47 protein-coding genes and 2 pseudogenes (1 of these 49 running past the window's edge) are annotated in these 57671 nt (G+C 61.2%); 19 read left to right on the forward strand and 30 right to left on the reverse strand.

Going from position 1 to position 57671, the window contains the following annotated elements:
* The first annotated feature begins 76 nt into the window (after positions 1 to 76).
* The 3 genes from HFO99_RS01875 to HFO99_RS01885 all read left to right on the forward strand — a co-directional run bounded on the left by HFO99_RS01875 (position 77) and on the right by HFO99_RS01885 (position 4138).
* Complete coding sequence (locus HFO99_RS01875; protein WP_222247439.1) at positions 77 to 964, forward strand: ABC transporter permease; 888 nt, start codon at positions 77 to 79, stop codon at positions 962 to 964.
* Positions 957 to 2036 carry a glycine betaine/L-proline ABC transporter ATP-binding protein gene (locus HFO99_RS01880; RefSeq protein WP_222358811.1) on the forward strand — a complete coding sequence of 360 codons (1080 nt, stop codon included), beginning with the start codon at positions 957 to 959 and terminating at the stop codon, positions 2034 to 2036. The genes HFO99_RS01875 and HFO99_RS01880 overlap by 8 nt, the downstream gene beginning before the upstream one ends.
* Before the next feature lie 1100 nt (positions 2037 to 3136).
* Complete coding sequence (locus tag HFO99_RS01885; RefSeq protein WP_222358813.1) at positions 3137 to 4138, forward strand: AraC family transcriptional regulator; 1002 nt, start codon at positions 3137 to 3139, stop codon at positions 4136 to 4138.
* 25 nt (positions 4139 to 4163) lie between these two features.
* On the opposite strand, the gene HFO99_RS01890 is transcribed toward HFO99_RS01885, so the two are convergent.
* The 7 genes from HFO99_RS01890 to HFO99_RS01920 form a co-directional block, all read right to left on the reverse strand.
* Positions 4164 to 4448: a hypothetical protein gene (locus HFO99_RS01890; protein ID WP_222358815.1), complete on the reverse strand. Its 285-nt coding sequence runs from the start codon at positions 4446 to 4448 to the stop codon at positions 4164 to 4166.
* Positions 4445 to 6739, reverse strand: a complete 2295-nt coding sequence (locus HFO99_RS01895) for an FdhF/YdeP family oxidoreductase (RefSeq protein WP_222358817.1) — start codon at positions 6737 to 6739, stop codon at positions 4445 to 4447. The genes HFO99_RS01890 and HFO99_RS01895 overlap by 4 nt, the downstream gene beginning before the upstream one ends.
* A gap of 76 nt (positions 6740 to 6815) precedes the next feature.
* Positions 6816 to 8702 (reverse strand): diguanylate cyclase, encoded by a 1887-nt coding sequence (locus HFO99_RS01900; protein ID WP_222358819.1) that lies wholly within the window; start codon positions 8700 to 8702, stop codon positions 6816 to 6818.
* Between the two features lie 236 nt (positions 8703 to 8938).
* Positions 8939 to 10378 carry a coniferyl aldehyde dehydrogenase gene (locus HFO99_RS01905; RefSeq protein ID WP_222358821.1) on the reverse strand — a complete coding sequence of 480 codons (1440 nt, stop codon included), beginning with the start codon at positions 10376 to 10378 and terminating at the stop codon, positions 8939 to 8941.
* 21 nt (positions 10379 to 10399) lie between these two features.
* Entirely contained in the window at positions 10400 to 11506 is a 1107-nt protein-coding gene (locus HFO99_RS01910) for an NAD(P)-dependent alcohol dehydrogenase (RefSeq protein ID WP_222358823.1), read from the reverse strand.
* Between the two features lie 57 nt (positions 11507 to 11563).
* Complete coding sequence (locus HFO99_RS01915) at positions 11564 to 12388, reverse strand: p-hydroxycinnamoyl CoA hydratase/lyase (RefSeq protein WP_222359239.1); 825 nt, start codon at positions 12386 to 12388, stop codon at positions 11564 to 11566.
* Positions 12389 to 12444: 56 nt separating this feature from the next.
* A complete protein-coding gene (locus HFO99_RS01920; RefSeq protein WP_222358826.1) occupies positions 12445 to 14031 on the reverse strand; it encodes an AMP-binding protein in 1587 nt (528 codons plus the stop codon).
* 199 nt (positions 14032 to 14230) lie between these two features.
* On the opposite strand from HFO99_RS01920, the gene HFO99_RS01925 reads away from it, so the two are divergent.
* Together HFO99_RS01925 and HFO99_RS01930 are read left to right on the forward strand one after the other, a co-directional pair.
* Entirely contained in the window at positions 14231 to 14716 is a 486-nt protein-coding gene (locus tag HFO99_RS01925) for a MarR family winged helix-turn-helix transcriptional regulator (protein WP_222358828.1), read from the forward strand.
* 124 nt (positions 14717 to 14840) lie between these two features.
* Positions 14841 to 16247: an adenylate/guanylate cyclase domain-containing protein gene (locus HFO99_RS01930; RefSeq protein ID WP_222358830.1), complete on the forward strand. Its 1407-nt coding sequence runs from the start codon at positions 14841 to 14843 to the stop codon at positions 16245 to 16247.
* Positions 16248 to 16637: 390 nt separating this feature from the next.
* On the opposite strand, the gene HFO99_RS01935 is transcribed toward HFO99_RS01930, so the two are convergent.
* The 4 genes and pseudogenes from HFO99_RS01935 to HFO99_RS01950 form a co-directional block, all read right to left on the reverse strand.
* A complete protein-coding gene (locus HFO99_RS01935; RefSeq protein ID WP_222332195.1) occupies positions 16638 to 17456 on the reverse strand; it encodes a GNAT family N-acetyltransferase in 819 nt (272 codons plus the stop codon).
* Between the two features lie 126 nt (positions 17457 to 17582).
* Positions 17583 to 17765: pseudogene (locus HFO99_RS01940) on the reverse strand (DUF1348 family protein); the annotation flags it as partial.
* Complete coding sequence (locus tag HFO99_RS01945) at positions 17765 to 18391, reverse strand: pyridoxamine 5'-phosphate oxidase family protein (protein WP_222358832.1); 627 nt, start codon at positions 18389 to 18391, stop codon at positions 17765 to 17767. The gene HFO99_RS01945 and the pseudogene HFO99_RS01940, both read right to left, overlap by 1 nt.
* 99 nt (positions 18392 to 18490) lie before the next feature.
* A complete protein-coding gene (locus tag HFO99_RS01950; RefSeq protein ID WP_222358834.1) occupies positions 18491 to 19465 on the reverse strand; it encodes an alpha/beta fold hydrolase in 975 nt (324 codons plus the stop codon).
* Positions 19466 to 19908: 443 nt separating this feature from the next.
* Here HFO99_RS01950 and HFO99_RS01955 point away from each other — a divergent pair, with 443 nt between their 5' ends.
* The 3 genes from HFO99_RS01955 to HFO99_RS01965 all read left to right on the forward strand — a co-directional run bounded on the left by HFO99_RS01955 (position 19909) and on the right by HFO99_RS01965 (position 22746).
* Positions 19909 to 21816, forward strand: a complete 1908-nt coding sequence (locus HFO99_RS01955) for a PAS domain-containing sensor histidine kinase (protein ID WP_222358835.1) — start codon at positions 19909 to 19911, stop codon at positions 21814 to 21816.
* Positions 21806 to 22429 (forward strand): response regulator transcription factor, encoded by a 624-nt coding sequence (locus HFO99_RS01960; RefSeq protein WP_222247413.1) that lies wholly within the window; start codon positions 21806 to 21808, stop codon positions 22427 to 22429. Before HFO99_RS01955 ends, HFO99_RS01960 begins: the two co-directional genes overlap by 11 nt.
* A gap of 68 nt (positions 22430 to 22497) precedes the next feature.
* Positions 22498 to 22746, forward strand: a complete 249-nt coding sequence (locus tag HFO99_RS01965) for a hypothetical protein (RefSeq protein WP_222247412.1) — start codon at positions 22498 to 22500, stop codon at positions 22744 to 22746.
* On the opposite strand, the gene HFO99_RS01970 is transcribed toward HFO99_RS01965, so the two are convergent.
* Positions 22743 to 23642 (reverse strand): helix-turn-helix transcriptional regulator, encoded by a 900-nt coding sequence (locus tag HFO99_RS01970; RefSeq protein WP_222358837.1) that lies wholly within the window; start codon positions 23640 to 23642, stop codon positions 22743 to 22745. The two genes, HFO99_RS01965 and HFO99_RS01970, sit on opposite strands and share 4 nt — an antisense overlap.
* A gap of 263 nt (positions 23643 to 23905) precedes the next feature.
* On the opposite strand from HFO99_RS01970, the gene HFO99_RS01975 reads away from it, so the two are divergent.
* The 10 genes and pseudogenes from HFO99_RS01975 to HFO99_RS02020 all read left to right on the forward strand — a co-directional run bounded on the left by HFO99_RS01975 (position 23906) and on the right by HFO99_RS02020 (position 34335).
* On the forward strand, positions 23906 to 25369 hold the full coding sequence (locus HFO99_RS01975; protein WP_222359241.1) for an aldehyde dehydrogenase: 1464 nt from the start codon (positions 23906 to 23908) through the stop codon (positions 25367 to 25369).
* 69 nt (positions 25370 to 25438) lie between these two features.
* On the forward strand, positions 25439 to 26758 hold the full coding sequence (locus tag HFO99_RS01980; RefSeq protein ID WP_222358839.1) for an ABC transporter substrate-binding protein: 1320 nt from the start codon (positions 25439 to 25441) through the stop codon (positions 26756 to 26758).
* 9 nt (positions 26759 to 26767) lie between these two features.
* Positions 26768 to 27520: an ABC transporter ATP-binding protein gene (locus HFO99_RS01985; RefSeq protein WP_222359243.1), complete on the forward strand. Its 753-nt coding sequence runs from the start codon at positions 26768 to 26770 to the stop codon at positions 27518 to 27520.
* Positions 27517 to 28245, forward strand: a complete 729-nt coding sequence (locus HFO99_RS01990) for an ABC transporter ATP-binding protein (RefSeq protein ID WP_128438737.1) — start codon at positions 27517 to 27519, stop codon at positions 28243 to 28245. Before HFO99_RS01985 ends, HFO99_RS01990 begins: the two co-directional genes overlap by 4 nt.
* Positions 28242 to 29156, forward strand: a complete 915-nt coding sequence (locus HFO99_RS01995; protein ID WP_003562250.1) for a branched-chain amino acid ABC transporter permease — start codon at positions 28242 to 28244, stop codon at positions 29154 to 29156. The genes HFO99_RS01990 and HFO99_RS01995 overlap by 4 nt, the downstream gene beginning before the upstream one ends.
* Entirely contained in the window at positions 29153 to 30190 is a 1038-nt protein-coding gene (locus HFO99_RS02000) for a branched-chain amino acid ABC transporter permease (protein WP_222358841.1), read from the forward strand. Before HFO99_RS01995 ends, HFO99_RS02000 begins: the two co-directional genes overlap by 4 nt.
* 40 nt (positions 30191 to 30230) lie before the next feature.
* Positions 30231 to 31016 (forward strand): coniferyl-alcohol dehydrogenase, encoded by a 786-nt coding sequence (locus tag HFO99_RS02005; RefSeq protein ID WP_222358843.1) that lies wholly within the window; start codon positions 30231 to 30233, stop codon positions 31014 to 31016.
* A gap of 23 nt (positions 31017 to 31039) precedes the next feature.
* The gene (locus tag HFO99_RS02010; RefSeq protein WP_222358845.1) at positions 31040 to 32485 is read left to right on the forward strand and encodes an aldehyde dehydrogenase; all 1446 of its coding nucleotides are present in this window, start codon (positions 31040 to 31042) and stop codon (positions 32483 to 32485) included.
* 249 nt (positions 32486 to 32734) lie between these two features.
* Positions 32735 to 33082, forward strand: coding sequence for a DUF488 domain-containing protein (locus HFO99_RS02015; RefSeq protein ID WP_222358847.1), 348 nt, complete (start codon positions 32735 to 32737; stop codon positions 33080 to 33082).
* Positions 33083 to 33382: 300 nt separating this feature from the next.
* Positions 33383 to 34335: pseudogene (locus HFO99_RS02020) on the forward strand (sulfonate ABC transporter substrate-binding protein).
* A gap of 151 nt (positions 34336 to 34486) precedes the next feature.
* Here the strand turns inward: HFO99_RS02020 and HFO99_RS02025 are convergent.
* From HFO99_RS02025 to araD, 14 genes are all read right to left on the reverse strand, one after another.
* Positions 34487 to 35386 carry a carbohydrate ABC transporter permease gene (locus tag HFO99_RS02025; protein ID WP_222358849.1) on the reverse strand — a complete coding sequence of 300 codons (900 nt, stop codon included), beginning with the start codon at positions 35384 to 35386 and terminating at the stop codon, positions 34487 to 34489.
* 40 nt (positions 35387 to 35426) lie between these two features.
* Positions 35427 to 36359 (reverse strand): carbohydrate ABC transporter permease, encoded by a 933-nt coding sequence (locus HFO99_RS02030; protein ID WP_003550789.1) that lies wholly within the window; start codon positions 36357 to 36359, stop codon positions 35427 to 35429.
* A gap of 84 nt (positions 36360 to 36443) precedes the next feature.
* Positions 36444 to 37748 (reverse strand): ABC transporter substrate-binding protein, encoded by a 1305-nt coding sequence (locus tag HFO99_RS02035; protein WP_222358851.1) that lies wholly within the window; start codon positions 37746 to 37748, stop codon positions 36444 to 36446.
* 145 nt (positions 37749 to 37893) lie between these two features.
* On the reverse strand, positions 37894 to 38961 hold the full coding sequence (locus HFO99_RS02040) for an ABC transporter ATP-binding protein (protein ID WP_222358853.1): 1068 nt from the start codon (positions 38959 to 38961) through the stop codon (positions 37894 to 37896).
* Between the two features lie 166 nt (positions 38962 to 39127).
* Positions 39128 to 40114 (reverse strand): D-erythronate dehydrogenase, encoded by a 987-nt coding sequence (gene denD, locus HFO99_RS02045; RefSeq protein ID WP_222358855.1) that lies wholly within the window; start codon positions 40112 to 40114, stop codon positions 39128 to 39130.
* A gap of 21 nt (positions 40115 to 40135) precedes the next feature.
* The gene (locus HFO99_RS02050) at positions 40136 to 40864 is read right to left on the reverse strand and encodes a FadR/GntR family transcriptional regulator (protein WP_222358858.1); all 729 of its coding nucleotides are present in this window, start codon (positions 40862 to 40864) and stop codon (positions 40136 to 40138) included.
* A gap of 122 nt (positions 40865 to 40986) precedes the next feature.
* The gene (gene ligD, locus HFO99_RS02055; RefSeq protein WP_222358860.1) at positions 40987 to 43632 is read right to left on the reverse strand and encodes a DNA ligase D; all 2646 of its coding nucleotides are present in this window, start codon (positions 43630 to 43632) and stop codon (positions 40987 to 40989) included.
* A gap of 117 nt (positions 43633 to 43749) precedes the next feature.
* On the reverse strand, positions 43750 to 44811 hold the full coding sequence (locus HFO99_RS02060) for an Ldh family oxidoreductase (RefSeq protein WP_222358862.1): 1062 nt from the start codon (positions 44809 to 44811) through the stop codon (positions 43750 to 43752).
* A gap of 70 nt (positions 44812 to 44881) precedes the next feature.
* The gene (locus HFO99_RS02065) at positions 44882 to 46402 is read right to left on the reverse strand and encodes an ABC transporter substrate-binding protein (protein WP_222358864.1); all 1521 of its coding nucleotides are present in this window, start codon (positions 46400 to 46402) and stop codon (positions 44882 to 44884) included.
* A 186-nt stretch (positions 46403 to 46588) separates the two neighbouring features.
* Positions 46589 to 47494 carry a 5-dehydro-4-deoxyglucarate dehydratase gene (locus tag HFO99_RS02070; protein WP_222358866.1) on the reverse strand — a complete coding sequence of 302 codons (906 nt, stop codon included), beginning with the start codon at positions 47492 to 47494 and terminating at the stop codon, positions 46589 to 46591.
* Between the two features lie 17 nt (positions 47495 to 47511).
* Positions 47512 to 49029, reverse strand: a complete 1518-nt coding sequence (locus HFO99_RS02075; protein WP_222358868.1) for an aldehyde dehydrogenase (NADP(+)) — start codon at positions 49027 to 49029, stop codon at positions 47512 to 47514.
* Positions 49030 to 49092: 63 nt separating this feature from the next.
* Positions 49093 to 49803 carry a ribonuclease activity regulator RraA gene (locus tag HFO99_RS02080; RefSeq protein ID WP_222358870.1) on the reverse strand — a complete coding sequence of 237 codons (711 nt, stop codon included), beginning with the start codon at positions 49801 to 49803 and terminating at the stop codon, positions 49093 to 49095.
* A gap of 20 nt (positions 49804 to 49823) precedes the next feature.
* The gene (locus tag HFO99_RS02085) at positions 49824 to 51014 is read right to left on the reverse strand and encodes an L-talarate/galactarate dehydratase (RefSeq protein ID WP_222358872.1); all 1191 of its coding nucleotides are present in this window, start codon (positions 51012 to 51014) and stop codon (positions 49824 to 49826) included.
* A 9-nt stretch (positions 51015 to 51023) separates the two neighbouring features.
* The gene (gene araD / locus HFO99_RS02090) at positions 51024 to 52760 is read right to left on the reverse strand and encodes an L-arabinonate dehydratase (protein WP_222358874.1); all 1737 of its coding nucleotides are present in this window, start codon (positions 52758 to 52760) and stop codon (positions 51024 to 51026) included.
* A 143-nt stretch (positions 52761 to 52903) separates the two neighbouring features.
* On the opposite strand from araD, the gene HFO99_RS02095 reads away from it, so the two are divergent.
* Entirely contained in the window at positions 52904 to 53623 is a 720-nt protein-coding gene (locus tag HFO99_RS02095) for a GntR family transcriptional regulator (protein WP_018480299.1), read from the forward strand.
* Between the two features lie 26 nt (positions 53624 to 53649).
* Here the strand turns inward: HFO99_RS02095 and HFO99_RS02100 are convergent, their stop codons facing one another.
* The 4 genes in view from HFO99_RS02100 to HFO99_RS02115 are tightly spaced (at most 3 nt apart) and all read right to left on the reverse strand, a layout consistent with a single transcriptional unit that may run on beyond the window.
* Positions 53650 to 54597, reverse strand: a complete 948-nt coding sequence (locus HFO99_RS02100; protein WP_222358877.1) for a 2-hydroxyacid dehydrogenase — start codon at positions 54595 to 54597, stop codon at positions 53650 to 53652.
* A complete protein-coding gene (locus HFO99_RS02105; protein WP_222358879.1) occupies positions 54594 to 56228 on the reverse strand; it encodes an ABC transporter ATP-binding protein in 1635 nt (544 codons plus the stop codon). Before HFO99_RS02105 ends, HFO99_RS02100 begins: the two co-directional genes overlap by 4 nt.
* Positions 56221 to 57147 (reverse strand): ABC transporter permease, encoded by a 927-nt coding sequence (locus HFO99_RS02110; RefSeq protein ID WP_222358882.1) that lies wholly within the window; start codon positions 57145 to 57147, stop codon positions 56221 to 56223. Before HFO99_RS02110 ends, HFO99_RS02105 begins: the two co-directional genes overlap by 8 nt.
* Before the next feature lie 3 nt (positions 57148 to 57150).
* A protein-coding gene (locus tag HFO99_RS02115; protein ID WP_222358884.1) for an ABC transporter permease crosses the window boundary here: on the reverse strand, positions 57151 to 57671 show its 3' portion. Its footprint extends 394 nt past the window's final position; 521 of the gene's 915 nt are visible here — the last part of the coding sequence; its start codon lies beyond the right edge, outside the window; its stop codon occupies positions 57151 to 57153.

The following is a 57671-nucleotide window of genomic DNA, read 5'->3' on the forward strand; positions in this document are numbered from 1 at the left end:
CTTAGTGCGCACCGCCTCTCGCTGCCGATAAAATCAAAAAGACTGCCACGGCTCTTTGAAGAAAAAGGGGAACCGAATGGAATGGTTTTATAAATTCCCGCATATGGATGATGATGCCCTTCGCAATCTGAAGAAGGCGATCGATGACGGTTTTCGCGCATTTACCCGCAGCTATGGCGACGCGATCGAAAACCTCTTCTCCCCGCTGCAGCATTTCCTGATCGCCGCCGACCGCTTCATGACGCAGACGCCGTGGCCGATCATTACGGCAATCATCCTTGTCATCGCCTGGTTTGCCAGCCGCAGCCTGAAGATCGTCCTCGGCTGTCTCGTGACACTGCTGCTGATCGGCTATTTCGACATGTGGGACGATACGATGCGGACGGTGTCGATGATCTTCGTCTGTACCGTGCTCTCCATCGCCATCGGCATTCCGATGGGGATCTTGATGGCGCGTTCCGACCGGCTGCAGCGCGTTATCAATCCGATCCTCGACGTCATGCAGACCATGCCGAGCTTCGTCTATCTCATCCCTGTCGTGATGCTGCTCGGCATCGGCAAGGTGCCGGGACTGATCGCCGTCGTCATCTACGCCATCCCGCCGATGATAAGGCTGACCGATCTCGGCATCCGCCTGGTCGACAAGGACGTGCTCGAGGCCGCCGACGCTTTCGGAACGTCCAGTTCGCAGAAGCTGTTCAAGGTCCAGCTGCCGCTGGCGCTTCCCACCATCATGGCCGGCATCAACCAGACCATCATGATGGCGCTCGCCATGGTGGTCGTTGCCTCGATGATCGGCGTCCAGGGCCTTGGCCAGCCGGTTCTGAAGGCCATCGCCAACCAGTACTTCACCCTGGGTATTTTCAACGGCCTTGCCATTGTCGGCATTGCCATCATCTTCGACCGGGTCAGCCAGGCGTATGGCAAGCGGCTCCAGAAGCATCGGGAGATCGTCCATGGCTGATCAACGTTTCGGCGGCATCAAGATCCGCCACCTCTACAAGATCTTCGGTCCGAATCCTGCCGCTCATGTCGATGCCGTCCAGAAGGGATTGTCGAAGACCGAGCTCAACGAAAAGCACGGCCACGTGCTCGGCCTGAAAGATATCAATGTCGAGATACCCTCGGGCCGCATCCAGGTCATCATGGGCCTTTCGGGTTCGGGCAAGTCGACGCTCATCCGCCACATCAATCGCCTGATCGATCCAACCGCCGGCGAAGTGCTTGTCGACGGCGTCGATGTGGTGAAAATGAATGAGACCGAATTGCGGGCGTTTCGCCGGCACCAGACGGCCATGGTGTTTCAGAAATTTGCGCTTCTGCCGCACCGAAATGTTCTTGACAATACCATTTTCGGCCTCGAAGTGCAGGGCATGGAGCGCTCGAAAGCCGCCGACGTCGCCATGGGCTGGCTGGAGCGGGTCGGCCTGAAGGGCTTCGAGAGCAAATATCCCAACCAGCTATCGGGCGGCATGCAGCAGCGCGTCGGGCTGGCGCGAGCCCTCTCGAATGATGCTCCCGTTCTGCTGATGGACGAAGCCTATTCGGCGCTCGATCCATTGATCCGCACGGATATGCAGACGGTCCTTCTCGACATTCAGAAGGAGATCAAGAAGACCATCGTCTTCATCACCCACGATCTCGACGAAGCCCTTCGCTTGGGCGACCAGATTGCGATCCTGCGCGATGGCGAAGTCATTCAGCAGGGCACCAGCCAGGACATTGTTCTGCGTCCGGCCGACGCTTACATCGCCAACTTCGTCAAGGAGGTCAATCGAGGCCGGGTCATCCAGGTCGATGCCGTCATGACACCCTTGCATTCCGGCGCGGCGCCAGGCGGATTGACGATTGCATCAGGAACGACCGTTGAAGAGGCCGTCCGGATGTTGGCATCGGCGCAGGACAACGATGCGAGGGTGATTTCGCCATCCGGGGAAGCATTGGGCCTTGTCACCTTCCGCCAACTCGCGGGCGCAATGGTGAACTCGCAGGAGGTGGCTCCCCGACGCGACAGCGCCCTCTCGGTCGCACTTTGAAGCTCCAAATGCGGCCGTCTTTCCGTTTCGTTGGCGACGCCGATATCTAGCAGGTCGCCATCTCTGGAACCGGGAGTCGGCCGCCTGATGATTGGGGCTGAACGAGGGCTGGCGCGGCTGCGCAACCGCCTGGAAGCTCGCTGAAGATGAGCAACTGATGACGATTCTCTCGCCCGATCCCTTCCGAACGCGCGGCGCCCGGCAAAGTCATGCCTAAACATGAAAGATGCGGCTTAAGGCGAGCGCTTGCGTATACATTTTGCGCAGGAGCAGTCCAGACTGCGTAGCGAAAAGCCGATCGGCCGACAATATCAGCTTCTGACAATTGCTCCGTGGCTGGAGAATAATAAGATCGATCCTGACCAAGGCCATGATGGTTACGGTCTCTAAGCCAAAAGGCCCGTCCATCCGTCGCCCCCAGAAGGATGGAAGGGATCATACATACGCACCCCATCCCGTGCGTATGCTTGCATGCCTGTCTGCCTGCCGAAGGCTCCTTAAACGGTCCACTATAAAACCTTCGGCAGGCGACTGCGCGGCTCTCGGATGGGAATTCCTACAAACTTCAGATGATGAGCGTCGCGGCAGTTGAACCTGTGGCGTGGCGGCTGCAGCTGCAAGATCGCGTCTTCAGCGTAATCGATTTCCCAGCGGACTGCCGTCATAACCGGCAGCGTAAATCTTGCCAATCGCCGCACGTTCTGTCGGTTCCTGCCGTCTCGCAAAAACATCCGAGCTCTGCCGGAACGATCGATAATGCATTTAACGGGTTGGTTTTTTTGACGCTTGCCACGCCCGAATTCGGGCTGGATCGGCTGCCGAAAGCCGCTGATCCGAGACCGACCACGCGGAAATCCACCTGCTCCGCGGCAAGCAGCTTCACTATAAGTTACAATCGTCTAATATACAGGCGAGCTCCGCCCATCCACACCGTCCGCTGGCCCTGATGAAGCCCCGCCGCGGCGGATGCATGACGACCGGCAAGACTGGCAGAGGTAGGCGCGCCGATCCGGTACCCGCGCGGATCGCGCATCACAGTGGCATCTCAGGGCGGTCAAGAAGGGCATGTCGAAACAGCCACATCGAACAATGGGAGCAGCATGTCAGAAAATAGCCCTCCGCCATTCTCATTTCGATTTAGCGGTTCGTCCTTCGACAACATGGTCGAAACGCTCGGCGGTGCTTTTGGCGCGTTTGATGCCGAGCCTGTCGGCCGCGCCCAGGACTTCCATTGGGGACTGGATTTCTCCGTCTGCGACAAGGCCGTCCTGCTCACGGGTTATCATGAGGCGGAGTTTCAGTTCAATATCGAGCCGACCGTCGATACGTCGGAGTATCTGTCGATTGTCGTGCCGCGCAGCGGCGGCATGGGGGTGACCTATGGATCGTCCCGCATCGCCGAGGCCGGGCAAGGAAAATTGCTTCTCTATAACAATTTCGAACCCGACAGCGTCATCATGCATGGGCAATCAAACGTCATCGACGAGTTGCTGATCAACTGGCCTGTCATCCTCCAGACGATCGGTCAGACATTCGAGATGCCGTTCAGCGGCTCCCTCGACCTACTGCCGGAACTGGATCTGTCGAAGCCCGCCGGGCGGTTGATCGGCAACCTCACGGAAACGATTATCTTAGGCATGCGCGACGATGGCCCCTTGCTGCAGTCGCCGATCGCCATGGCGCATATGACGCAGGCGCTGGCCGATCTGGTCGTGCGCTTGGTGCCGCACCGGCTGTCGCATTTCCTGGAGAATGGGCCGTCCCTGATCGCCCCCCGGCACGTCCGCAGGGCGATCGAATTCATGCACGCCAATATCGATCAGCCGATCACAATGCTGAAGGTGGCCGAAGCGGCCGGCGTCTCCAGCCGGGCGCTCGAAACCGGTTTTCGTGCATTCAGGGGAACCTCTCCCGCCGCCTATCTGCTGACGCTTCGGCTGCGTGCCGCGCGCCAGGATCTGCTCGATCCCGGGAGCAGGGAGACCATGAAGGCCATCTGCCTCAAATGGGGCTTCTTTCATTTCGGCCGGTTTTCCGCAGTCTATAAGACAACATACGGAGAATACCCCTCCGACACCAGGAAACGCGTGATCCGTCGATAGCGGCCGTGGCTTGCGGTGTAGGATGCTACACCTCGTCCCGCGGCGGCAACATGTAATGCACTCTCATCGTCCTCGGATCGCGCTTCACGATCCGCAGCAGGCCTTCGCGCTCCGCCAGGCCGTTGAGTTCCCTGAGCACGAGAGAATGCGCGATCCCCAGCTTGCGCGCAAAGGCGCGGCTGTCACCCGCAATCCCAAGTTCCGCGGCGACAAGCAGACCGACCTGGATGGATGTCAGCCCGATATCCCCGCCTTGCGCCGCAGCGACGAGGGCAAGAAAGCGATCGGCGTCGGACGCCTCTTCGTTCACGCGGCTTTTCGCCGGCGGAAGGACACCATGATGGATTTCGAGGTCGGCGTATCGCTTTCCACGCCCGCGCTGCCAAGCGGCACGAGCACGTTCAGTTCGGGATAATAACCCGCTATGCTTCCTCGCGGAATGTCGTAGGGCACAAGACGGAAATTCTCAGCGACACGCTCGATATCGTCATCATGCTCGCCGACCACGTCGACCCGGTCACCGGCCTTGGCATTCATCGCCGTCAGGTCGGCCGGATGAATGAAGATGACCTGCCGTTCCCCATAGACGCCGCGATATCGGTCATCGAGACCATAGACCGTCGTATTGTATTGATCGTGCGACCGGAACGTCTGCAGGGCGAAACGCCCCTCGCCCTTTCGCGCCCGCTGATGCACCGTCTCCTCCGGAAGCGCTTCGCAAGAAAATGATGCCTTGCCTGCCGGCGTATCCCACTCCCGATGGGCGGCGGTGTTGCGCAGGTGGAAACCGCGCGGCTTGCGCAGGCGCGTATTGTAATTTTCGAAGCCCGGAATGGTCGCCTCGATATGATCGCGGATGCCGTCGTGATCGTCGGCAAGCTCTGCCCAGTCGACCACGGCGGAGCCGACCGTCGCCTGTGCGATGCCGGCAATGATGGCGAGTTCCGAGAGCAGATGCGGCGAGGCCGGGCGATTGATACCGGCGGAACCATGCACCATGCTCATCGTATCCTCGACGCTCACGAGCTGGGAATTGCCCGCCGCGTTCAGATCGATCTCGGTGCGCCCGAGGCACGGCAGGATGAAGGCCGTCTCGCCGGGCATGAGATGCGAATGATTGGGTTTGGTGGCGATATGCACCGTCAGCTTCAGCCGCCGCAGTGCCTTTTCAACGAGTGCGCTGTCGGGCGTGGCGCGGGCAAAATTGCCGCCAAGCCCGATGAAGGCCTCAGCCGAGCCGTCGAGCATTGCTCCGATCGCGGCAAGGACATTGTGGCCATGTTCGCGGGGAACGGTGAAGTGGAAGTGCTTCTCCAGCGCATCAAGGAAATCATCCGATGGCTTTTCGTTGATGCCGACGGTGCGGTCGCCCTGCACGTTGGAATGGCCGCGAACCGGGCAAAGACCGGCGCCCGGCCGGCCGATATTGCCGCGCAGGAACATGAAGTTGGCGATCTCGCGGATCGTCGCGACGGAATGCAGATGCTGGGTGACGCCCATCGCCCAGGTGCAGATAACCCGCTCGGCGTTGATATAGACATCGGCCGCCCGTTCGATCTCCTGCCGGCTCAGTCCCGATTGGTCCTCGATCTCTGCCCAGTTCGTCGCCTCGACCGCTGCCTGGTATTCTGCAAAACCCGCGCAGTGTCCGGCGAGAAATGCATGGTCGAGAACGGAGGGCAGACCGGCGGCGACCGCTGCTTCTTCCGCGGCCAGCACCGCCTTCGCCATCCCGCGCACCGCGGCCATGTCGCCGCCGAGCTGCGGCTGCAGATAAAGGCTGGCGATATCGGTCGAACCGCCGCGCAGCATCTCGACCTTGTCCTGCGGGTCGGAGAAGCGCTCCAGGCCGCGTTCGCGGATGGGATTGAAGACGACAACGCGCGCGCCGCGGATCGCCGCCCGGCGCAAGTCGCCCAGCATCCTCGGATGGTTGGTGCCCGGGTTCTGTCCGATCACGAAGATCGCGTCGGCCTCTTCGAAATCCTCCAGCAGGACGGTCCCCTTGCCGACACCGACCGCCTGACGCATGGCGATGCCGCTCGCCTCGTGGCACATATTGGAGCAGTCGGGAAAATTATTGGTGCCGTAGACGCGCACGAACAGCTGGTACAGGAAGGCGGCCTCGTTGCTCGCCCGGCCCGAGGTGTAGAATTCCGCCCGGTTGGGACTATCGAGACCCCTCAGAATGCTGCCGATCTCGGCAAAAGCATCCTCCCATGCAACCGGCAGGTAACGGTCGCTCGCCGAATCGTAGCGCATCGGATGCGTGAGGCGGCCATTGAGTTCCAGTTCATAGTCCGTCAGCTGGCGAAGCTGCGATACCGTATTCTCCGCGAAGAAGGCCGGAGTTGCCCGTTTCTCCGTTGCCTCCCAGGCGACGGCCTTTACGCCGTTCTCGCAGAACTCGAACGACGATCCGTGCTCTGGATCGCCCCAGGCGCAGCCCGGGCAATCGAATCCATCCGGCTGGTTCGCCTTCAGCATCGTCCGCGCCCCTGAAATGGGCATGCCGCTTTGAAGCAAACGCTTGCCGCAGCTCTTCAAAGCGCCCCAGCCGCCGGCTGCCGCCGATTTCTTACCGATGAATTTTGTGTCCATGCGCCCTTATTGTCGAAGCCGGGAAAACATCAAGGGCGCACGAGCGATGGCTCGATAGGAAAAACCTATCAAGAATCTAGCCTACGTCCTTCATGGCATGCCGTTCGTCGGGCGAATGTGCCAGGATGCGATTGCGGCCTTGCGTCTTGGCGTCGTAGAGCGCGGCATCGGCCTCGGTCAGGAGGCGGTTCGGGTTGACCCTCAAGGTGGCTCCCGTCGCACAGGATATGCCGATGCTGGCGGTCACCCGTCCGAATTCGCTGCCGGAATGAACGATATTTTCCTGGCTGAGGAGACGTGCGAATTGCTCGGCAACGATCATCGCCCCTTTCGCACTGGTTGCGGGAAGCAATACCACGAATTCCTCTCCGCCATAGCGCGCGACGATATCTGCCGGCCGGCTGACGGACTGGCGCAGGCACTGGCTGACGATACGCAGGCATTGGTCTCCGGCGGGATGACCATAGGTGTCGTTATAGGCCTTGAAGCGGTCGATATCGACCATCAGAAGGCTGAACGGCGTGTTTTTCCTGGCGCTGCCTGCGGTTTCGCGCGCGAAAGCTTCGTCGAAGGCCCGGCGATTGACCATGCCGGTGAGCCCATCGGTCTCGGCGAGGTTTTTCAGCTGTTCCGCCGACAGCCTGAGGGCGATTTCCGCCTGCTTCGTCGCCGTAATGTCTGAGACAACGGCCATCGCCGTGCCGTCTTCCGCAAGCCTTGTCCGGATGCTGCGCCAGTTACCGTTGTGAAGCTGAACCTCTTCGTCCTTGTTGCTGTGCAACGTCGCGCTGACGGCCTTGATCCACTCCTCGCGGTCATTGTCCGGGATACCGGTACGCTCGCCGGTTTCGGCAACGCGGCGAAGGATGTCGCTGATATGCGCGCCAACCACGCGGGCGTCTCCGGATAGCGGAAAGGCGGCGCGATACTGGTCGTTGCAAAAAACGAGAAAACCCTTGCTGTCGTACATGGCGATGCCATCGGACATGCCGGCCATCGCATGTGACAGCAGGTTCTTGCTCTTGCGCAATTCCCGCTCCAGGGCAGTCCGCTCCGTCACGTCACGCGTGACGCCGGCAAGGCCGATCACCCGCCCCTGCCTATCCTTCAGCGGCACCTTGGAGGCGAGCAGGTATCTGTCTTCGACACGCTCGACGGAGTCGATCAGGGGCACCCCGGTGTCCATGACCTGCTGTTCGAGATAATAAAATTCTTCGGCGCGCGGCCGCGAGATAAGATTGAAATCCGACAATCCGGTCATCTCCGCCGTGGTTCTGAAACGAAAAAGGCGGATCATATTTTCATTGACGGTGATGAACCGGCTGTTTCGGTCCTTCACGTAGAGATAGTCGGGCGACTGCGAAAACGCGGTCACCAATATGCTTCGCTCCAGCTCCCATTGCTGGGTCTTCAACAGAACGAAACCACACAGCACCGTCGCCAGGCAGTTCAATACCGTCATCGGCAGACCGATGATGGCCAGCACGCGGGCGTGCACCAGGGTGGGAAGCACCGCCATCAAGACGATCAATGCGACGCCGAGCGCGAGGCTCAGCAGCGCAACGTCCATGAGCCCGGGAGATCTCTTCCGGATCCAGACATTGGCAGCCAGGCCGATACCGGTCGCGACAGCAATTGCTATCAGACCATCGATCATTGCCGTGCCGCCGACACAGAAGCGGAAGACCATTGCCAGCGACGCCGCAAAGGCCGCCGCGATCGGTCCGCCAAACATACCTGCCAAAGCAAGCGGCGAGAAGCGCATGTCGATATAGATGCCGGGATTGACTTCGACGGCCAGCAATATGGATCCGATGGAAGCGCAGCCGGCCACAATTCCGAAGGCGATTTTTTCCTGCGTGACCGAACGACGCTGAAATTGGATCGAGAAATGCGCCCAGAGCGAAATCACCAGGCACACGAATGACAGGTTGCCACCGAATTGCGTCCAGATGCCATTCACTGCGTTGGATCCACCTTCCCATGCATGTATCGAGCCATCATAGGGCAACAGTGGTTTGAGTTTCGTTAAGTCGCAGACCCATCAGGCGATATTCGTCCGCAGATGCATCTCCAGGCCTGTCGGCAGCATGCGTCGACAGGAAAGCCGCGACTACTGCGACGATGAGGTAAAGGCCGCAGGCCATCCCGTGCCGTCAGCAGCCAAGGCTGCCGACGGCATCGTCCGCCACTTCTCTTCTATTTGCAGATCGCCGCCGCCAAGAAGCCGCGCATCGCCTCGCCATAAGGCGGCCGCATCATGTATTCCGCTTCCACCATCCTGCTCTGGTGATAGACGGCGCGCGGATGCGAGAAGGCGAGGAAGCCGAATTTGCCGTGATAGGCTCCCATGCCCGAATGGCCGACGCCGCCGAAGGGCAGGCCTTCCGCCGTGACGTGGCTCATGCAGTCGTTGACCGTCACCCCGCCGGAGGTCGTATTGTCGAGGACGCGGGCCTCCTCCTGCTGATCCTGGCTGAAGTAATAGAGAGCAAGCGGGCGCGGCCTGGCATTGATGCGATCGATGACGTCGGCAATATCGCGATAGGGAAGAACCGGCAGCACGGGTCCGAAGATTTCCTCTTGCAGCACGCGCATGTCTTCCGTCGGATCGAGGATCAGGGTCGGAGGCATGCGGTGGGCCGACTGCTGGGAGAAATTCTCTGCCGCCGGGTTGATCTCGACAATCCTCGCGCCCTTGGTCCTGGCATCGTCGATCAGGCCCTGGATACGGGCGTGATGGCGGGCATTGACGATCGAAGTGTAATCAGGATTTTCCTTCAGCGCCGGATACATCGCGCCGACCGCCGCGACCGCGTGCCCGGCAAAGGCCTCGACGCTTTCCTCGGGCACATAGGCATGGTCCGGCGCAAGGCAGATTTGGCCGGCGTTCAGCGTCTTGACGGTCATGACGCGGCGCGCCGCGTCTGCGAGGTCGGCCGAGCGGCCGACGATGACGGGCGACTTGCCGCCCAGCTCGAGCGTCAGCGGCGTCAGGTTTTCCGCCGCCGCGCGCATGACATGATGGGCGATCGCGGTTCCGCCGGTGAAGATCAGATGGTCGAAGGCAAGTGATGTAAAGGCCGTGCCCGTCGCCGGTCCGCCCTGAACGACTGATATTTCCGTTTCGTCGAAAGCGCCGGCGATGAGTTCCGCCATCAGGGCGGCCGAGGCCGGCGTTACCTCCGACGGCTTGATCATGGCACGGTTGCCGGCGGCCAGAATGCCGGCAAGCGGCGCAAGGGCGAGCTGATAGGGGAAATTCCACGGGCTCAGGATTCCGACAACCCCCTTCGGCTGATAGACCACTTCGGCCACCGCGTCGGGGAATAATGCCTCGTGCTGCTCGGGCTTCAGCCATTCGGCAAGATGGGCCTTGGCATATTTGAGCGAACCGACGCAGGTAAAGACATCGAGAAGCAGGCTCGCCTCGACGCTGCGGCTGCCGAAATCCTCCGACAGGGCAGCGGCAATCGCTTCCTTACGGTCGACGAGAAGGGCGATGACGCGGTCGATGCGATCGAGGCGGGTGTCGATGCCCGGCGGCCCTTCCCTCAGGAAAGACGCCCTTTGCCGGTCAAGCAGCGCCTTCATGACATCAGGGCTGGTATCGGTGGCGATTGCGGTGACGGTGTTCATTGTTTCCTTCCTTGAACGGTGTCAGACGGCCGGCTGACGCACGACCGGTTTCAGCACGATGCCCTTTTCGGAATCCTCCACCGCCTGGTTGATGTCGGCGAAATCATAGAAGGTGATCAGCCTGTCGAAGGGGAAGCGGCCCTGCCGATGGAGATCGATCAGCAACGGGATCAGCACGTCGGGATTGGAATCGCCCTCGACGATGCCGCGGACCCGGCGCCCGCCGGACAGGATGTGGGTGAGGTCGAGCGTCAGCGTCGCGCCATGCGGCGAGGCCCCGACGATGCCGCAGGTGCCGCGCGGCGCCAGCACCCGCACGCACTGGTCGATGACGGCGGGCACGCCGGAGGCATCGATCGAATAATCGACGCCGGCGCCGGTCAGCGCCATGATCGCGGCAACCGCATCGCTCGCCTTGCCGTTGACGATGTCGGTCGCGCCGAGTTCCGCCGCAAGCGCCAGCCGCGTCTCGTTGACGTCGACGGCGATGATCCGTGACGCACCGACGATCCGCGCTGCCATCACGGCGGCAAGACCGACGGAGCCCATGCCGAAAACCGCGAGCACTTTTCCCGGCTCGACCTTCAGCGCGTTCATGACCGCGCCGGCGCCGGTCTGGATGCCGCAGGCAAGCGGCCCGAGCAGCGCCAGATCGGCATCCTCAGGCACCTTCACGATATTGCGTTCATGGCACAGCGCGTGGCTGGCGAAGGAGGATTGACCGAAAATATTGCCGTGAACCCGCTCTCCCTCGCATGAGATCCCGCTCGAACCATCGGCGCGCGAACCGAAGAAGTTGCGCGGGAAGAATTCGTGGCAATAGGTCTCCTCGTGATCGTTGCAGCTCGGGCAATGACCGCAGGAATTGAAGGTCATGACCACGTGATCGCCGGGCTTGACCTTGGCGACGCCCGGTCCGACACGCTCGACGATGCCGGCGCCTTCATGGCCGAGCACGACCGGCTGCGGCACCGGCAGATGCTGGTCACGCATGACGATATCGGTGTGGCAAACCCCTGTTGCCACGACGCGAACCAGGATTTCACCCTCGCGCGGCTCCTCCAGATCGAGCCTTTCCAGCGAAAACGGCGTATGGGGCGCACGCGCCACCGCGGCATGGATCTTCATTGCTTTCCTCCTCCCGATGATCGGCTCGTCAACCAGCCCGGCGAGCCGGGCTCGCCATCAGCGGCCGCGCTTGTAGGCGCCGAGGCCGGGCTGATAGGTCTTGTCGTCGAGGAACTGCTTCAGCCCCTCGTCACGCCCCTTGGTCTTGTCGAGAAACAGCATCTGTTCCAGCTTGGCGTAGATGTAATCGTCGGCAAGATCCCAGGGCAGGTCGCGCACGCGCTTGTAGGTGTCCTTGGCGGCCTTCAGCGTCACCGGGTTCTTTTCGAGCAGGCTGGCGCAGATCTTGCGGACCCGGCTTTCCAGTTCCGCCAGCGGCACGGCCTCGTTGACGAGACCCATTTCCGCAGCTTTGCGCCCACCGAACAGCTCGCCGGTCATGATGTAATAGAGAGCGTCGCGATGGCGCATCACTTCGGCAACCGCGCGGGTGACGTTGCCGCCCGGCAGAATGCCCCAGTTGATCTCGGAAAGGCCGAAATTCGCCTCCTCGGCGGCGATGGCGAGATCGCAGGAAACCAGCGGCGTGAAGGCGCCGCCGAAGCACCAGCCGTTGACCATGGCGATCGTCGGCTTTTCGAAATACATCAGCCGGCTCCACCAGCCGCCGGACTGCCGCCGCGCCTTCAGTGTCGCATTGCGCGGCTTGTCGTCATTGTCGCGGAAATATTCCTTCAGATCCATGCCGGCCGACCAGGATTCGCCGGCGCCGCGCAGGACGAGGACGCCGCAGCGCTCGTCGCCCTCGAGCTCGTCGAGCACCTCGAGCATCCGGGCATTCAGGGCCGGATTCATCGCATTGCGCTTTTCCGGGCGGTTGAGGGTCACGAAGGCGATGCCGTTATCGAATTCGACCAGAACTGGCGATTGCCTATCAGTCATGTTCTCTTCAGTCATGAGGTTACTCCATAGGTTTCGGCGTGAGTGCCCGGGCCGCTTCACAGGGCCTGTCGTTGAAGGGTTTCGTCGGAATGGAACTGGCCCAGGACATGTTTCTGCACCTTGCCGGAGGCGGTGCGGGGAATGGCCTCGACGAAGAGGATCCGCGCCGGACGCTTGAACGCGGCGAGCCTTGCCGCGCAATGACGGGCGATCTCATCGCCCGTTGCCACGGCACCCGGCCGCAGCACCACATAGGCGAGGCCGCATTCGCCCCACTTGATGTCGGGAATGCCGACGACCGCCGCGTCGAGGATATCGGGATGACTTGCGAGCGCTGCCTCGATCTCGGCGGGATAAACATTCTCGCCGCCGCTGATGTACATGTCCTTCAGCCGGTCGACGATGCGATAGAAGCCGTTCGCTTCGCGTCGGCCGAGATCGCCGGTGCGGTACCAGCCGTCCGTGAAGGCGGCAGCGGTTTCCTGAGGCTTCTTCCAGTAGCCAGGCGTCACCGCCGGCCCGCGCAGCCAGAGTTCGCCGATCTCGCCCTCTTCGACCTCGCGGCCATCCTCGCCGACAATGCGAATGTCGAGCAAGGGTGCCGGAAGACCGACACTGCCGGGATTGTCCTGCACGGCGCGCCGGTCGATCGGCACGTGCAGCACCGTTCCGGCCTCGCTCATGCCGTAACCGTTGACCAGCGCCACGCCGTCATCGAGATAGCTTTCGATCAACGCCTGGGTCAGCGGCGCGCCGCCGACGAAAAGCGCATGCAGGCCGGCGAGCGCCGCGGCGCTATAGGCGGCATCGCCACGCAAGGCGAGCGCGATCTGCGGCACGGCGAAATAATGGGTGATGGCACGCTGCCGGTCGGCAAGGGCTGCGAGTGTGCGCGCCGGCGTGAAGCGGTCGGAGACGACGAGCGTGCCGCCCAGCATCAATGTGGTTCGCGCCACCGCGATCAGCCCGATCGTATGGAAGAACGGCAGATCGCACAGGGCGACGGATCCCGGCCCGATCTCTCCGACGACGGAAAAATTGATGGCGGCAAAGAAGGCGTTGCGGCGGGTGATGACGACGCCCTTCGGCTGTCCCGTCGTGCCCGAGGTGTAGAGAAGGACGCAGGGTCCATCGGCATCGGCCGGCACCGGAGCGGCCGGAAGGCTCGCCTCGATCCGCGCGGCGAGCCCGGCCGCACCGCCAGCCGTCGATATCACCGCCATTTCAGGATCGGCGCCCGCAAGGCTGGCGACGGTTGCGGCGAACTCCTCGTCGTGAACGAGCAGAACCGGCGCGCAATCGGCAAGGATCGGCCGAAACTCGGCGGCGTTGAGGCGCCAGTTGAGCGGCACGTAGATGGCGCCGGCACGCTGGCAGGCAAAGGCAAGCACGATCGAATCCATCGAGTTGCGCGCCAGCATGGCGACACGCGCCCCGTCGCGGCGCGCTCCGAGCACATCGCTCAGCAAGCCGGCGCAGCGGGCGATCCGCGCATCGAGCTCGGCATAGGTGAGCTGCCGGCCGCTGGCGATCTCGAACAGAGCCGGACGGTCCGGTGCGACGTGGGCGCGGTAAAGGATCGGATCATCCGTCACCAGTCCGCAATCCGCCGACGAAGCCATCCCGGAAAAGGAATGCGCCATTTTCTCCTCCCATGCCCACCGCTCCCCGCGCTAGGCATCAAATTTGTATGCAACACATACTAATATCTTTTTCCCACGATGCAAGAGGCTGTTTAAGGCAAATCCGATCGCTCGAATCGCGCGCAGAAATCCGCACGACGGATATTGACTAACCTGCTGATTTTGATGGTTATGACCCTGGATGAAGCGAGAACGAACGATGAGCACAAAACCAACCCAGGACGATTTCGAGGGCGAAGATGCGCCCGCGACGCCGGGCCTCGACGTCGGCCGGCTTGGCGACCTGCTCGGATTTCATCTGCGCATGGCCCATGTCGCAGTCTATCGCGACTTCGCCGAAACCATGGCGGCGCTGGCGCTGACGCAGAAGCAACTGGCGGTGATGGAACTCGTCGCCGGCAATCCGGGCGCATCGCAGATCGACCTTGCCAATACACTCGGCACCGACCGGGCGACGATGATGGCCCTCGTCAATCGGCTGGCAGCCCGCGACCTGATCGAGCGCCGGCCCTCCGCGGCCGACCGCCGGCGCCAGGAACTTCGTCTGACGAAGGCGGGACGCGCAATGCTCGCCCGGGCGCGTGAACTGATCGATAGGCATGAGCAGCGTTTCATCGAGCTGTTTTCGCGCGAGGAAATGGATGCGCTGCTGACGGCGCTGAAGCGGATATACAAGGGGAACTGAAACCCGCCTTCGCTTGGGAAACAAGCAGCATTTAACCCTTTAGATTTCTATTGGATAACCCCCGTGTTATGATCCCCATCCTGGCGTCGTCCGCCGTGAGTTTATGCGCACGGAGTCTTGTCTGATGAGCGAAGTGGACGTCCTTTTTGCTTCCCTGCGACAGGCAGCTGACCCGCAGACGGTCGACTGCATCGAAAACGTCGTCATGAATGGCTCGGACCGCGAGCTCAACCGCATCAATGCGCTCGCTTTCGCCGATGAGCACCATCTCGATGAAGAGAAAACCATCGCCGCGCTTCTCCACGCAGCTCGCATAGGCGCGTTCGAGATGACCTGGAACGTCCTTTGCCCAGGATGCGGCGGCGTCCTCGACAGCGGCGCAACCCTCAAAACCGTCGTCCACGAGACGTACCATTGCGCGCTCTGCGCCGCCGGATACGAACCAACCCTCGACGAGATGGTCGAGGTCACGTTTACGGTCAGTCCGCGCGTGCGCAGGATTGCCGCTCACGATCCCGATCGGTTGTCGCCGCTCGAGTACTACCGCCAGATCTTCTTCAGCTCCGGCGTCGACCTGCCTGACGATCTCGAAGCAAGGCTGGCGCGCATCCAGCTGGAGATGATCGAGCTGGATCCGGGCGAGAAGGCCTTCGTCTCCCTGCAACTGCCGGCGCAATTCGTCATCATCTTCGATGCGGTCACACACTCCGCGCAGTTCATCGACGTGCAGGGAGAGCCCACCGACGAACGTCAGAACCTCTCGATGATCATCAGCCGGACGCATGCGCTGAACGAAACGCTGACCCTGCGTCCTGGCTCACTGCGGCTGACCCTCGAGAACCACACCGATCGCAGGGTGGTGCCGAACGTCTGTATCGCAGGCGATGACCTGCACGACCTCTTGGGCCGCAGGCGGCCTTTCCTGACGGCCAAGCGTCTGCTGACGAACCAGAGCTTCCGGGACATCTATCGGACCGACACACTCGATGTCGACCAGCGCCTCAAGATCACCAGCCTGACCTTCCTCTTCACCGACTTGAGGGGCTCGACCGCGCTTTACGAGCGTGTCGGAGATCTTGCCGCTTTCGATCTGGTGCGGGCGCATTTCCGGGTTCTTCACGAGATCGTCGCCACAGAGGCCGGAGCAGTCGTCAAGACCATAGGCGATGCCGTGATGGCGACCTTCCCGAGCCCGGATCGCGCGGTGGCGGCGGCACTCAAGATGCGCGAGGCGATGCTTCGCTTAAATGCCGAACACGGCAGCGACGATCTTCTCCTGAAGATCGGCATCCATGAGGGGCCATGCCTCGCCGTCAATCTGAACGACCGGCAGGACTACTTCGGCCAGACCGTCAATATCGCCTCCCGTGTCCAGGGCCTTGCCGATCCCAATGTGATCATGACGACGGAGGCGATCGTCGGGGATGCCCAAGTTTCAGAGATCCTCCGCGACAGCGGCATCACCTCGGCCTCCCGGATGGCGGAGCTTCAAGGCATCGGGCGCGAGGTCAGGATTTTTGCGCTGTCGTGAGGGTGGTCTTCTCTTCGAGGTCAAGTCAACTTGAGCGGTTTCCAGTGTCGGCCCGGAGCGGACTTTTTCGTTATCGAAGGATATGGCTGCTTTGCGCCCCATGGCGGCCGTAGAGCGCATCCTAGCCGCACCCCGAAAGCGAACATCCAGGGGATCGGCGAGAGCCGAGTGCCATAGTGCTTTCCACGGCCCACCTGATGTCGTCGGCGATGGATCGAAGACGAACCTCGTTCAACGCGCGTATCAATCGGTGGTGGGGGATGGAGTGGGTTTGCAGGCTGATCCAGAAACAGATGACATTCTCTAAGAGTTTCAGGCACCGATCCGGCAAGCGCGACACTGGAAAGAACGCAACAGCTCGAGTCGCAGACCTAAGGTGTCTGGTGTCCCTTATGAATCGTCCGGAAACCGGTAATTCATTCTAGTATAAATCTGCTCGAATCCGGCCACGATGAGATTGGCGTGAGAGATATTTGGCTCCGCGGCCGAAGGCTGGGCCGTTTCGACGACGAATGTCTGAACGCCCTGACTGATGCCTTGATTCAGACGCGCGGTGATGAGGGCCTTCTGTGCCCCTCGATTGCGAAACTCGGGAACCGTCGCGCCACCGCCAAGCCACGCACGGCCGTCTGCCGCATACATTGCGCCGGTCGCAATCGGCCTGCCGTCCAATTCCGCGAAAAAGCAGGTCCAACCGTCCTTCCCGACGACCGCTGACCAAAGCGGTGTCAGGTTTGCTGGAAAGTTAAATCCGGCGCACATCATCGCGCCGAAGATTTCGGCCTCGGTGACTTTGACCTGCCGGGTAGCGACCTCTCCAGAATGAATGAGTGGCGTAGAAGGCGCTGTTCGCCGTAGCTTTGCCCAACCGTTACCTTGGGGAACAAGACCCCGTTTCCTTATCCAATCGTGTGTCTGTTGAGGAGCGCTGGCAGCGTTCATTTGCAAGTAGCGGCGGCCTGCCTTTTTGCTCATCCACTCAAAGGCCGTGTCAAGATCTTCAAGTGCTGCAATGCCGAGCACACGATTGAGACCGATGGCGGGCGCGCTGGGCAGCGATATTGCGCAACCTGCAGCCAATTGCATGCAGCGAAACTCAGCCTGGTCGGCGAGCGTCTGGGGCGCGATCATGAACAGGTCGATAAATGCTTTCGCTTCGGTGATATCTTCTTCCGGCACCGCTTGGCGCGATGCTGACGGGCGATCCATGGCAGTGTCCTTAAACCAAGCCAAACAGGCTTCACCGCAGCGAAGTCAGCAACGGTGGAAGCAGGCTGAGGTTGCGAGCGCGGTTAAGTCAGGAAGTCGGCCATTGCGGTGGCGATTTCCGCGTGAGAAAGCGATGATTGCTTCGCCGCCGTTTATGCACTCGGAACGGTTGCGCCACCGGCTGTCATGGCTATAGGCCAGCGCTACCTTTTCGGGATTGCGGCTGTTCCAGCCATCCTCCGCAAGCCGAACCTTTTCTGTTGCGGAAGCCCATGAAAAGGGCGGCAATGGGGGTCTTGTGGCGTCCATTATTTTCCTCCCCAGGCCTCGAGCCGAGTACGCAATTCTGCATTCTCCGACTCCAGTTCGGCCAAGCGTTCACGCAACGGTGCTACCGCTTTCTCCACCTCGTGTTCGGTGTAACGCGGTGTGATATGTTGAGGGCAGTTCCAATCGAAGGCTTCCAGCCGCAGCCGGAAAATCCGTTCTGCCATTGCTCGGTAGCCGGCGTCGAAAACAAGGTCGGTCAGTGCCGGGTCGACATCGAGTGCAAGCTTCTCGACATGCACGTAGATTTTGAGGCGGGCTCGCCGCGGGTAATCAACCAGAAAGAGACAGGCTCGATCGTTTGCGGCGAAGTTACCGGTACTGATGTATTGGCGGTTACCCCGGTAGTCGGCGAATGCCAGTGTCTTGTTGTCAACGATCTTGAGAAAGCCCTGCGGCCCGCCGCGATGCTGCACATAAGGCCAGTCGGTTTCCGACACAGATGCAATATAGAAGCTGTCCCGAGCAGCGATGAAGGCGCGCTCGCTGTCGGTGAAACTATCCGACTCTCGATGGTGATCGCCCAACCATATCTGATCGGCACCCATTTCAGTCTGGGCCAGCCGCACATTCGGAGTGATTGCAACTTCCAAAAAATGGTACGGCATGGGAGATCTCCAAAATCTGGAATTTAGTAACCGCCGTTCAGCGGTGTGACCTCGGGTTTGCGGAACCTTGGTCACACCGCCGGTGACCATGTCTGATGGTCACTTCTTCGCGACGTTGCGATCCAGGAAGTCGTTGATTAGAGGAGCAGCGACGTCAAGTTTTTCTTCGAGCAGGAAGTGACCCGAATTCAAGACATGAATTTCGGCATCTGGGAGGTCCTTGAGATAAGGATGAGCGCCGGCCTCAGGAAAAATATAGTCGTTCTTGCCCCAGACGATGAGCGTGGGAGGTTTACGCTCACGAAAGAAGTTTTGGAAGTCAGGGTAAAGCGGCACGTTGGTGCGATAGTCATACAACATGTCGAGCTGGATGTCTTTGTTCCCTGGTCGGTCCAGGAGAGCCTGGTCGTGAACCCAGTTGTCGGGGCTGATGCGCGACACGTCTTCCATCCCGTCGGTGTACTGAAACTTGGTCGTTTCGAGCGTGACCAGACCGGAGAGCGCCTCACGGCTCTTCTGCGATCCATCAGACCAGTAGATCTTGATGGGATCCCAGAATTCCTTCAGCCCTTCATCATAGGCGTTGCCATTCTGGATGATCAGCGCACTGACCCGCTCGGGATGTTTCAGCGCCAGACGGTATCCCACCGGTGCACCATAATCCATGACGTACATGGCGTAGCTTTTGACGGCCAGATGATCCAGCAACTTGTCGACGATATTGGCGACCCCGCCAAACGTATAGGCAAATTTGCTATGATCGGGAGATGCGCTTTGCCCGTAACCCGGATAGTCCGGCGCGATGACGTGGTATCGATCTGCAAGTAGCGGGATCAGATTCCGGAACATGTGGGATGACGTCGGAAAACCATGAAGCAGCAGCACGACCGGAGCGTCGGCCGGCCCGGCTTCCCGGTAGAAGATATCGAGACCCTCGATCTTTGCGGTTCGGTAGTGGACGGGAACCGGAGCCTCGCGAACGTCCGTCGTGGCCTGCGCGGGAAGCGCTGACGTCACTGTTGCGGCAGTCATGCTGGCGGTCGCCAGCATCAAGCACATAATCAAGCTACGCATGGTGGTCTCCCTAAAAGTCGAGATGAAAAATGATTTCGAATGAGGGCTGCTGTCGGTCGTTCGGACCGCGCAAGCGCCGTGGCGGTTAACAACGTCACCGGAGGCTGTTGCCTCAGGTCAGGAAATGGCAGCGATGTAGAAATTCGTTGCACGTGAATGGTCGATGTGAAGGCGACGAGGGATCCGTTGAGGTCACCGTTCATCAAAGGCTTCGATGTTTAGGAGTAAGCCGGTTTATGGCCTCGCTCAATTGCGATCTAGGTCACGCGGAACTAGACGATGGCATTGCAACCATAGACCTTCGTATATCGATTTTCCCTTACCCAAGTCACAGAAATCCCGTAACTATTTCCGACGGACGATCGGCCATCTTTCGACATTTCCTGACATGGAGTCGGTACGTCTGGGCTCTGTAACGTCTCAAACACTGAACGGAGAGTGCGGTGGAACGAGAGCCGGAAACCGATCCCATTATCGATCTGATCCCCGCCATGGTGTGGTCCGCAACGTCGGAAGGCATGTTGGATTTTGCCAACCAGCATTTTCTCGAGTTTATCGGGGCGCCGCTTGAGGAAATCTCCGGAGTGGGATTCTACAAGCTATTTCATCCCGACGACATGTCACATCTCGCTTCGGAATGGCACGACATCATGGCCTCGAAACATGCCAGAGAGGTCGTGGGCAGGCTCAGGCGCGCAGATGGCCAATATCGTTGGTGCACGCTTCGGCAGAAACCGCGGCTCGATACCGAAGGAAATGTCGTCAGGTGGTATGGTGTGGTCCTCGATATAGAAGACCGCAAACAGGCCGAAAATGCATTGAAGGAAACGAAGACTGCGCTTGCGGCCAGCGAGGAAAACCTCAGCCTTATCATCAATTCGCTGCCTGTTCTCGTATGGTCAGCGCGACCGGATGGCAGCGCCGATTTTGTCAATAAAAGCTGGTTGGACTATGCAGGTCGTCCTGCTGATCAAATCCTCGAGTGGGGCTTTCTGGATCTTTACCATCCTGACGACATTCCAGGCATGGTGGACATCTGGAAGAGAGACCTCGAGCATTCCGACCACACTGTTTTGAAAGGACGCATTCGCGGAGCAGACGGCAACTATCGTTGGTTTTACTTCTCAGGGCGAAAGCTGGTCGATGCCAACGGCGTCGTTCGTTGGTTCGGTGTTAACATCGATATCGAAGACCTGCAACGTGCGGAGAATGCTCTTCGGGAAAGCGAAGCTGCGCTCACGGAAAGTGAACACAAGCTCAATCTTATCATCAACACGATACCCGCCATGGCCTGGTCCTGCACCTCGGATGGCCGGCTTGAATATTTCAATCGAAACTTGATCGATTATGTTGGTCTACCTTCTGAAGAGATCGTCGGCTTCGGTTTTTATCGTATGTTTCATCCTGATGATGTCGAGCCGATGCGTATGGCTTGGGACGATATCGTAGCCTCAAAAAAAAGTCGTCCTGTAGACGCCCGCATCAGACGCGCCGATGGCGAATATCGATGGTTCAACCTTCGACAAAGCCCCCTTCTGGATCCCGATGGAAATGTTGTGAGATGGTACGGCGTCGTCGTGGATATCGAGGATCGCAAACGGGCGGAAGAGTCCTTGCTGCAAAGCCAGAGTGACCTCGCGCATGTGACGCGGATGACGGCCACAGGTGAGCTTGCCGTTTCAATTGCCCATGAAGTCAACCAGCCGCTGATGGCAATCGTCACGAATGCCGGCACATGTCTGCGGTGGCTACAGCCGGGCCACACCGATCTGGAGCAGGCGCGTGTGGCCGCCGAAAGGATCGTCCGCGATGGGCATCGCGCCGGCGATATCATCACCAGTATCCGGGCGATGGCTCAGAAGTTACCTGCCAGGATTGAGCTAACTGACTTCAAACCTGCCGTACGCGAGGTGCTGGATCTGTTGACGGGCGAACTTCAACGGCGTGGAATAGAGCTCAGTCTTGATATGGCAGCAACGCCTATCGAAGTCGTAGGAGACCGAACGCAACTGCAACAGGTTGTTCTCAACTTGGTTATGAACAGTGCCGAAGCGATGACAGCTTCTTCAACAGCAAAACACATCAACATCAGATGCGCTGTGGAGGAGCAGCTTGTCAGCGTGAGCGTTTCTGACACGGGTCGCGGGGTACCTATCCACGAATTGGAGCGCGTTTTCGAAGCATTCTACAGCACGAAGGCCGACGGTATCGGAATGGGCTTATCGATATGCCGTTCCATCGTCGAAGCCCATGGTGGCCGTATTTGGGCTTCATTGGGGGAGAACGGGGACGGGGCCCTATTTACGTTCACGTTGCCAATGGCGGAGGGCGCTATCGTCCATGATAGATGATCGCAAGAGAGGGCAGCCCACAGTTATTGTCATCGATGACGACGAAAGTGTCCGCGAAGCTTTGAGAGGATTGTTCCAGTCAGTCGGACTTGTCGCTGAAACCCATGGGTCGGTGGCAGAGTTTCTTGCCGCGGATGATCCTGATCGTGCCGGCTGTATTGTGCTTGATATTCGCTTGCCAGGTCAAAGCGGCCTGGAGTTTCAGGAGGCACTCGCGAAAAGCCGGAATCCAAGGTCGGTGGTGCTGATCAGTGCTCATGTCGATGTGGCGATGGCTGTCCGCGCCATGAAGGCAGGTGCTATCGATGTTCTTACCAAGCCTGTGCGCGAGCAGGACCTGCTCGAAGCGGTGAATCGGGCTTTGGCAAGTGATAGCGCTCGACGCGAAGAGGCACGTCAAACGGCGGCGTTGCGCCTAATGTATTCCAAACTTACCGAGCGCGAGCGGCAGATTATGGCATTGGTTGTCGCCGGGAAGCTGAACAAACAAATTGCGGCTGAAGTTCAGCTCGCTGAGGCCACCGTGAAGCTTCACCGCGGTCACATGATGCGAAAAATGCAAGCATCGTCAGTTGCGGATTTGGTTAGGATTGCGGGCATTCTGAAGGGCTGAAAGCAGCGATTTGGAGGAAGCGTTCGATCCCTTGCAAGAGCTGAGGGTCCTACACCGGCCGATGGTGATTGAGCCTTTTGCCTGTGTGCCATAATCCGGACCTGAAAACTTCGCGCTTCGATCTGACCGTCTTCTACAGAAGTGAAGGACACCGGGAGCTGCCAGTCCGCTACCGGCCCCATGTCGGCCATTGCCGATTGCAGCGCGCAATGAAGGCTATTGGCGCATTGCAGTTCTCCGCCAGCTTGGGATTTCATGTCAGCATCATCGCGATCCAGGACTGGCAAATTCCAGCTTTGACCAATGCCCAAACCTAAGGCCAATCGGCATAGCCCGAGGACAGCATGCTGTTTTCCGAGCCGGCGGAAGCGCGGGCTATCTCGCGGTAACCGGCGGGTGAAAGGCCGGTCTTGCGCTTGAAGAAATGGCTGAAATAGGTGGGATCGCGAAAGCCGAGGCTGTCGGAGATTTCCTGGATATTGCGGGCCGATCGCTCCAATCTCAGCTTTGCCTCTTGCACCACGCGCTCGTGCAGAAGCTGGATCGGCGAGCGGCCGAGCGCCCTTTGGCAGGTGGAATGCAGCCGGTCGGCCGTGACGCCCAGTTCTGCGGCATAGTCGCTGATCGGTCGGTGCTGGCGGAAACCGGCCTCGACCAGCTGCCGATACCGCTGCAGGATCGATCCCACTTCGCCCTGCCCGCGCTGCTCGCTTCTCTCGCCATCGGAGCCGCGCCACAGCGCCATCAGGATGAGCCTGATATAGGCAGATGCGACCATCCAGGAGGAGCGGGTGGGATCGCCCAGTTCCCGCACGAAGCCTGAGATCAGCGGGCTGATTTCGGCCACTGCTGAGGGATCCAATGCCTCGACCAGCTTGCGCTGTTCCGTGAAGATGCGCAGCGAATAGGATTCCACCTTGTCGCCGATCGCATCGACCATGATCTGAGGCGAAGCGCCGACCAGATGAGCCGCGGTTCCGGCTGATATCGACAGGTCGCACCGCGCCTGCGGCGGCAGGAAGGCAAGCAGCGGTCCGTGCAGCGGCCGATGTTCGCCATTGTCGAAGTGAAGCTCCCCACTCCCCTCGCCGAGCAGAAGGAAATGGTGGAAATCGGCATACAGACCTTTTTGGAAACGGATGCGCCGGTGCGACAGCGACGGAGCGTGCCACTCGCCCCTGGCATAGTGGTGAATTCCTCCGTCCGTTGCCAACGCTTCTCCTCCATCCCCCACCTCAAACAATGCGGTAATCGCCGGATAATTACAATATTAACCCAATAAATCGCATTCCATCCGCGCCAGATCGGCGTAACCTTTTCTCCATCAGCCTTTGGGAGGAGGCTCTTCAACAGATGCAGGAACAGTCAGGCAGCCCCCGTGGCGCCGCGTCTGCTCGTTTTCTTCCATGGCAACAATGCAAACCGACATGCGGCGCCAACACCTGGCGCCAATATGTGGCACCAACACATGGCGAATTGGGTGAAACAGTGTTTTCGGCAAAGCTGATGATCAACAACGAGGCGATGGATGCTTCCGAAGGGGCCACCTTCGAACGCATCGATCCGTTGACCGGCGACATCGCAACGATTGCCTCGGCAGGATCGATTGCCGACATGACGCGGGCAGCCAATGCGGCAGCAGCGGCCTTTCCGGACTGGTCGCAGACCGGCCCGGGCGAACGGCGCCGACTTCTGGATGCCGCAGCCGACATACTGGAGGCCCGCACCCCCGAACTCGTTGCCGCCATGACCGGCGAAACCGGCGCCACGACGCAATGGGCGGCGATCAATTGCGGGCTCGGCGCCGATATTCTTCGCGAGGCGGCGGCGATGACCACGCAAATATCAGGCGAGATCATTCCTTCCGGCATTCCGGGAAGCCTCGCCATGGCGGTCCGCCAGCCGGCAGGCGTCTGCGTCGGCATTGCCCCCTGGAACGCGCCTATTATCCTCGGCACCCGTGCCGTCGCCATGCCGCTTGCCTGCGGCAACACCGTCGTCCTCAAGGCCTCCGAACTCTGCCCGAAGACCCATGGCCTGATCGGCGACATCATGCGTGACGCCGGCTTTCCGCGCGGCGTCCTCAATGTCGTGTCCAACGCGCCGAGCGATGCCGCCGCCGTCGTCGATGCGCTGATTGCCCATCCGGCCGTGCGCCGCATCAACTTCACTGGCTCCACCCGTGTCGGCCGGATCATCGCCGAATCCGCGGCAAGGCATCTCAAGCGCTGCCTGCTCGAACTCGGCGGCAAGGCGCCGTTCATCGTCCTTGCCGACGCCGATATCGACGAGGCCGTGGGTGCTGCCGCCTTCGGCGCCTTCATGAACCAGGGCCAGATCTGCATGTCGACCGAACGGATCATCCTCATGGACGAGATCGCCGACGGCTTCGTCGGCAAATTCCGGACGAAGGCGGCAACCCTCGTCGCCGGCAATCCCAAGGACGGCAACACGCCGCTCGGCACGCTGATCAACACTGAGGCCGTCCGCCGCGTTCGGTCGCTGGTCGATGACGCCCTGCAGAAGGGCGCGGTGCGCATCTGCGGCGGCCAGGCCAGTGGCACGCTGATGGATGCAACCGTCATCGATCATGTGACGCCTGCCATGCGCATCTATCGCGAGGAGAGTTTTGGACCAGTGGCGGCGATCGTCCGGGTCGGCAGCGTCGACGAGGCCGTGACGGTTGCCAACGACAACGAATACGGGCTGTCGGCCGCCGTCTTCAGCGCCGACGTCAATGCAGCCCTTGCCGTCGCCATGCGGCTCGAATCCGGCATCTGCCACATCAACGAAGCCACCGTTTCCGACGAGCCGCAAATGCCCTTCGGCGGCGTCAAGTCAAGCGGTTACGGCCGCTTCGGCGGCAAGGCGGCGATCGATGAATTCACCGAGCTCAGATGGATCACCATGGCCTCGGGAAAACGGCACTACCCGATCTGAATTGAGATCGGCCGAAATGAATACTGGGAACGGGCTGGGAGGCCCGCATCAAGAGGGAGGAATGATTTCATGAACGGCATTTTCCGCAACGGCAAATTCAACGCGGCATCGCTGAGCCGCCGCTCTTTCATCGCATCGACCGTGGCGGGCGGCGCGGCGCTGGCGCTTTCCGGCCGCACAGCCTTCGCTGCAAGCGGCGATACGCTGAAGGTCGGCTTCATCAGCCCGCGCACCGGCCCTCTTGGCGGCTTCGGCGAGACGGACGGCTATGTGCTCGAACTGGCGCGCAAGGCGCTGGCGAACGGCCTGCAGGCGGGCGGCAAGACCTGGAAGGTTGACATTCTCGACCAGGACACCCAGTCCGATCCCTCGCGTGCCGGCCAGTTGGCGAAGGACCTGATCAACAACCAGGCGATCGACCTGATGCTTGCCGTCTCGACGCCCGAAACCATCAATCCGGTGGCCGATGCCTGCGAAGCGGCCGGTATTCCCTGCCTCTCGACGGTCATGCCCTGGGAAGCCTGGTATTTCGGCCGTGGCGCCAAGCCGGGCGCACCCTCGCCGTTCAAGTGGACCTATCATTTCGGCTTTGGCGTCGAAGAGTTCCACAAGGCCTATGTTTCGCAGTGGAACCTGATCGAGACCAACAAGAAGGTCGGCGTCATGTATCCGAACGACGCCGATGGCAACGCGATCCGCACCCATCTGGCGCCGGCGCTCGCCAAAGCCGGCTTCACCATCGTCGATCCCGGAGCCTATGAAACCGGAACCACCGACTTTACCGCGCAGATCGCTCTCTTCAGGCAGGAGGGCGTGGAGATCTTCAATTCGTTCCCGATACCGCCTGACTTCGCCGCCTTCTGGCGTCAGGCCGCACAGCAGGGCCTCACCCAGCAGATTAAGATCTGCCAGATCGCCAAGACGGGCCTGTTTCCCTCCGACATCGAGGCGCTCGGCGACCTCGGCCTGAACATCGGCAGCGCCGCCTACTGGCACAAGGCCTTCCCCTACAAATCGACGCTGACCGGCGTCTCCGGAACCGAACTTGCCGATGGCTATGAAACGGCCAGCGGCAAGCAGTGGACGCAGCAGCTCGGCGCCAGCCTGGCGCTGCTCGACGCCGGCTTCGATGCGCTGAAGGCCAGCACCGACGTCAAAAGCAAGGAGGCCGTCGCCAAGGCGATCAGCACGCTGAAGACCACCACCATTGCCGGCAAGGTCGATTTCACCAGCGGCCCCGTCGCCAACGTCTCTCCCGGACCGATCATCGGCACGCAATGGGTGAAAGCGCCGGAGGGCTCGAAATTCGCGCTCGATTATGTCGTCACCGAAAACGCCACCGACCCCAATGTGCCGGTCGGTGCCAAGCTCACCGCTTACAACGGGTAACGCACAGTGCTGCAGCGGGAAGATCAAAGACGGCCGGGGGGAGCCTTTCTCTCGGCCAAAGGGATCCACAAGCGGTTCGGCGCGCTGGTGGTGCTGGAGAATCTGGATTTTTCCATGGGCGATGGCGAGGCGATCGGCATTGTCGGGCCGAACGGCGCCGGCAAGACGACCCTGCTCAGCGTGCTCGCCGGCGCCTTCCCGCCGAATGCGGGAAGCATCACCTTCGACGGCGTCGACGTCACGCGCCGGACGGCGGCGGAGCGCTGCCGGTCCGGGCTCGTCCGGACCCATCAGATTCCGAAGCCCTTCGGCGGCATGACGACTCTTGAGAATGTCTTCGTCGCCGCATCGCACGGCAATGTTGCAAGCCGCGACGAGGCCTATGAGCGCGTGGTGGATTCGCTTTCGCTCTGCGGCATGCTTGGAGTCGCCAACCGCCCGGCCGACACGCTTGGCCTGCTCGATCGCAAACGGCTGGAGCTTGCCCGTGCGCTTGCCACGCAGCCAAGGTTGATGCTGCTCGACGAGATCGGCGGCGGCCTGACCGATGGCGAGGCGAGCGAACTCGTCGAAACCATCCTCGAATTGCGCCGCCGCGGCATCGGCATCGTCTGGATCGAGCATATCGTTCATATCCTCCTGCAGGTGGCGGAGCGGCTGATCTGCATGGACGCCGGCAGGATCATCGCCGATGGCGAACCGAAAACGGTCATGAGCGATGCGGAGGTCGTCAAGGCCTATCTCGGAGGGACACCTGCATGAGCCTTCTCTCCATCCGCGACCTCGACGTCCGCCACGGCCTGCTTCAGGCGGTGCGCGGCGTCAGCTTCGATCTTGCCAGGGGCGAGGTGCTGGCGCTGGTCGGCGCAAATGGCGCCGGCAAGACAACGCTGCTCAGATCGATCGCCGGCGCCCATCTGCCATCCTCCGGCCGCGTCCTCCTCAACGACGAAGATCTGGCCGCCGTCCCGTCCCACAAACGGATCGCCAAGGGCATTGCCCTGGTGCCGGAAGGCCGGCGCCTGTTTTCACAGATGACGGTGGAAGAGAACCTGCTTCTCGGAAAGAGTTCCGGCCGTAAGGGCGAGTGGAACATCGAGCGCGTCCTCGACGCTTTTCCAAACCTGAAACCGCGCCGTCACGCCAAGACAGGACACCTCTCGGGCGGGGAACAGCAGGCGACCGCCATCGGCCGGGCGCTGATGAGCAATCCCGATATTCTTCTCCTGGACGAGGTCTCGCTCGGACTTTCGCCTCTGGTCGTCGATCGCGTCTATGCCCAGCTGCAGGCGCTGCTCACGTCGGGAACGACCATCGTGCTCGTCGAGCAGGATCTCGCTCGCGCCATGAGCGTGGCAAGCCGTGTCATCTGCATGCTGGAAGGACGCATCGTCCTCGACCGGCCGGCCGCCGCCGTCACGCGCGAACATGTCACTCAAGCCTATTTCGGATTGCACCGGACATCAGGCGAAAGGAGCGCATCGTGATCAACACCCTGCTCCAGGGCATTCTGCTCGGCGGCTACTACGCCGTTATCGCCTGCGGACTGTCCTTCATGTTCTCGGTCATGCGGATCATCAATCTCGCGCATGGCAGCCTGGCGGTCGCAGCCGCTTATGGGCTGTGGCTGCTGGCCGCCAAAGCCGGCATTCCACCCTTCGCCGGCCTGCTGATAGTGCTGCCGGTCATGGCGGCGGCGGGATGGCTGCTGCAGCGCTTCATTCTGGAACGCAGCGCCCGCGGCGGCACGCTCCTGCCGATCCTGACGACCTTCGGCCTGTCGATCGTCATCGACAACCTGCTGTTCGAGCAGTTCGGCGCCGACACCCGTTCGCTCGCACCGTTCATCGGCAACCTGTCCTATGCATCCTGGCAGCTGCCGGGCCACATCTACGTCGGCAAGCTTGCTGTCATGATGATGGTGACGGCAGTCCTCGTTCTCGGCGGGCTGCAGTTCTTCCTCAGCCGCTTTGCGCTTGGCCGCGCGATCCGCGCCACGGCGGAAGATCCCGATACGGCGGGGCTGGTCGGCATCGACGCCCGCAGGGTCAACGCCGTCGCCACCGCGATCACCATGGTCACGGTCGGGATCGCCGGTGCTTTTCTCGGGATGCGGGCAACCTTCAGCCCCTACTCCGGCGGCCCACAACTTCTCTTCGCCTTCGAGGCGGCCGTCATCGGCGGCGCGGGATCGCTATGGGGCACGCTTGCCGGCGGCATCGTTCTCGGTCTTGCCCAATCGCTCGGCGCCCAATTGCATCCGCAAGGCTTCCTGATCGGCGGCCATGCCGTGTTCCTGCTGGTGCTTTTCGTCAGGCTATCCCGGTTCGGCATGCCGTCTCTCGACAAACTTGGCGCCTTTCTCAAACTGCGCACCCGTCTCCGGAGCCCGACATGAGCCCAAACGCGACCCTTGCCTCCAACGGAATATCGATAGAACGCTGGACGAAATCGTCACGGGTGGCGCTTGGCTGCATGGCCGCGGTGCTTGCCCTGCTGATGTTTGCCCCCGTTGTCCTCGGCGCCGGCGCGATAGACCGGATGACGGCCCTGTTCATCTATGTGATCCTTGCCGCCATGTGGAATGCGCTTGCCGGTTTCGGCGGGCTCGTCTCGGTCGGCCAGCAGGTGTTCTTCGGCCTCGGCGCCTATTTCACCATCCGCCTGGCGGATGCGGGGCTCAATCCCTTCGTCTCGCTCTTTGCCGCCGCGATCGTGACCGGCGCCCTGTCGATCCCGCTTTCGCTGTTCATGCTGCGCCTGAAGGGCGGCGAGTTCGCGATCGGCATGTGGGTGATAGCGGAACTCGCCCATCTGCTCGTCAACCTCGACCGGCTGATCCAGGGGGAAACGGGAACCTCGCTGATCTCTCTCAACGTCTATGACGGCGCGACGCGGCGGGCAACGATCTACTGGCTCGCCTTGGCGGCCATGGCCGCCCTGCTCGGCGCTCTCTTCATCCTGATGCGCAGCCGCGCCGGTGCGGCCATGCAGGCGATCCGCGACAATGAGGAGGCGGCAACCTCGGTCGGCGTGCGCGTGATCGCAACCAAGAGGCTGCTCTTCGTGCTCGCCGCCTTCGGCATCGCGGTTGCCGGAGGCCTGTGGCTGGCGACCGCCACGACCTTTCAGCCGAAGACCTATTTCAGCGTCCAGTGGACGGCCTACATGATCTTCATGGTGCTGGTCGGCGGGATCGGCAAGTTCGAAGGCGCGATCCTCGGCGCCATCCTGTTCTTCGTGATCGAGACCGCCTTCGGTTCAGCCGGCGTCTGGTACCTGATCGGCCTCGGCGCCACGGCGTTGATCTTCTCGCTCTACCTGCCGCGCGGCCTTTGGGGCGAAATCGAGCGCCGCTTCGATTTTCAACTTCTGCCGGTCGGCTACCGGCTGAAATTGCCCGGTCCGCATAAAATCAAATGGGAAGAATGAACCGGCTTATTTCCGGACTCTCTTGCGAAAGGTGACCTTCATGCTTTTTGGTAAAACAATCCTGGTGACCGGCGTCGCTTCCGGCATCGGCGCCCGCACGGCGGAGCTGGCCGGCCAGATGGGCGCTGAGGTCATCGGCGTCGATGTGCGCGAGCCAGCGGGTGGAAGTGCCGCCTTTATCAAGGGCGATCTGTCCATGGCATCAGGCGTTGCCGAGATCGTCGCGCAGCTTCCGGTGCGCCTCGATGCGCTCGCCAATGTCGCCGGCCTTTCCGGCAACACCGGCGTCGTCTCGACGCTCGCCGTCAATTTCTACGGCCTCCGCGCCCTGTCCGAAGCCGTGGCACCCCGCCTGCGCGAAGGCGGCGCCATCGTCAACGTCGCCTCGATCGCCGGCTACGGCTGGCGCGCCAACCTCGAGCGGGCAAAGTCGCTGACATCAATCGAAGGCTTTCCCGAGGTGGCGGCGGTTGTCGCCGAACACGGCCTCAAGGACGAGGAAGGCTACCCGCTCTCCAAGGAGCTGATGCTGCTCTGGACCATGCGGGCAGCCCATCAGCCGCTGTTCAAAAACCGCGGTATCCGCGTCAATGCGGTCAGCCCCGGACCGGTGGAAACGCCGATCCTCAAGCAGTTCCGCGCCGTGCTCGGCGACGCCAGGGTCGACAGCGACATCACCCGCGTCGGCCGCGCCGGCACCTCCGCCGATATTGCGCCGCCGGTGCTCTTCCTCTGCTCGGATGGCGCACGCTGGATCAACGGCGCCAATCTTGCCGTCGACGGCGGCCTCGAAGCTTCCATCAACGCCGAAGTCCTCGGCTTCTAGTTCTTGTCCCCAGGAGACCTCCGATGAATATTTCCCTCCTCATAAACGGCGCCGACCGCGCGGCCTCCAGCGGCCGGACCTTTGATCGCATCGATCCCTTCACCGAGAAGCTCGCAAGCCGCGCCGCCGCGGCAAGCCTGGAGGATGCGGCCGCTGCGGTCGATGCCGCCGCCGCTGCCTTCGGCGCCTGGTCGAAGACCGGCCCCGGCCAGCGCCGCGCGATCCTGATGAAGGCCGCCGATATCATGGATTCCAAAGTCGGCGAGTTTACCCGGCTGATGATCGAGGAGACCGGTTCAACCGCACCCTGGGCCGGTTTCAATGTCATGCTCGCCGCCAATATCCTGCGCGAGGCCGGCGCCATGACGACGCAGATATCAGGCGAAATCATCCCTTCCGACAAACCCGGCACGCTCGCCATGGGCGTTCGCCAGGCCGCGGGCGTCTGCCTGGCGATCGCTCCCTGGAACGCGCCGGTCATTCTCGCCACCCGCGCCATCGCCATGCCGATCGCCTGCGGCAATACCGTCGTGCTCAAGGCCTCCGAACAATGCCCCGGCACGCACCGTCTTATTGCCACAGTGCTGACCGAAGCCGGCCTGCCGGCCGGCGTCATCAACGTCCTCACCAACGCGCCGGAAGATGCGCCCGAGATCGTCGCCGCGCTGATTGCCCATCCGGCCGTCAAGCGCGTGAACTTCACCGGGTCGACCAAGGTCGGCAAGATCATCGCCGAGACCTGCGGCAGGTATCTCAAACCCGCCCTTCTTGAGCTCGGCGGCAAGGCACCGCTGGTCATCCTCGACGACGCCGATATCGACGGTGCCGTCAATGCCGCCATTTTCGGCGCCTTCATGCATCAGGGCCAGATCTGCATGTCGACGGAGCGGATCATCGTCGACGAGACGATCGCCGATCAGTTCGTCGCCAAACTGGCCGCCCGCGCCAGCCAGCTGCCGGCCGGCGACCCACGTGGCCATGTCGTTCTCGGCTCGTTGATCAGCCTCGATGCGGCGAAGAAAATGGAGGAGCTGATTGCCGATGCGACGGCCAAGGGGGCAAAACTCGTGGCCGGCGGCAAGCGCTCCGGCACCGTGGTCGAGGCGACGCTGCTCGATCACGTCACGCCCGAGATGCGCGTCTATGCGGAAGAATCCTTCGGCCCCGTGAAGCCGATCATTCGCGTTACCAGTGAGGAAGAAGCCATCCGCATCGCCAACGACACCGAATACGGCCTGTCCTCCGCCGTCTTCAGCCGCAATGTCCAGCGGGCAATGGCAGTTGCGGCGCGGATCGAATCCGGCATCTGCCACATCAATGGCCCGACGGTGAACGACGAGGCGCAAATGCCCTTCGGCGGCGTCAAAGGCAGCGGCTATGGCCGCTTCGGCGGCAAGGCGGCGATCGCCGAATTCACCGACCTGCGCTGGATCACGGTCGAGGATTCCGCCCAGCACTATCCCTTCTGAGCCGGTTTGACGGGCTTCACCGTGCCACGACGCCATTGCGGTCGTGGCACGGCCTATGCACAGACGGCGAAAGAGATTCGCGCCGCCCTTAGGAAGATGCTTCAGCGCTTCGGTATGGCGTGGGCCGTGAAATAGCGCCGTGCCTGTTTGAAAAGGCTCCAGGACGTGTTCTCGGGCTCCGGTCCGGAACCAAAACTTGTCACACGTATTCGGTCGAGAATGAGTTTCGATCTTATGGCGGGCGAGCAAATGGCTTTGCACATCAAACGAATCTACGAGCCGAAAGACGACAAGGACGGCATGCGCATCCTGGTCGACAGGCTATGGCCTCGCGGGTTGAGCAAGCAGGATGCGGCAGTCGATATCTGGTTGAAGGATATCGCGCCAAGCCCGGCGCTACGCCGTTGGTTCGGCCACGACCCCGCCAAATGGACAGAGTTCCAGCGCCGCTATCGAGACGAGCTGGAAAAGAACCGATCGACCGTCGAGGAATTGAAACGCCAGATCCGGCAAGAGGACGCGACGCTTCTCTACGCTGCGAAAGACCTGCACCACAATCACGCTATCGTTCTTCAGCGCTTCGTCGGCGAAGGCTGACACGTCGGTGTGGCCGCATGGATCTACGAAAAATTCGCTCAGTGGCGCGATAACTCCCGCGAATAGCGTGAATATCGCCGGACTGCAGCCGATCGTGGAAAAGCTCTGCTCAATCCTCAATCTCCTGAAATCGCGGAAACGACGTGGGCGGGGAACTGAATCACCAAACGCAGTTCTTTTTGCTCGCTGCCGGGACAGAACAAAAAAGCGAATCCCGGAGAAGCGGGCTCAGCAGCACGTATAATCTAGTAAAAACGTAGAGACACTTTAATTTGGCGTCGTCTTATTCCGGAGGGTATGATGAAGATCACAAGACGAGCTTTCACTGCACTGGTCGCGGGTGCCATCGCGACACCTTTGACGCATGTCCGGCCGGCTGGCGCGGCTGATAAGGTCGTGCGTATCGGCTACCAGAAATATGGAACTCTGGTGCTTCTCAAGGGCAAAGGGTTGCTGGAGAAGAAACTTAAATCCATCGACTACACGGTTGAATGGACCGAATTTCCGGGCGGTCCGCAGCTCCTCGAGGCCCTGAACGCCGGTGCTGTCGATTTCGGATCGACCGGCGAAACGCCACCGATCTTCGCCCAGGCCGCGAACGCTCCGCTTGTCTATATCGCACATGAGCCGCCCGCCCCGCGCGGCGAAGCCATACTGGTCCCTAGGGATAGCCCGATAAAGTCGGTTGCAGAGCTGAAGGGCAAGAGGTCGCCTTCAACAAGGGCTCGAACGTGCATTACCTGCTCGTTAAGGCGCTCGAAGAAGCCGGCCTGACCTATGAGGACGTGGAGCCATCCTTCCTCGCTCCAGCCGACGGCCGCGCAGCTTTCGAAAAGGGCGCGGTGGATGCATGGGTCATCTGGGATCCCTTCCAGGCAGCTGCGGAAGTGGCGATCGAAGCGAGAGAGCTCAGAAACGGCGAGGGCGTCGTTCCCAATCACCAGTTCTATCTCGGCACGAGTGCGCTGGTTGACGGCCACGCCCAGGCGATCGATGTCTTGATCGACGCCATTTCCGAGATCGACGAATGGACCAAGTCCGACACCGCGGCTGCGGCGGCAGAGCTATCACCGTCGGTCGGCATCCCCGAACCTGTCCTCGTCAAGGCGCTCGAACGTCAGTCCTATGGGATCAAGAGCCTGGATGACTCCGTCGTCGCGCAGCAGCAGAGCATCGCCGACACCTTTTTCAAACTCAAGCTCATTCCCAAGGAGGTGACGATTGCGGACGTTGTCCGCAAGGGCAAGGCGTAGTGCTCATCGACATGGAAGACGCGGATGTCCGCCTGTAGAAGGAAGGTAGCATGACGGTTCCACTGGTCAGCTTGAGCAATCTGTCGACCGAGCCATCCGCCTCGCCTCAGGTCGGACAGCGCGCCGACCGTCAAAAAGATCCAGCCACCTGTTATTCCTTCACCGCACCGGTCATCGATGAGACGTAGTAGTCCACGAAGAAAGAATAGAGGATGACCACCGGAAGCGAACCGAACAGCGCGCCCGCCATCAGCGATCCCCATTCGAAAACGTCGCCGCGCACCAGTTCGGTCAGCACGCCGACCGGGATGGTTTTGTTTTCCGAGGACTGAATGAAAGTCAGCGCGTAGATGAATTCGTTCCAGGACAGCGTGAAGGCGAAGATCCCGGCGGAAATCAGCCCGGGTACAGCGAGCGGCAGGATGATCTTGGTGAGAATCTGCCACCTGTTGGCGCCGTCCACCAGCGCGCTTTCCTCCAACTCGAAGGGGATCGAGCGGAAATAGCCCATCAGCAGCCAGGTGCAGAAGGGAATGAGGAAGGTCGGATAGGTGAAGATCAGCGCCAGACGCGAATCGTAAATCCCGAGCTTGAAGACAATGAAGGCAAGCGGGATGAAGAGGATCGACGGCGGCACGAGATAGGCAAGGAAGATCACCAGGCCGACCGAGCGGGAGCCGGTGAAGCGGACGCGCTCGATGGCATAGGCGCCGAAGACTGAGGCCACCAGCGAGAGCAAGGTGGAGCAGACCGCGACCAGCATCGTGTTCCACAGCCAGCCCGGATAGGATGTCTCGAGGAACAGGTATTTGATGTGCTCGAGTGTCGGTCCCACCACCCAGAAGGGGCTGTAGTTGCTATAGTCGGTCAGTTGGTCGTTCGGCTTCACCGCGGTGATCGCCATCCAATAGAACGGGAAGAGCAGCACGAAGACGAAGACGGCCATCGGCAGGTAGAGCATCACGATCCGCCGCGGCAGGCGGTTGAGATAGCTCATGCCTTCGGCATTGTCGGTCACGACCTGATCGGCGGCGTTTGAATTTATCGACATCGTCACTCTCCCTAACCCCAATTTGGCTCTAACCCTGGCCTTAATCCTGGCCGCCCTGTTGCCATTTGCGCCGTTGCAGGCCGAAGAAGCTGAACATGATCGCGCCGAGCAGGAAGGGCACCATTGCGACCGCAATGGCCGCACCCTCGCCGAGCTGACCGCCCGGAATGCCGCGTTGGAACGATAGCGTCGCCATCAGATGCGTCGCGTTGACGGGTCCACCCTTCGTCAGCACGTAGATGAGCTGGAAATCCGTAAAGGTGAAGAGCACCGAGAAGGTCATCACCACGGCGATGATCGGCGTCAGCATCGGCAGCGTCACATAGCGAAAACGCTGCCAGCTCGTGGCGCCGTCGAGCGAGGCGGCCTCCTGCAGCGACGCCGGAATCGTCTGCAAGCCCGCAAGCAGCGAGATCGCCACAAAGGGAATGCCGCGCCAGACGTTGGCGACGATGACGGATATGCGCGCATTGATCGGGTCGCCGAGGAAGTTGATCGGCCCGCTGATCAGTCCCAGCTGCATCAGCGACCAGGAGATGATCGAGAATTGGGAATCGTAGATCCACCAGAAGGCCAGTGCCGAAAGCACCGTCGGCACCACCCAGGGAAGCAGCACGATTGCCCGGAAGAAGGATTTGAACGGCAGGTGCTGGTTGAGCAGCATCGCCAGCCAAAGGCCGAGCGCGAATTTCAGCACCGAGGCAACGGAGGTATAGAGAATGGTGTTGAAGACCGACAGCCAAAAGACGCTGTCGTCCATCAGGAACTGGTAGTTCTCCAGCCCGATGAAGATGCCGTCGCGGCCGATCCTCGTATCGGTGAAGCCGAGCCAGACACCGAGCCCCAGCGGATAGGTAAGAAAGCAGACGAGGAAGACGGCCGCCGGCAGCATGAACAGGAAGCCGAGCACATTGTTGTTCTGCAGGAGCGAAGAGATCGGCCCGCGCCTGTCCTCCGAATTCACCATCGACATTGCCTATCTCCCAGATTGCACCTGAACTCCCAGAGGATTTCGCGGCATGCCGAAGCCGGCATGCCGCTTGTTTTGAAGCGTGGGTCAGACCCGATAGTAGCGGTTTGCCCGGCGTTCAGCTTCCTTCATCGCATCTTCGGGCGACATCTGGCCGGTGACGGCGGCTGCATACATGTCGACCAGCACGTAGTCGGCCATGGTCGCTGCCGAGGCATAACCGAGGGGTCCGGCATAGCCGTTCGGACGCAGCTTTTCCGAGGCACGCGCGTAAGGCGCATGGACTGGATCGGATGTCCAGATCGGGTTGTTGGCGAAAGCCTTGAGCGGCTGGCAGCAATAGGCGCTGGAGCCCTGGATCCAGGCATTCATCTGGTCGGCTTCCATCATGAACTTGATGTAAGCCTTCGCCGCTTCCGGATACTTCGTGTGCTTGAAGAGAAGCAGCGAGCTCGTCTGGCAAAGCTCGACGCTCTGACCGATCGGGCCGATCGGGAAGTTCGTCGTGCGAATGTCCTTGGCGATCTCGGCAAGTTTTGGGTCTTTCTTGGCCGTGTAATAGACCGAGACGCCGTTGGCGATCAGCGATACCTGGCCAGCGAGGAAGGCGCGATTGTTGTTGACGTCCTGCCAGCTTTCCGTGCCCGGAATGAAGGTGGCATAGAGCTCCTTGGCGTAGTTGATCGACGCCAGCGTTTCCGGGCTGTTGATCGTTACCTTGCTGCCTTCGTCGACCATCTTGCCGCCGTGGCTCCAAAGCAGCCAATGGGCGTAGTTGTTGCCGTCGCCGACGGCCTTGCCGTGCGGGAAGCCGGCCGGCGTGCCCTTGGCTTTCATCGCCTTGCAAAGCTCTAGGAATCCTGCCGTGTCCTTCGGGAACTCGCTGAAGCCGGCCGCCTTCACGTGAGTGTCGCGATAGACGACCGCATTGCCGATTGCCGTCAGCGGCATGGCGATGAAGGTGTCGCCGCGCGCGGCATAGCCCTTCACACCGTCATACCAGCCGCCATATTTGTTGCCGAGATAGTTGGCGAGTTCGGTCAGGTCGACCAGCTTGTCGGGATACTGGTGAGCGTCGTCGAACCAGCACATGATGAGGTCCGGGCCGGAGCCGACATTGGCCGCGACGGCCGCCTTTGGGCGGATATCTTCCCAGCTTTCCTTGTCGATGCGTACCTGGACGCCGGTCGCGTCTGTGAACTTCTTGGTGTTTGCAAGCCAGGCCTCCTCGTCGCCCTTGACGAAAGGTGTCCAGCGCAGCAGCCGCAGGCTGGCGCCGCTTTCCGGTGTATAGGTCGGTTCGGCCTGCGCGAAGGTCGGCCGGATGCCGAGGCCGGCGGCGCCGGCAACGGCAGCCGAGGCGGCAAGAAAGTCACGTCTCTTAATCCTCATGATATTCCTCCTCTTCAAAAAGCGGGTGCGAACTCTCCGGCATTCACCTCCCGCTTGGTGAACGACGGCCCTTGCATCCCTGAAACGGGGTGCAGCCGGTCTGCGGGCGACGGGGGCTCCTCCTCCGGGGCGCCGCCGGACGGCGTCAGTCGGTCAATCTCCGGCCGCTCTCGGCATCGAAGAGATGAACATGCGCGGCGTCGATCGCAACGCGCAGAGTCTCGCCCGGCCGCGCGCTGACGCGTTCGCGGAAGACGCAGCTGAGGTCGCTGCCGCCGAGCCTGAGGATGAGATGAGTCTCATAGCCGGTCGGCTCGATCACTACGATTTCACCCGGCAGGCCATTGGCATCGAGCAGGATGTATTCCGGGCGTAGCCCGTAGACGAGATCGCGGCCGATGGCGTCGGCGGGCGGATTGGCGACTGGGAGCGCCGTACCGTCCGACGCCTTGAAATTTTTGGGGTTTTCAGGGTCGAGCCTGCCCTTGATCATGTTCATCGCCGGTGAACCGATGAAACCGCCAACGAAAAGATTGGCGGGCTTGTCGTAAAGCTCGAGCGGCGTGCCGATCTGCTCGACGACGCCGTCGTGCATGACGACGATCTTGTCGGCCATGGTCATGGCCTCGATCTGGTCGTGGGTGACGTAGACCGTCGTCGTTTTCAGCCGCTGGTGCAGTTCCTTGATCTCGGCGCGCATGGCGACGCGCAGCTTCGCATCGAGGTTGGATAGCGGTTCGTCGAACAGGAAGACTTCCGGATCGCGCACGATCGCCCGCCCCATGGCGACACGCTGGCGCTGGCCGCCGGAAAGCTGGCGCGGATAACGGTCGAGCAATTTGTCGAGACCGAGGATGCCGGCGGCATATTTCACCCGCTGCTCGGCTTCCGCCTTCGGCGCCTTGTTCAGCATCAGCGAGAAACCCATGTTCTGCTCCACCGTCATATGCGGATAGAGCGCATAGTTCTGGAACACCATGGCGATGTCGCGGTCCTTGGGCGGCAGCGTGTTAACCACGCGCCCGCCGATCTTGATCTCACCGCCGGAAATATTCTCAAGTCCCGCCAGCATCCGCAGCAGCGTGGACTTTCCACAACCCGACGGGCCGACCAGGATCACGAACTCCCCGTCGGCAATGTCGATATCCACGCCTTTGATGACCGGAAATGCCCCGAATGATTTCCGCACATCCGCGAATTGAACGCCTGCCATACCCACTCCTCCCAGAAATCGAGCGCTACATGCTATGTCTTCGTATTTTCGTATATCTTGCCGGCGGCCTTATCTTCTCAAGGCCCTCAGCCGCTGCAGTCCCGCATATGCGGGTGTGCCCGGGCGGTACTCTCCTCCCATGGGGCGATTTTAGCCCCCCTCAATCTCATCTGGACGCACCCGGAGCGTCTTCGGCGAGGTAGACCTCGATCAGCTCGTCCACCGTGGTTTCGGCGACGAAACCCAGTTGCGTCGCGCGTTCGGGCGTAAAGGATTTCGGCCATCCGGCGACGATCGCTTCGATGACCTCGTCGCGGCGACGATCGATCAAATCCGCTGCCTCGGGACCGGCAGCACGGCGCAAGGCGGCAATCTGGTCGGCAACAGTGGCGGCGACGCCCGGCATGGTGAGCGTGCGCCGAACACCCAGAGCCGCCGTGTCGAGCGTCGCAGCATGGATCAGGAACTTGATGGCGGAACGCGGGCTTGCCAGCCAGTGCTTGACCGTTTCCTCGACCGGAAGAACAGCCCGCTGGCCTGCAAGCGGTTCCCGCAGGATTCCGGAAAAGAACCCCGATGCGGCAGCGTTCGGCGCACCCGGCCGGATCACGATGGTCGGCAACCGAATTCCGACGCCGTCGATGAAGCCGCGCCGCGAATAGTCCGCAAGCAGAAGCTCGGATATCGCCTTCTGGACTCCGTAGCTGGTGAGAGGTGCGAGCACGTAGTCGTCGGGAATGGGATCTGGAAACGGCGAGCCATAGACCGCGATCGACGAGGAGAACACGAACCGGGGAACATAGGCTTGGCGGGTTCCCTCCCGGCGGATCGCTTCCAACAGCAATCGCGTGCCGTCGAGATTGACCCGGTAGCCGAGTTCGAAATTGCGCTCGGCTTCGCCGGAAACGATCGCCGCGAGATGGAAGATCACGTCGGCCCGGCGAGCCGCCAAGGCTTCCGCTGCGCCGCTTTCGGAAATATCGGCAGCCAGCGCTTCCACCGGCCAGGAGACGCCTTTGGGCACCGGCGGAGGCGTGACATCGGCGACCGTCATGCGGGTGATTGTATCACCGCCGAGGGAACCGCTGCGCGCCAAGTTGGCAGCAAGCTTCCGGCCGATCATTCCTCCCGCCCCGATAATGAGAATATGCATCGTGTTTCGCCTCCCTGCGAACTACGAGAAGAGTAACTTGGTCGTCGTATAAATACGGGTTTCGTGGATCGCGAAGGCCGCGGATGCGGCGTCAGGATCCCGCGTCTCTAAGCCGGCGAGGATCATCCGGTGATCGGCGATGCTCGAGGCGATGCTCCCGGGCTGCGAGACGACGCGCCTTCGGTGGCTCAGCAGATAGGAGTAAAGGTCCGCGGCCAGATCAGCCAGTACCGCGTTGCCGCTGGAACGGTAGATGGCCGTGTGAAATTCCCGGTCGCAAATCAAAAAACGGACAGGATCGTCACACGCGGCCTCCTGCGCTGCTATCGAATTGCGAAGATAATCGAGAGTTGAAGCCTCGACCTTGATGGCTGCGGCCCTTGCTACTCGCGCTTCGATAAGAAGCCGCGCCTCATGAACGTCGTCGAGATTGTAGGCCGCAATGTCGCGATACCGCGCAGCTTGGACAGCCAGTTCACCGACGTCCACCGATGCCACCACGGTTCGCATTCCATGCGCAACGGAGAGGATGCCGCGGGTGGAAAGGATGAGGATCGCGCCACGCACGGTTTCGCGGCTGACCGAGAGCGCGGAAGCCAGTTCGCGCTCGCCTGGCAGCGGATCGCCGACCTTGAGAATTCCCGTTGCAATGAATGTTGTGATCTTCTGGACAACGAAGTCTTTCGTCGAGGTCTTCGGCGCCCCGCCCAGCGTCGCAACGTCGTCTTCGAGCATCGCTCGAACATCCATTGCTTTCCCCTCCTCGTCCATGGCTCTACTGGTCCGGTTAGTGGACCAGTAGAGCTGAGCTGAAGAAGGTTGTCAACGCTTCATGCCCGCAACCTGGTCAATCGATATCATCAGCACCGAGCTCAAGCCGCTTTGGAGATTCTGCCGAGGCGCTTGATCGCCTGTTCCAGTGGACGCTTGCCATCGCCGTAATCTTCCCAGGCAGAGGACTTCGACAGCAGGGCCGGAACGGTGCGGATGGTGAAGCGCTTCGGGTCCAGGTCCGATTTGACCTGGGTCCAGGTCAGTGGCATCGAGATGGTGGCACCCGGCCGGGCGCGCGGTGACAAAGGCGCCACCGCCGTCGCCATCCGGTCGTTGCGCAGATAGTCGAGGAAGATCCGGCCGTCCCTGAGGCTCTTCGTCATTTTGATCAGATAGAGATCGGGATTGTCGCGCGCCATCTGCTGGCACACATCATGGGCGAAACCCTTCGCTTCGGCCCACGAAAGCGGCTTGCGCTTGTTGACCGCAAGCGGAGTAACAACGTGCAGACCCTTGCCGCCGGTCGTCTTGCAAAAGCTGATCAGGCCCAGCGCGTCGAGACGGTCCCGCATTTCCCTGGCCGCTGAAACGACCGCGGAGAATGGCACGTCCGGACCTGGATCAAGGTCGAAGACGAGCCGGCCCGGCACCTCAGGCTGATGCGGTTCGCAATTCCAGGGATGCAGCTCGACGGCGCCGATCTGCGCGACGGCAGCCAAGCCTTCGACACGGTCGATCTGCAGATAGGGCTTTTTGTCGCCAAAGACCTTGACCAGTTCGAGAAGGTTCGAGGTGCCGGGCATCGCATGGCGCTGGAAAAATTGCTCGCCGCCGATCCCGTCGGGTGCGCGGATGACCGAACATGGGCGTCCCTTGATGTGCTCGATCAGCCAGGAGCCGACGGCTTCGTAGTAGCGGGCCAGCTCTTCCTTGGTGACGGGTTCGCCGTCATTTGCGTCCGGCCATAGCGGCTTGTCCGGGTTTGAAACCAGCACCCCCATGACCTCGGCCTTGGCGCTTTTTCGACGGGTGGGTCCGGCCTTCGCCTGCACCGCCGGCTGCGGCACGTCAATTTGTGCGGGCTTCGCCGGCCGTTCAGCCTTGACCTCTTTCGCCGGCTTGTCTTCCCGTAGTCCCTTGAAGGCCGCCTGCCGGACAATGCCGTCGGCCGTCCAGCCTGCGAATTCGATTTCCGCCACGAGCTCGGGCTTCAGCCAGGTGACCTCGGCCTCCTTTTTCGGTGCGCCGACGCCGGTGAAAGGCGATTTCGCCGTCTCGAGCGCCTTCAACTTCGGCAGCAGCATTTCCACTTTCTTTGCGCCATATCCCGTGCCGACGCGGCCGACATAGACGAAGTGGTCGCCGTGATAGACGCCGACCAACAGGGATCGGAATTTCGCGTTGGTCTTGGCATAGGCGCCGATTACCACCTCATGGCCGGCGCGGCATTTCGACTTCGCCCAGCTTTCGGTACGGCCGGATTGATAGGGTGCATCCCCTTGTTTGGAGATGATGCCTTCCAGCGAGAGCTTGCACGCAGACCGGAGAACTGCATCGCCGCCAGTCTCGAAATGCTCGACGAAACGGATGCGCGGATCGCTGCCGGCGTCGGACAGAAGGCTTTGAAGCCGCGCCTTGCGCTCGACGAGCGGCAGAGATCGCAAATCTTCCCCTCCCTCGTAGAGAAGATCGAATGCGAAATAGACGAGCGCGCCGGTCTTGCCTTCCGACAAGGCCGCCTGCAGGGCTGCGAAATCCGGTACGCCATTGTCGCCGAGGGCGCAGATCTCGCCGTCGATGATCGCATCGGGCAGTGTCGATGCCGCCTCGGCGATCTCGGGATATTTGGCCGTCCAGTCGAGCCCTTTCCTCGTCTTCAGCGTCACCTCGCCATCCAGCGCACGCAACTGGATCCGGTAGCCGTCGAACTTGATCTCGTGAATCCAGCCGGTGCCAGCCGGAGGGCGCTCCAGGGTCTGGCAGAGCTGCGGCGCAATGAAATCCGGCAAATCGACCGTGGTGGCTGTTTTTGATTTCCGACCGCCTCTGGCGTCCTCTTTTCGCTCTTCAGCAGCCAGTCCGTGATTGCTGTCCCAGACGGCATCAGCCTGAACGTCGCCATCCTCGACCATGAAAGGCTTGGGCTTTCGTCCTTTGCCGGCGGCAATCATTTCCATGGTTCGGCCGGAGGCAACGGAGCTGTCATTTTCCTCGAGGATCGCTTCACCATTCTCCTCGACCGAGAACTCATCGTGGTGTTTGATCAGCAGCCAATTGGTGCGCTTGCCGCCGTTGCGATCATTGCGCATGCGCACCAGCACGAAGCTGCCGTGCAGGCGCTTGCCTTCCAAGGTGAACTTGAAGTCACCCTTGGCAAGCGCCTGCTCCGGGCTCTTCTTTCCTTCCGGTTCCCAATAGCCCCGATCCCAGAGCATGACCGTGCCGCCGCCATACTGGCCTTTCGGAATGGTGCCTTCGAAATCACCATAGTCCAGCGGGTGATCCTCGACCTCGACGGCCAGCCGCTTGTCGTGCGGGTCGAGGGATGGGCCTTTCGTGACAGCCCAGGATTTGAAGACGCCATCGAGCTCGAGCCGCAGGTCGTAGTGCAGCCGGGTGGCATCATGTTTCTGGATGACGAAGCGACGACGGTTGCTGCGGGCGAGGCGTTTTTCACCGCTCGGCTCGGCCGTCTTTAGGAAATCGCGCTTCGATCGATAGGTCGATAGTTTGTCACTGGCCATGGTCGTTCCCCAAAGCAACCCCGACAGCGAAATGCCGGCCGACGGCTGGAAGTTCCATCAGAGCGTCTATCTGGCGAACTTCAAGGGAAAGCGCGCTTATGAAAGCGGGCTAGCGCCTCACGCAGCGACGTCTGGAATTGGCAATCCTGCGATTTCGGCATGTTTACAGAGCTTCGCCCAAGCCACGTGGCCGACCGGCACGCCCTCTTCCAACGCCGCGCGGCGCCTTCGCGCTGCGCTGTCACCCGGCATGCGGACGGGGCCATTGTTCCAGGGCGCGGGAGGATTGCTGCGGCATGCAGAGGCAAGAAAGTCAGACTGCATTGTAAAGGCATCCAGCCCGGCGAAAAAGGCGGGGTCGATGATCTGAACGAAGGCGCTTTGCGAAAAGATGCCGGACGGCGCGTTCGCCCGTCCCTTGCCGGAAAGCCCCTGCCCCAGCAACTCGACGATCAGCCCGAGGCCAAAGCCCTTGTGTCCCTTCAGCTGACCACCGAGGGGCATCATCGTCCCGCCTCGTTCGGTCACCTCGCGCGGATCATCTGTCGGCTCGCCTGCGGCGGTGAAAGCCCAGGCCTCAGGAAATTTCTTGCCGGCCTTGGCCAGGTTTTGCGTCATGGTCGTGGTGGTAATCGAGGCCGAGACGTCAATCAGGATCGGATCCTCCGACGTCGGGAATCCGGCAGCCATCGGGTTGGGCGTCAGGAGCGGCTTCGTGCCGCCATAGGGCGCAACGCGGCTCGCCGCGGGATGCGAGACCGACAGTTGCACGATCAGACCGCGGTCGGTGACCTGCCGCATGAAGGCTGAAAGCGCGCAGGTATGGTGGCAGTTGCGGATCGCGGCGGTGACGACGCCATAATCGCCGACGCGTTCGCAGGCCTGCTCGATCGCCTTGGTCAGCAGCCATGCGCCGGGCAAGGATTTGCCGTCCCAAACAAAGGCTGCGCCGCGGTCATTGACGACCTTATAACTGCCCGACTTCGCCAGCGAGCCGTCTTCCAACGCCTCGACATACCAGTTCAAAAGGCTGACGCCATGGGTTTCGTGGCCGATCATGTCGCCCTCCACCAGGACGGCGGCAGTCGTTTCGGCCTTGTCGGGCTCCATGCCCGCACGGGTCAGTATCTGCTCGGCGAATTGGGTCAGGGCAATGCGGTCAATCAGGGGCATAGGCATTCCTCCCTCGCGTCACGGAAAGCACAGGCCGCTAGTTGCGGCGGCCCGTGCGTAAGTGCGGCATGCCGGCTTACTTGAAGCGGATCTGCGACAGCTGCAGTTCGGAATTCGTCGCGATCGTCGGCTTGAAGTCGAGACGCGGCGAGACGCGGGTGAAACCGACCATGTGAAACATCGGGATGTCGGCGATGATTTCGGTGTTCACCTTGGCGAACAGCTCCTTCCAGAGTTTTGTGCGCTCGTCTCCCGTAGCAGACGTCGCCTTGGCGATCAGCGCGTCGACAGTGGGATCGCGAACCATGGAGTGCGAGCCGTCGGTCGCGTATTTCACGAATGCGGTGAAGACGGGATCGCCGGTCGCATTGTCGTGCTGCGACTGGGTCAGCGTCGGGCCGGAATCGGCGACAAAGGGTGCAACGAAGTAGCCGTTCCACACGGAAACGTCATACATGTCGAGCTTCACGTTCAAGCCGACGTCCTGAAGCATTGCCATCATCGCTTCCATCGCTTCGGTGGCGTTTGGATATTGCCCATTGCGACCGATGATGCGGATCTCCCGATCGACCGGGACGCCGTCCGCTTTCGCCGCTGCGACCAGTTCCTTTGCTTTTTCGGGATCATAGGGCCAAGCGGGAATATCGCCATTGTAGCCGATCGTTGTGGGCACGACGAGCTGTGTCGCGATCTTCGCCTGTTCGGGGAACAACGTTCCAAGCATCGCCTGACGATCGATGGCGAGGTTCATCGCTTCGCGGATGCGCCGATCGTTGAGGGGTGCTGCGCGCGTATCGATGCGCAGCGATGTCGTCTCGGAATTCGGGTAGGCGAAATCGGTTTCCTTGTTGGTGGCATCCTGCACGGAGACGGCCGGAACGATATCGGCTTCGCCGGCATCGACCATGGCGGCAGCAACGGCGCTGTCGGAGCGGAACAGATAGGTCGCCTGTTCCACCTGCGGTTTCTCCCCCCAATATTCCGGATTGCGCTTCAGCACGATGGACTGGCCGATTTCCCATTTGTCGAACGTATAGGGTCCGGTGCCAATCGGCTTACGGGTGAATTCGTCGGCTGGTGTGGCCTCGGCCGATTCCACCGCCATCACCGTCATCAGAAGCGGAAGAATCGGCTGCGCCGGTTTTGTCGTAATCCGGATCGTGTTGGCATCGGGCGTCTCGAAGCTGAACTCCGTGCCGCCGAAATACTTGCCGCCCGTCTCACAGCTGAGCTTCTTGTTTTTGTTGCGCTCGATGGTGAACTGCACATCTTTGGCGGTAAACGGCTTGCCATCGTGCCATTTGACATTCGGGCGCAGCTTGAACTCCCAGGTGTTGTCGTCGATCTTCGACCACTCCGTCGCCAGGCGGGGCTTGAGGCCGCCATTGACGTAGTCGAATTCCACCAGCATCTCGTTGACGTTTTCTGAAATGACCCGGCCGACATCCTGGCGGGCTGCCATACAGGGCTCGACGACATCGACGGTTTCGGCAAGCACAACAGTGACGTTGCTTTTGGCATCCTGCGCCTGAGCTGAGCTGAAACTCAGCGCGAGCACCGTTGTTGAAAAGCAGGCAGTTAACAAATGCAATTTCATTTCGTTTCTCCTCCCATGCGCCTCTGGCGCTCCTCACAGCAAATCTGCGTTCCGTTTCCGGTGGTCCGACCTCAATCTCCTTAGAAATACTCTAATACATAAGTGCACTAATATACTAGTCTACGACGGCCTTCAACCTTGACGCGCCTAGTATGAGCTTTCAACCCGGTCTGGGAGGCGCCAATTTTACCTGGCCGAAACAATCAGTTCGCGCATCATCTCGACTTCTTCGTCGGTAAGATCCGTCAGCGGCGCCCGTACCGGACCCGTCTCGAAGCCGCGCAAACGCACGCCTGCCTTGACGGCAGATACCGCATAACCGGCCTTGCGATCGCGGATGCGGGCAAAGGGATAGTAGAAATCGCGCAGCATCTGCTCACAGACAGCGTCGTCACTGGCAAGGAATGCCTTATGGAATTTCAATGCCGTTTCAGGCACGAAATTGAAGACCGCCGAGGAATAGGTCGGCATGCCGGCTCCGCGATAGGCCTGAGCAAACAGTTCGTGTGTCGGCATGCCGCCGATATAGGAAAGGCGGTCGCCGAGGGCGATCGTGACACGGCGCACCGTATCGATGTCACCGGTTCCATCCTTGAAGCCGATCAGATTTGGGCATTCGTCGGCAAGCTGAGCAAGCTGCTCGGCCGAAACCCGTGCCTGGCCACGGTTATAAACGATGACGCCCATATTGGTGGCCTTGCAAACGGCCCGTACACGCGCGGCAATGCCATCTGCCGGCGCCTCGGTCAGGTAATGCGGCAGCAGAAGAATGCCGTCGCCACCGGCCGCCTCGATCTCGCGCGCCATGTCGCAGGCAATCCGCGTGCCGTAGCCGCATCCGGCAATCACCGGCGCATCGCCGGACGCGGCGCGGGCGGCCTTTACCACCTCAACCACCTCACCCGGTGTCAGCGAGAACAACTCACCAGTGCCGCCGGCAACGATCAGGCCGGCAACGGGGTAGGATGACAGCCATTCCAGATGCGCTGAAAACGGCTTGGTGGCAAACCGATCTTCGGCATCGAAAGGAGTGACGGGGAAGGACAGCAGGCCGTTGCGAATGATCTCGCGAAGTTCAGTCGGGGCAATCAATTTGGCACTCCTCGATTTCAGTTGCGCAGGTCTTGGGGCAACAGGTCGGCGGGGAAATTCTGGTAGGCAACAGGGCGCAGAAATCTGCGGATCGACATGGTCCCGACGCTGGTTGCGCCGAAGTTGGTCGAGGCTGGGTAGGGTCCGCCATGCACCATGGAATCGACAACCTCGACACCGGTCGGGAAGCCGTTGACCAGCACTCTGCCGGCTTTCCGTTCGAGGATTGGTAGCAGGTCGCGGGCAAGGCCCAGATCGGCATCGTCCATATGGATCGTCGCAGTCAGCTGTCCCTGGAAGCTTTCGGCAAGGGTGAGCATCTTTTCAGGCGAGCCGACGCGCACGACGAGGCCGAGGGGACCGAATACTTCTTCGCTGAGCGAGTGATCGGCAAGCCAGGCCGAGCCGTTGGTCTCGAACAGGTTCGGTGCTGCGTCGCGGCCGGCGCTCAGTGCAGCGAGAACCGGCGCGACGGCATTGCTTGCCCGCAGGCGGTCGACACCTTCGTGATAGGCCGTGGCGATGCCGTTGGTCAGCATCGTCTGCGGCGCCACCTTTTCAAGAGCCGCCTTGGCGGCACTAGTGAACTTGTCCGCCTCCGGCCCGTCGACGACGACGGCGATGCCCGGCTTGGTGCAGAACTGGCCGGCACCGAGCGTCAGTGAACCGGCCCAGCCTGAACCGATCGCCTCCGCCCGGGCAGCGGTAGCGGCCGGCAGCAGAAACATCGGATTGACGCTGCCCAGTTCCCCGAAAAAGGGGATCGGCTCAGGGCGCTGGGCGCAAAGGTCGAAGAGCGCCCGTCCACCGGCGAGCGAGCCGGTAAAGCCAACGGCTTTGATGGCCGGATGCGTCACCAGCGACGTTCCGACATCACGGCGGCCGCCCTGGATCAGGCTGAAGACGCCGGCCGGCATTCCAGTGCGCTCGACAGCGGCTGCAATCGCCTCGGCAATGATCTCACCCGTGCCGGGATGGGCTGAATGTCCCTTCACCACGACCGGGCAGCCCGCGGCAAGTGCTGCTGCCGTATCGCCGCCGGCGGTCGAGAATGCGAGCGGAAAATTCGAAGCGCCGAAGACGGCGACCGGACCGATCGGCCGTTGCACCAGACGGATCTCGGGCCGCGGCGCCGGTTGCCGATCGGGTTGCGCCGCATCGACGCGGGCGTCGAGATGCGCCCCCTTGCGGATATGGTCGGCAAACAGTCTGAGCTGCCCGGTGGTACGAGCGCGTTCGCCGTTGAGCCGGCCCTCCGGAAGCCCGGTTTCCTGCGTTCCGATCAGGGTGACCGCCGCGCCGCGCTTGTCGATCTCCTCGGCGATTGCCTCAAGGAAAAGGGCGCGCTCCTCGCGTGTCGTTGCCGAAAATGTCGCAAAAGCAGCTTCGGCGGCGCGGCAGGCGCGGTCGACCAGTTCCGTTGTGCCGACAGCAAAGTCATGTGCCTGCCCATGCGCCGGCTCGGATCGAAATGTCGTCGTTCCGGCAATCCACTCGCCAGCGATGAAATGCCTGCCTGAAGGGGTCCAGCTCATTGTTCTTCTCCTCGACGGAGCCTCGCTCCGTCCTGATGCGCGAAGTAATCAAGGTGCACCGCTTTAGCGGCCATTCACCTTACGCCATTCGGCAAAGAGCGTCAGATTGCTTTCGTCGGTGGCCGGGTAGAGGCCAATGATCGTGTGACCTTGCTTGACGCGTTCGGTGACGAAATCCTCGTAAGCGGTCATCTCCGCCGCTTCATCGGCGATCTCGTCGGCGATCTCGGCCGGGATGACGATCACGCTGTCGTCGTCGCCGACCATGATGTCGCCCGGGAAAACCGCCACATCGCCACAGCCTATCGGCACATTGATGTCGATTGCCTCGTGCAGCGTCAGGTTCGTCGGGCTGGAGGGGCGGTTGTGATAGGCGGGGATATCAAGGCCACCGATCGTCATGGCGTCCCGGAAGCCGCCATCGGTGACGACGCCGGCGCCGCCGCGCATCATCAGGCGGGTAATCAGGATGTCGCCGGCAGAGGCTGCGCGCGGATCCTTGCGGCTGTCCATCACCAGAACAGAGCCTTCCGGGCACGTCTCGATGGCAAGCCGTTGCGGATGTTTCGGGTTGCGAAAGACGTTCATCGCGTTGCGGTCCTCGCGCGCCGGCATGTAGCGCAGCGTGAAGGCCGGTCCGACCATATTGCGGCCCTTCGGCTGTACCGGCCGAACATCCTGGACCGTCTGGTTTCTCAGGCCGCGCTTGAACAGTGCCGAACAGAGCGTTGCGACGGAGACACCCATCAGTTTTTCACGGGTTGCGGGGTTCATTTCCTTCTCCTCGTTCTTATTCAGACGCCGAAGCTGCGCGTTTCCACGGTCCAGTCGCGGGCTTTGCCCGTCAGGCTGCAACCGAGCCCCGGCCGGGCCGGCACGATCATCCGGCCGTCCTTGATCTCGAGTTGTTCGTTAAACAGTGGCGCCAGCCAATCGAAATGCTCTACCCACGGCTCGTGCGCATAGGCGGCCGCCAGGTGCAGATGGATTTCCATGGCGAAATGCGGGGCCAGGCGCATACGTTTCGCCTCGGCGTGCGTGCAGATGCGCAGAAAAGGCGTGATGCCGCCGACACGCGGCGCATCCGGCTGAATGAAGTCGACCGCATCGGCCCGGATCAGCGCCATGTGCTCGTCGGCGCTGGCCAGCATTTCGCCGGTGGCGATCGGCGTGGCAAGTTCCCGCGCCAGTGCCGCATGGCCTTCGGCGTCATAGGCATCGAGCGGCTCTTCGATCCATTCGAGGTTGAGCGGTTCGACCAGCCGGCCGAAGCGCAAGGCCGTCGTGCGGTCCCATTGCTGGTTTGCATCGACCATCAGCGGAACACGGCCATCGATATGGCTGGTCACGGCATCAAGCCGGCGAAGGTCGATCATCGGGTCGGGCTGTCCGACCTTGATCTTGATGCCGCCGATGCCGGAGGAGATCGAGTGGTCGATGGCATCGCGGATTTCCTCGACGGTCGATGACAGGAAGCCGCCTGAGGTGTTGTAGCAGGCGACACTGTCGCGATGGGCGCCAAGCAGTTTTGCCAGCGGCAGGCCGGCGCGTTTCGCCTTCAGGTCCCAGAGGCAGATGTCGATGGCGGCGATTGCCTGCGTTGCAATGCCGGAGCGGCCGACCGAGGCCCCGGCCCAGCAGAGTTTATCCCAGATGCGCGCGGTATCGTTGGGGTCTTCGCCGATCAGGTTGTCGGCAAGCTCGCAGGCATGTGCGTAAAGGGCAGGTCCGCCTGCCCGCTTCGAGTAACTGAAACCGAGCCCACTATGGCCAGCCTCGGAGACGATCTCGCAAAACAGAAAGGCCACCTGGGTCAGCGGCTTCTGCCGGCCCGTCAAAACCTTGGCATCGCTGATCGGCCGCGCCAAAGGCAGGTAGACGAGCGACAGGGTGACCGATCGGATGGCGTCCAGCTTGGACGGACCGGCAGCGAAGCCAGCCTTGGGAGGCTGTGCCGGGATCGTGCGTCGTTTGGGATCAAACATCGTGGTGCCTCAGTTGATAGCCGGTTCCGGCGTCTTGCCACCGAATTGCGTGGTCAGGAAATCAAAGTCGCAGCCTTTGTCGGCCTGCTCGATATGGCTGGAGAACATGAAGCCGTAACCGCGCTCGTAATGCCGCGTCGGCGCCACCCAGGCGGCCCGCCGCGCTGTGATCTCTTCTTCGGAAACCAGCATGTTGAGGCTGCGCGCCGGAATATCGAGCTCGACCATGTCCCCCGTCCTCAACAGCGCCAGAGGCCCGCCAACATAAGATTCCGGTGCGACATGCAGCACGCAGGCGCCAAAACTGGTTCCGGACATGCGGGCGTCCGAGATCCGCACCATGTCGCGCAGGCCGAGCTTCAACAGCGCCTTCGGCATCGGGATCATGCCCCATTCCGGCATGCCTGGTCCGCCCTGGGGGCCGGCATTGCGGAGCACGAGAACGGTGTCCGGCGTCAGCGGGTAGTCGGGATCGTCGATGATCTTCTTCAACTCCGCATAGCTGTCGGCGACCAGCGCCGGGCCGCAATGGTGGTGGAATTTGGGGTCGCAGGCCGCCGGTTTGATGACCGCGCCGTCGGGACACAGGTTCCCCTTGAGCACGGCCAGCGAACCTTCGTGATAGACCGGGTTCGACAATGGCCGGATAACGTCGTCATTGTAGATCTTCACCTGGTCGAGACCAGCCACCAAGGGTTTTCCCATAACGGTAATCGCGGTGGGGTCCAGCTTGGCGCCGAGCTGCTTCATCAGGGCGCGCAGGCCACCCGCATAAAAGAAATCCTCCATCAGGTAGGTCGAACCGGAAGGCCGGATGTTGGCGAGAACCGGTGTCGTGCGACCGATGCGATCGAGATCATCAAGCTCCAGCGGGACGCCGGCGCGCCGCGCCATGGCGATCAGGTGAATGATCGCATTGGTGGAGCAGCCGGTCGCCATGGCGACGGTGACCGCATTGTCGACGGCCGCGGGCGTGATGATCTGGTCTGGCGTCAGATCCTCCCACACCATATCGACGATACGGCGGCCGCAGGCCGCCGACATGCGCTGGTGATTGGCGTCGGCTGCCGGGATCGACGATGCGCCCGGCAGCGTCAGCCCCATAGCCTCGGCGATCGCCGTCATCGTCGATGCCGTGCCCATGGTCATGCAATGGCCGTAGCTGCGGGCGATTCCGCCTTCGATGCCCTGCCACTCCTCCTGGGTGATCGTGCCGGCGCGGCGCTCGTCCCAGTATTTGAAACCGTCGGTACCGGAGCCCAGCGTCTTGCCGGCATAGTTGCCGCGAAGCATCGGGCCGGCGGGCAGATAAATGAAGGGAATGCCCATGCTGACTGCGCCCATGACAAGGCCCGGTGTCGTCTTGTCGCAGCCACCCATCAGAACGGCGCCATCGACAGGATGGCTCCGCAACAGTTCCTCGGTCTCCATCGCCAGCATATTGCGATAGAGCATCGTCGTCGGCTTGACGAAATTTTCGGAAAGGGAAAGAGCCGGCAGCTCCATGAGAAACCCGCCCGACTGAAGAATTCCGCGCTTCACCCATTCGACGCGTTCACGGAAATGCATGTGGCACGGCTGGGCATCGGACCAGGTGTTGATCACGGCAATGATCGGCTTTCCCTGCCAATCCTCCGGCGCATAACCCATCTGCATGGTCCGCGACCGGTGGCCGAACGAGCGCTGATCATCCGGCAGCATCCATCGGGCGGACCGCAATTGCTCGTAGGTTTTCCTCGCAGTCACGGCTTTCTCCCACCTTTTCGCTTGCTTATCTCAGCGTTTGCACCAACTGATATTTTAGTTTCACATATATATCAATGGAAAGTTTGCGTTCTTGTGCATTAGGTCGTGCAAAGCTATGAATGGGACTGAAAAGGATGTCCGACATGAATTCCCAGTTCGCCTCCACATTCGGCCTGACCGCGCCCGGCTTTCCGGTCGTTGCCGGCAGTACGGTCCAGCGGGTCTATGATGATCTGCGAAAGCGCATCATCACCATTCAGCTGCCGCCGGACACCACGCTGTCGCGCACCGAGCTCACCGAGACTTATGAAGTCAGCCAGACTCCCATCCGTGACGCATTGCAGCTCCTCAAGCAGGAGGGTCTGGTTCGCATTTACCCGCAGTCCCGCACTGTGGTGACCAGGATCGACGTCCTGCAGATCTACGAGGCACATTTCCTTCGCGTCGCACTGGAAACGGAAGTCTGCCGCCGCCTCGCAACCGACCCGGATCCGGATCCGAGCGTCATTACCCGCGCGCGGTCGATCATCAAGATGCAGGCGGCAGTCGCCGACGACGCCGATCAGATTGCGATCTTCCAGGAGCTCGACGAGCTTTTTCACCAGACATTGTTCGCAGGCGCCAAGCGCAGCAGCCTCCACCAATTGATCCGCGAGCGCTCCGGCCATCTCGAACGTATTCGTCGTCTGCATCTGCCCGAAAAGGGCAAGATCGTCAGCATTCTCGATGGGCACCACGCCATCATCGATGCGATTGCCGCACGCAACGAACAGGGTGCAGTCGACGCGATCCGTGAGCATCTCAGCCAAACCGTGGCAAAAGTGGAAGACCTGCGGAAAGAGTTCCCGGATTATTTCGTCTGATCTGCAGCGCTGCGGGTTTGCCGGAGTCAATTGACCGGCGTCAGCAACGGCCTGCCTGCGAAGAAGGCGGCAAGGTTGTCGACCGTCAATTGCGCCATCCCGTCGCGCGTTTCCTCGGTACCGCTGGCATGATGGGGATAGAGCACAACGTTGTCGAGCGCTGCAAAGCGCGGGTCGGGATTGGGTTCGTTGAGGTAGACATCGATGCCGGCCGAGGCGATCCGCCTTTCCTGCAAGGCCTTGATCAAGGCCGGCTCGTCGACCACGGTGCCGCGGGCAATGTTGATGAAGCTGCCGCTCGGTCCGAGCGCATTCAGCACGTCTGCCGAAATCAATCCTTCGGTGGCGGGGCCGCCAGGGGTCGCGACGATCAGGATATCGGCCCAGTCCGCCAGTTTTACCGGCGTGTCGAAATAGGCAAAATCGTTACCGGCTTTCTTCGTCCTGCCATAATAGCCGACCGTCAGCCCGACAGCTTCGCATCGCTTGGCAATGGCCATCCCTATGCGGCCGAGACCGACGATCCCGGCCTTCTTGCCCGACGTCGATGTCGTCAGCGGCATCATGCCCTTCCGCCCCCAGTCGCCGGAGCGCACATAGCGGTCGCCTTCTGGCAGGCGCCGGCGTGCCGCCAGCATCAGAAGCAATGCCATGTCGGCAACGTCGTCGCACAGCACCTCGGATGTGTTGGTGAGCTTGATGCCGCGCCGTGTCATCGCCTCGACGTCCATCTGGTCGTAGCCAGCCGAGGAACAGGCGGCAAGCTTTAATGCCGGCAATTTCGAAAGCAGGGCTTCGTCGATCGTCACATGGCCGTTGCAGACCAGCGCGGAAGAGATCGGGCCGGCTTGCTGCAAGAGAGCATCCCGCTCTTCGCCTTTGACCAGATCGAGCCGGTGCAGCGTGTAGGTCTCCTCCAGCATCGCCATCTGATGGGGGCGGAGCGGATAGGCGACGATGACATCGGGCTTCATGCGGAAACGAGTCCTTCCTGTCGTTGGCGGGCGGCGCGTCGGGTGGCCTGGATCTCCGGATCGGGATCGAGGCTCGCGGCAAGAAGCGCCTGCGTGTAGGGGTGGGATGGCGCGTTGAAGATCTGTTCCACCGGCCCCTCCTCGACAATCTCGCCAGCCTTCATGACGATGACACGATCGGCGAAATCGCGAACCACCGGCAGGTCGTGTGCGATGAAGAGGTAGGACAGACCGAATTCGCGACGCAGGCCCTCAAGCAAAGCGATCACCTGCGCCTGGATCGACACGTCGAGTGCCGAAACCGCCTCGTCGCAGATGATCAGTTTCGGCTCCATCGCCAGCGCCCGGGCAATCGCGATGCGCTGGCGCTGGCCGCCGGAAAACTGATGTGGATACCGGTCGGCCATATCCGGTTTCAGGCCAACCTTGACCAGCAATTCTGCCACTCTCTCCTTCCATCTCGCTTTCGCCAGGATATCCGGGTGAATGACCCAGGCCTCCGAAATCAACCGGAACACGCTCATCCGCGGGTTCAGTGACTGGGTCGGGTCCTGAAAGACCATCTGCAAATCGCGACGCAGCCCGAATATTTCCCTCGGGGTCATCGCAAGCAGATCGTTGCCGCGGTAGAGAACCTGGCCCTCCTGCGGATCATCGAGGCGAACGATCGCCCGGGCAAGGGTTGACTTGCCGGAACCGCTCTCGCCGACAACGGCAACCGTCTCGCCGGGCATGATGACGAAATCCACGCCCTTCAGCGCCTGGAATGCGCCAAAACTCTTTTTCAAGCCGATGGCGCGCAGCAGCGGTTCGCCCTTCCGGTCACGCTCTTGCGCCATCGCACCCTTCCCCGGTGCGGCAGCAATCAGCTTCTTCGTATAGGCGTTCTGCGGGTTGCGATAGACTTCGGCCGCATTGCCGGTTTCGACCACGCAGCCGGAATTCATCACCACGACCCGGTCGGCGATCTCGGCAACGACGCCCAAGTCGTGGGTGATCAGCAACAGGCCCATGCCGGTTTCCTGCTGCAACTCCTGCAGAAGTTCGAGCACCTGCGCCTGCACCGTCACATCAAGCGCGGTGGTGGGTTCATCCGCGATCAGGATATCGGGCTTGCAGGCGATTGCCATGGCGATCATCAGGCGCTGCCGCTGTCCGCCGGAGAACTGGAACGGATACTTTCGCATCGCCGCCTGCGGATCGGTTATGCCGACGCGCCCGATCAATTCGAGTGCCCTCGCGCCGGCGCGCTCCGCCGACTGGCCATGCGTCGTCATCATCTCGGTGATTTGCCAGCCGACCGGATAGACCGGATTGAGGTGGGCGAGCGGGTCCTGAAAGATCATGGCGATCTTGGCGCCGTTGATCGAGCGCCGCTCCTCGGGGGACATTTTCAGCATGTCGCGCCCGTTGAGGAGAATGGCGCCGCTGGTGATCTTACCGGGCGGCATGTCGATCAGATTCATGACCGCCGAGGCCGACACGGATTTGCCTGAACCGCTTTCCCCAAGGATCGCCAGCGTCTCGCCGCGATCGAGATGCCAGCTGACATCCTGCACCGCCTTGACGGTCCCGCTGGCGGTGTGAAACTCGACCGAGAGGTCACGCACTTCCAAAAGATGTTCAGCCATTTTTCCTGCCCCTCATTTCAAGGCGCCAGCGTTGCGTCGGATCGAGCGCGATGCGCAGCCAATTCGACAGAAGGTTCAGCGACAGCGTTGTCAGAATGATTGCAAGGCCCGGCCAGAAGGAAAGCCACCACGCATTGGTGAGATAGGGTCGTCCTTGAGCAACCATGAGACCCCAGGTGATCTCCGGCGCCTGAATGCCAATGCCCAGGAATGACAGGGAGGATTCCGCCAGCATGACGAAGGCGAAATCCAGCGTCGCAATGGTCACTAACGTTGGGAAGATCACTGGCAGGATGTGATGGAAGACGATGCGCCAATACGATGCTCCCATGACCTTCGCCGCCTGCACGAACATCCGCTCGCGCACTTCCAGCACTTCGGCGCGCGTGGTGCGCAGATAGATGGGAATGCGGGTGATCGCCAGGACGAGAACGATGTTGGTGACCGAGGGCTCGAGCATGTAGAGCACGATCACCGCCAGAAGCAGCGACGGAAAGGACATGATGACGTCGCCGAGGCGCATGATCCATTGAGCAGCAGAAGAGCGGCTGTAACCTGCCACCAGACCGAGCGCCGTACCGACGACGGATGATGCCAGCACGGCTGCCGCGGCAACCAGGATGGTGTTTTGCGCCGCCACGATGACGCGGGCAAGAAGCGGCCTGCCCAGCGCATCGGCGCCGAGGACATAAAGCATTCCGCGGCTGATATCGAACGGCGGCGCGTTGCGGCCCCGCAGGTTCTGCTTGGTGGCGATGCCCTCCAACAGGAACGGGCCAAACATCGCACAGAGCAGAATGATCAAGAGGAACAGAGCGGCGAAGAAAGCGAGCTTGTCCGCCCACAGCATCGTCAGCCAGCGCCCGATCGGGCCGCTCGGTTTTTTCTCGGCGAGGATTTGTGTGTCGGTCATCGTCATCGCTCAATACCGGATACGCGGATCGAGCAGCGCATAAGCGAGGTCGATCAACAGGTTCATGATGAAGATCGCCAGCGCCGAGACCATGATGACGGCCAGCACGACGGCAAAATCGCGAAGCAGGATGGAATCGATCATCAGCTTGCCGATGCCCGGAAAGCCAAACACCGTCTCGACGACAACCGCACCGTTCAGGATGGCGGCCGCCTGGTCGCCGATGACGGTGATCACCGGCAGCATGGCGTTGCGCAGTCCGTGAATAAAGATGATTGAGTTCGAGCGGACCCCCTTGGCGCGGGCCGTCTTCACATAGGCGGAAGACAGAACACTGATCATCGAGCCGCGGACCACCTGCAGGATCAGGCCGAAAGGCCGGATGAACAGCACGCTGACCGGCAGGACCCAGTGCCAGAAAGTTCCCGTTCCCGATGTTGGCAGGACATGCAGTTTGACGGCGAAAATGACGATCGCCACGATGGCCAGCCAGAAATCCGGCGCCGCAGCGCCGATCAGCGAGAAGAAAG

It is taken from the genome of Rhizobium leguminosarum (genome assembly GCF_019798305.1).
Lineage (GTDB): Bacteria > Pseudomonadota > Alphaproteobacteria > Rhizobiales > Rhizobiaceae > Rhizobium > Rhizobium leguminosarum_U.

Coding starts and splice junctions, on each gene's coding strand:
- HFO99_RS02095 (WP_018480299.1), top strand. CDS start 52,904: ATGAATTCCCAGTTCGCCTCCACATTCGGCCTGACCGCGCCCGGCTTT.
- HFO99_RS01880 (WP_222358811.1), top strand. CDS start 957: ATGGCTGATCAACGTTTCGGCGGCATCAAGATCCGCCACCTCTACAAG.
- HFO99_RS02080 (WP_222358870.1), bottom strand. CDS start 49,803: ATGAACCCCGCAACCCGTGAAAAACTGATGGGTGTCTCCGTCGCAACG.
- HFO99_RS01925 (WP_222358828.1), top strand. CDS start 14,231: ATGAGCACAAAACCAACCCAGGACGATTTCGAGGGCGAAGATGCGCCC.
- HFO99_RS02085 (WP_222358872.1), bottom strand. CDS start 51,014: ATGTTTGATCCCAAACGACGCACGATCCCGGCACAGCCTCCCAAGGCT.
- HFO99_RS01920 (WP_222358826.1), bottom strand. CDS start 14,031: ATGGCGCATTCCTTTTCCGGGATGGCTTCGTCGGCGGATTGCGGACTG.
- HFO99_RS02075 (WP_222358868.1), bottom strand. CDS start 49,029: ATGAGCTGGACCCCTTCAGGCAGGCATTTCATCGCTGGCGAGTGGATT.
- denD (WP_222358855.1), bottom strand. CDS start 40,114: ATGCATATTCTCATTATCGGGGCGGGAGGAATGATCGGCCGGAAGCTT.
- HFO99_RS02030 (WP_003550789.1), bottom strand. CDS start 36,359: ATGTCGATGGTGAATTCGGAGGACAGGCGCGGGCCGATCTCTTCGCTC.
- HFO99_RS01935 (WP_222332195.1), bottom strand. CDS start 17,456: ATGGATCGCCCGTCAGCATCGCGCCAAGCGGTGCCGGAAGAAGATATC.
- HFO99_RS01960 (WP_222247413.1), top strand. CDS start 21,806: ATGATAGATGATCGCAAGAGAGGGCAGCCCACAGTTATTGTCATCGAT.
- HFO99_RS02025 (WP_222358849.1), bottom strand. CDS start 35,386: ATGTCGATAAATTCAAACGCCGCCGATCAGGTCGTGACCGACAATGCC.
- HFO99_RS01885 (WP_222358813.1), top strand. CDS start 3,137: ATGTCAGAAAATAGCCCTCCGCCATTCTCATTTCGATTTAGCGGTTCG.
- ligD (WP_222358860.1), bottom strand. CDS start 43,632: ATGGCCAGTGACAAACTATCGACCTATCGATCGAAGCGCGATTTCCTA.
- HFO99_RS01980 (WP_222358839.1), top strand. CDS start 25,439: ATGAACGGCATTTTCCGCAACGGCAAATTCAACGCGGCATCGCTGAGC.
- HFO99_RS02060 (WP_222358862.1), bottom strand. CDS start 44,811: ATGCCTATGCCCCTGATTGACCGCATTGCCCTGACCCAATTCGCCGAG.
- HFO99_RS02015 (WP_222358847.1), top strand. CDS start 32,735: ATGGCTTTGCACATCAAACGAATCTACGAGCCGAAAGACGACAAGGAC.
- HFO99_RS02100 (WP_222358877.1), bottom strand. CDS start 54,597: ATGAAGCCCGATGTCATCGTCGCCTATCCGCTCCGCCCCCATCAGATG.
- HFO99_RS02010 (WP_222358845.1), top strand. CDS start 31,040: ATGAATATTTCCCTCCTCATAAACGGCGCCGACCGCGCGGCCTCCAGC.
- HFO99_RS02040 (WP_222358853.1), bottom strand. CDS start 38,961: ATGGCAGGCGTTCAATTCGCGGATGTGCGGAAATCATTCGGGGCATTT.
- HFO99_RS02105 (WP_222358879.1), bottom strand. CDS start 56,228: ATGGCTGAACATCTTTTGGAAGTGCGTGACCTCTCGGTCGAGTTTCAC.
- HFO99_RS01950 (WP_222358834.1), bottom strand. CDS start 19,465: ATGCGTAGCTTGATTATGTGCTTGATGCTGGCGACCGCCAGCATGACT.
- HFO99_RS01910 (WP_222358823.1), bottom strand. CDS start 11,506: ATGAAGATCCATGCCGCGGTGGCGCGTGCGCCCCATACGCCGTTTTCG.
- HFO99_RS01905 (WP_222358821.1), bottom strand. CDS start 10,378: ATGAACACCGTCACCGCAATCGCCACCGATACCAGCCCTGATGTCATG.
- HFO99_RS01945 (WP_222358832.1), bottom strand. CDS start 18,391: ATGCCGTACCATTTTTTGGAAGTTGCAATCACTCCGAATGTGCGGCTG.
- HFO99_RS01875 (WP_222247439.1), top strand. CDS start 77: ATGGAATGGTTTTATAAATTCCCGCATATGGATGATGATGCCCTTCGC.
- HFO99_RS02065 (WP_222358864.1), bottom strand. CDS start 46,402: ATGAAATTGCATTTGTTAACTGCCTGCTTTTCAACAACGGTGCTCGCG.
- HFO99_RS01915 (WP_222359239.1), bottom strand. CDS start 12,388: ATGACTGATAGGCAATCGCCAGTTCTGGTCGAATTCGATAACGGCATC.
- HFO99_RS01930 (WP_222358830.1), top strand. CDS start 14,841: ATGAGCGAAGTGGACGTCCTTTTTGCTTCCCTGCGACAGGCAGCTGAC.
- HFO99_RS01990 (WP_128438737.1), top strand. CDS start 27,517: ATGAGCCTTCTCTCCATCCGCGACCTCGACGTCCGCCACGGCCTGCTT.
- HFO99_RS02110 (WP_222358882.1), bottom strand. CDS start 57,147: ATGACGATGACCGACACACAAATCCTCGCCGAGAAAAAACCGAGCGGC.
- HFO99_RS02000 (WP_222358841.1), top strand. CDS start 29,153: ATGAGCCCAAACGCGACCCTTGCCTCCAACGGAATATCGATAGAACGC.
- HFO99_RS02005 (WP_222358843.1), top strand. CDS start 30,231: ATGCTTTTTGGTAAAACAATCCTGGTGACCGGCGTCGCTTCCGGCATC.
- HFO99_RS02035 (WP_222358851.1), bottom strand. CDS start 37,748: ATGAGGATTAAGAGACGTGACTTTCTTGCCGCCTCGGCTGCCGTTGCC.
- HFO99_RS01895 (WP_222358817.1), bottom strand. CDS start 6,739: ATGGACACAAAATTCATCGGTAAGAAATCGGCGGCAGCCGGCGGCTGG.
- HFO99_RS02050 (WP_222358858.1), bottom strand. CDS start 40,864: ATGGATGTTCGAGCGATGCTCGAAGACGACGTTGCGACGCTGGGCGGG.